At 69.8% G+C, this 45,584-nt stretch carries 40 protein-coding genes and 1 pseudogene (1 of these 41 only partly in view); 18 read left to right on the top strand and 23 right to left on the bottom strand.

Features of this window, described 5'->3' with window-relative positions; genetic code table 11:
* A pseudogene (locus tag MFF24_RS09165) lies at positions 1-94 on the top strand (IS5/IS1182 family transposase); the annotation flags it as partial.
* A gap of 138 nt (positions 95-232) precedes the next feature.
* Here MFF24_RS09165 and MFF24_RS09160 read toward each other — a convergent pair.
* A complete protein-coding gene (locus tag MFF24_RS09160) occupies positions 233-1,183 on the bottom strand; it encodes a LysR family transcriptional regulator (protein ID WP_238224100.1) in 951 nt (316 codons plus the stop codon).
* Positions 1,184-1,280: 97 nt separating this feature from the next.
* Between MFF24_RS09160 and MFF24_RS09155 the strand changes: the two genes are divergently transcribed.
* Positions 1,281-1,532 (top strand): hypothetical protein, encoded by a 252-nt coding sequence (locus MFF24_RS09155; protein ID WP_166060984.1) that lies wholly within the window; start codon positions 1,281-1,283, stop codon positions 1,530-1,532.
* A 115-nt stretch (positions 1,533-1,647) separates the two neighbouring features.
* Here MFF24_RS09155 and MFF24_RS09150 read toward each other — a convergent pair whose 3' ends face one another.
* Both MFF24_RS09150 and MFF24_RS09145 read right to left on the bottom strand, forming a co-directional pair.
* Complete coding sequence (locus MFF24_RS09150; RefSeq protein ID WP_238224098.1) at positions 1,648-4,824, bottom strand: efflux RND transporter permease subunit; 3,177 nt, start codon at positions 4,822-4,824, stop codon at positions 1,648-1,650.
* Between the two features lie 2 nt (positions 4,825-4,826).
* The gene (locus tag MFF24_RS09145; protein ID WP_238224096.1) at positions 4,827-5,930 is read right to left on the bottom strand and encodes an efflux RND transporter periplasmic adaptor subunit; all 1,104 of its coding nucleotides are present in this window, start codon (positions 5,928-5,930) and stop codon (positions 4,827-4,829) included.
* Positions 5,931-6,432: 502 nt separating this feature from the next.
* On the opposite strand from MFF24_RS09145, the gene MFF24_RS09140 reads away from it, so the two are divergent.
* Positions 6,433-6,948 carry a hypothetical protein gene (locus tag MFF24_RS09140; protein ID WP_238224095.1) on the top strand — a complete coding sequence of 172 codons (516 nt, stop codon included), beginning with the start codon at positions 6,433-6,435 and terminating at the stop codon, positions 6,946-6,948.
* Positions 6,949-6,969: 21 nt separating this feature from the next.
* On the opposite strand, the gene MFF24_RS09135 is transcribed toward MFF24_RS09140, so the two are convergent.
* Positions 6,970-8,703 carry a pyrroloquinoline quinone-dependent dehydrogenase gene (locus MFF24_RS09135; protein WP_238224119.1) on the bottom strand — a complete coding sequence of 578 codons (1,734 nt, stop codon included), beginning with the start codon at positions 8,701-8,703 and terminating at the stop codon, positions 6,970-6,972.
* A 308-nt stretch (positions 8,704-9,011) separates the two neighbouring features.
* On the opposite strand from MFF24_RS09135, the gene MFF24_RS09130 reads away from it, so the two are divergent.
* Complete coding sequence (locus tag MFF24_RS09130; protein ID WP_108942251.1) at positions 9,012-9,281, top strand: hypothetical protein; 270 nt, start codon at positions 9,012-9,014, stop codon at positions 9,279-9,281.
* A 41-nt stretch (positions 9,282-9,322) separates the two neighbouring features.
* Here the strand turns inward: MFF24_RS09130 and MFF24_RS09125 are convergent, their stop codons facing one another.
* The 7 genes from MFF24_RS09125 to MFF24_RS09095 all read right to left on the bottom strand — a co-directional run bounded on the left by MFF24_RS09125 (position 9,323) and on the right by MFF24_RS09095 (position 17,121).
* Entirely contained in the window at positions 9,323-10,468 is a 1,146-nt protein-coding gene (locus MFF24_RS09125) for a sensor histidine kinase (protein ID WP_238224094.1), read from the bottom strand.
* 170 nt (positions 10,469-10,638) lie between these two features.
* Positions 10,639-11,025, bottom strand: coding sequence for a hypothetical protein (locus tag MFF24_RS09120; RefSeq protein ID WP_166060989.1), 387 nt, complete (start codon positions 11,023-11,025; stop codon positions 10,639-10,641).
* 130 nt (positions 11,026-11,155) lie between these two features.
* Positions 11,156-12,826, bottom strand: a complete 1,671-nt coding sequence (locus tag MFF24_RS09115) for a methyl-accepting chemotaxis protein (protein ID WP_238224091.1) — start codon at positions 12,824-12,826, stop codon at positions 11,156-11,158.
* Between the two features lie 340 nt (positions 12,827-13,166).
* Positions 13,167-15,518: a xanthine dehydrogenase family protein molybdopterin-binding subunit gene (locus MFF24_RS09110; protein WP_238224089.1), complete on the bottom strand. Its 2,352-nt coding sequence runs from the start codon at positions 15,516-15,518 to the stop codon at positions 13,167-13,169.
* Complete coding sequence (locus MFF24_RS09105) at positions 15,515-15,994, bottom strand: (2Fe-2S)-binding protein (RefSeq protein ID WP_108943105.1); 480 nt, start codon at positions 15,992-15,994, stop codon at positions 15,515-15,517. Before MFF24_RS09105 ends, MFF24_RS09110 begins: the two co-directional genes overlap by 4 nt.
* A gap of 427 nt (positions 15,995-16,421) precedes the next feature.
* Positions 16,422-16,772 (bottom strand): hypothetical protein, encoded by a 351-nt coding sequence (locus MFF24_RS09100; protein ID WP_238224087.1) that lies wholly within the window; start codon positions 16,770-16,772, stop codon positions 16,422-16,424.
* 145 nt (positions 16,773-16,917) lie between these two features.
* Positions 16,918-17,121 carry a hypothetical protein gene (locus MFF24_RS09095; RefSeq protein WP_166060993.1) on the bottom strand — a complete coding sequence of 68 codons (204 nt, stop codon included), beginning with the start codon at positions 17,119-17,121 and terminating at the stop codon, positions 16,918-16,920.
* Positions 17,122-17,437: 316 nt separating this feature from the next.
* Here MFF24_RS09095 and MFF24_RS09090 point away from each other — a divergent pair, with 316 nt between their 5' ends.
* Positions 17,438-17,692, top strand: a complete 255-nt coding sequence (locus MFF24_RS09090; RefSeq protein ID WP_108942263.1) for a hypothetical protein — start codon at positions 17,438-17,440, stop codon at positions 17,690-17,692.
* Positions 17,693-17,728: 36 nt separating this feature from the next.
* Here the strand turns inward: MFF24_RS09090 and MFF24_RS09085 are convergent, their stop codons facing one another.
* Entirely contained in the window at positions 17,729-20,662 is a 2,934-nt protein-coding gene (locus MFF24_RS09085) for a phosphoenolpyruvate carboxylase (protein WP_238224085.1), read from the bottom strand.
* Positions 20,663-20,831: 169 nt separating this feature from the next.
* Between MFF24_RS09085 and MFF24_RS09080 the strand changes: the two genes are divergently transcribed.
* From MFF24_RS09080 to MFF24_RS09055, 6 genes are all read left to right on the top strand, one after another.
* Positions 20,832-21,290 carry a hypothetical protein gene (locus MFF24_RS09080; protein WP_238224083.1) on the top strand — a complete coding sequence of 153 codons (459 nt, stop codon included), beginning with the start codon at positions 20,832-20,834 and terminating at the stop codon, positions 21,288-21,290.
* A gap of 5 nt (positions 21,291-21,295) precedes the next feature.
* Positions 21,296-22,186, top strand: coding sequence for a hypothetical protein (locus MFF24_RS09075; RefSeq protein WP_238224081.1), 891 nt, complete (start codon positions 21,296-21,298; stop codon positions 22,184-22,186).
* A 23-nt stretch (positions 22,187-22,209) separates the two neighbouring features.
* The gene (locus tag MFF24_RS09070) at positions 22,210-23,871 is read left to right on the top strand and encodes a saccharopine dehydrogenase family protein (protein WP_238224079.1); all 1,662 of its coding nucleotides are present in this window, start codon (positions 22,210-22,212) and stop codon (positions 23,869-23,871) included.
* Positions 23,868-24,308, top strand: coding sequence for a cupin domain-containing protein (locus MFF24_RS09065; protein WP_108942269.1), 441 nt, complete (start codon positions 23,868-23,870; stop codon positions 24,306-24,308). The genes MFF24_RS09070 and MFF24_RS09065 overlap by 4 nt, the downstream gene beginning before the upstream one ends.
* A 126-nt stretch (positions 24,309-24,434) precedes the next feature.
* Positions 24,435-25,646 carry a Gfo/Idh/MocA family protein gene (locus MFF24_RS09060; RefSeq protein WP_238224078.1) on the top strand — a complete coding sequence of 404 codons (1,212 nt, stop codon included), beginning with the start codon at positions 24,435-24,437 and terminating at the stop codon, positions 25,644-25,646.
* A gap of 56 nt (positions 25,647-25,702) precedes the next feature.
* A complete protein-coding gene (locus MFF24_RS09055) occupies positions 25,703-26,146 on the top strand; it encodes a DMT family transporter (RefSeq protein WP_238224077.1) in 444 nt (147 codons plus the stop codon).
* A 16-nt stretch (positions 26,147-26,162) separates the two neighbouring features.
* Here the strand turns inward: MFF24_RS09055 and MFF24_RS09050 are convergent, their stop codons facing one another.
* The gene (locus tag MFF24_RS09050; protein ID WP_238224076.1) at positions 26,163-27,185 is read right to left on the bottom strand and encodes a zinc-binding dehydrogenase; all 1,023 of its coding nucleotides are present in this window, start codon (positions 27,183-27,185) and stop codon (positions 26,163-26,165) included.
* A gap of 332 nt (positions 27,186-27,517) precedes the next feature.
* Between MFF24_RS09050 and MFF24_RS09045 the strand changes: the two genes are divergently transcribed.
* Positions 27,518-31,210, top strand: a complete 3,693-nt coding sequence (locus MFF24_RS09045) for a PAS domain-containing protein (RefSeq protein WP_238224071.1) — start codon at positions 27,518-27,520, stop codon at positions 31,208-31,210.
* Positions 31,211-31,326: 116 nt separating this feature from the next.
* Here the strand turns inward: MFF24_RS09045 and MFF24_RS09040 are convergent, their stop codons facing one another.
* The 7 genes from MFF24_RS09040 to MFF24_RS09010 all read right to left on the bottom strand — a co-directional run bounded on the left by MFF24_RS09040 (position 31,327) and on the right by MFF24_RS09010 (position 36,531).
* Positions 31,327-31,611 (bottom strand): SH3 domain-containing protein, encoded by a 285-nt coding sequence (locus MFF24_RS09040; RefSeq protein WP_238224068.1) that lies wholly within the window; start codon positions 31,609-31,611, stop codon positions 31,327-31,329.
* Positions 31,612-31,623: 12 nt separating this feature from the next.
* On the bottom strand, positions 31,624-32,397 hold the full coding sequence (locus MFF24_RS09035) for an SDR family NAD(P)-dependent oxidoreductase (RefSeq protein WP_238224067.1): 774 nt from the start codon (positions 32,395-32,397) through the stop codon (positions 31,624-31,626).
* Positions 32,394-33,680: a beta-ketoacyl-ACP synthase gene (locus MFF24_RS09030; protein WP_238224063.1), complete on the bottom strand. Its 1,287-nt coding sequence runs from the start codon at positions 33,678-33,680 to the stop codon at positions 32,394-32,396. Before MFF24_RS09030 ends, MFF24_RS09035 begins: the two co-directional genes overlap by 4 nt.
* Before the next feature lie 192 nt (positions 33,681-33,872).
* On the bottom strand, positions 33,873-35,033 hold the full coding sequence (locus MFF24_RS09025; protein WP_238224061.1) for a beta-ketoacyl-ACP synthase: 1,161 nt from the start codon (positions 35,031-35,033) through the stop codon (positions 33,873-33,875).
* Positions 35,030-35,494 carry an ApeI family dehydratase gene (locus MFF24_RS09020; RefSeq protein ID WP_238224059.1) on the bottom strand — a complete coding sequence of 155 codons (465 nt, stop codon included), beginning with the start codon at positions 35,492-35,494 and terminating at the stop codon, positions 35,030-35,032. The genes MFF24_RS09025 and MFF24_RS09020 overlap by 4 nt, the downstream gene beginning before the upstream one ends.
* A gap of 28 nt (positions 35,495-35,522) precedes the next feature.
* Positions 35,523-35,819 carry an acyl carrier protein gene (locus MFF24_RS09015; RefSeq protein WP_003601886.1) on the bottom strand — a complete coding sequence of 99 codons (297 nt, stop codon included), beginning with the start codon at positions 35,817-35,819 and terminating at the stop codon, positions 35,523-35,525.
* A gap of 223 nt (positions 35,820-36,042) precedes the next feature.
* On the bottom strand, positions 36,043-36,531 hold the full coding sequence (locus MFF24_RS09010) for a hypothetical protein (RefSeq protein ID WP_238224057.1): 489 nt from the start codon (positions 36,529-36,531) through the stop codon (positions 36,043-36,045).
* Positions 36,532-36,800: 269 nt separating this feature from the next.
* Here MFF24_RS09010 and MFF24_RS09005 point away from each other — a divergent pair, with 269 nt between their 5' ends.
* Positions 36,801-37,880 (top strand): AI-2E family transporter, encoded by a 1,080-nt coding sequence (locus tag MFF24_RS09005; RefSeq protein ID WP_238224056.1) that lies wholly within the window; start codon positions 36,801-36,803, stop codon positions 37,878-37,880.
* A 107-nt stretch (positions 37,881-37,987) separates the two neighbouring features.
* Here the strand turns inward: MFF24_RS09005 and kdoO are convergent, their stop codons facing one another.
* On the bottom strand, positions 37,988-38,857 hold the full coding sequence (kdoO, locus tag MFF24_RS09000) for a Kdo hydroxylase KdoO (RefSeq protein ID WP_238224055.1): 870 nt from the start codon (positions 38,855-38,857) through the stop codon (positions 37,988-37,990).
* Positions 38,858-39,085: 228 nt separating this feature from the next.
* On the opposite strand from kdoO, the gene MFF24_RS08995 reads away from it, so the two are divergent.
* From MFF24_RS08995 to MFF24_RS08985, 3 genes are read left to right on the top strand one after another with little or no spacing between them, the layout of a single operon-like run.
* Complete coding sequence (locus MFF24_RS08995) at positions 39,086-39,532, top strand: RNA polymerase subunit sigma-70 (RefSeq protein WP_133091385.1); 447 nt, start codon at positions 39,086-39,088, stop codon at positions 39,530-39,532.
* 3 nt (positions 39,533-39,535) lie between these two features.
* The gene (locus MFF24_RS08990) at positions 39,536-39,949 is read left to right on the top strand and encodes a cupin domain-containing protein (protein ID WP_238224052.1); all 414 of its coding nucleotides are present in this window, start codon (positions 39,536-39,538) and stop codon (positions 39,947-39,949) included.
* Between the two features lie 45 nt (positions 39,950-39,994).
* A complete protein-coding gene (locus MFF24_RS08985) occupies positions 39,995-40,309 on the top strand; it encodes a hypothetical protein (RefSeq protein WP_238224050.1) in 315 nt (104 codons plus the stop codon).
* 77 nt (positions 40,310-40,386) lie between these two features.
* Here the strand turns inward: MFF24_RS08985 and MFF24_RS08980 are convergent, their stop codons facing one another.
* A complete protein-coding gene (locus tag MFF24_RS08980) occupies positions 40,387-40,857 on the bottom strand; it encodes an Hsp20 family protein (protein ID WP_238224049.1) in 471 nt (156 codons plus the stop codon).
* Positions 40,858-41,039: 182 nt separating this feature from the next.
* On the opposite strand from MFF24_RS08980, the gene MFF24_RS08975 reads away from it, so the two are divergent.
* Both MFF24_RS08975 and MFF24_RS08970 read left to right on the top strand, forming a co-directional pair.
* Positions 41,040-42,032: an alpha/beta fold hydrolase gene (locus tag MFF24_RS08975; RefSeq protein ID WP_238224047.1), complete on the top strand. Its 993-nt coding sequence runs from the start codon at positions 41,040-41,042 to the stop codon at positions 42,030-42,032.
* A gap of 993 nt (positions 42,033-43,025) precedes the next feature.
* Positions 43,026-45,332 carry a calcium-binding protein gene (locus tag MFF24_RS08970; protein ID WP_238224046.1) on the top strand — a complete coding sequence of 769 codons (2,307 nt, stop codon included), beginning with the start codon at positions 43,026-43,028 and terminating at the stop codon, positions 45,330-45,332.
* Positions 45,333-45,525: 193 nt separating this feature from the next.
* Here MFF24_RS08970 and hisN read toward each other — a convergent pair whose 3' ends face one another.
* Positions 45,526-45,584 carry the 3' end of a histidinol-phosphatase gene (hisN, locus tag MFF24_RS08965; RefSeq protein WP_238224045.1) on the bottom strand. Its footprint extends 733 nt past the window's final position, so only the last 59 of its 792 coding nucleotides appear in the window; the start codon falls outside the window, past its right edge; the stop codon is at positions 45,526-45,528.

Here is a 45,584-nt window from a genome sequence, read left to right as displayed (position 1 = left end):
GCAGTTCCGCCGCGTCGCCACTCGCTACGAGAAGACCGCCCGCAACTACGCCGCCGTCGTCACGCTCGCCGCCATCGTCCTATGGCTCCGGTAACTGTCCACGCGACCTAGTCGCCTTCTTCCCAACTCTATTCCTTTTCACTCTTCGAGCCCCGGTGCCGTGATCGGTCGCGCCCGGCCTTTCGCGAGGAACCAAGCGAGGACTGGTCTTCGACGTCCCTTCGATGATGCTTCAGGGCTGAGAGCCGTCGGTGTCGGGTCGGCGATCGGTGCGGCGCAGCTTCACGATCGTCTCCCGCAGCCAGCGCTGGCTCGGCACGGCGTCGTTCGAGGCGTGCCAGATCATCGAGATCGAGACGTCCGGCAGGACGATCGGCGCCGGGCTCACGGTCAGGCCCATGCTCTCGGCGAAGAAGCGCGCGAGCCGGGAATGCATCGTGGCGATGACCGGGGCTTGGCGCACCACAAAGGGCATCACCGAGAACCGCGGTGAGGTCAGCGCGATGACGCGCTTGCGGCCGATCTTGGCCAGTGCGTCGTCCACGACGCCGTGGGCGCTCTCAACGAGGCTGGTCAGCAGGTGGGGCAGCCGCACGTAGTCGTCGAGCGAGATCGGCGCGCTCACCCCGACGAGCTCGGCGTTGAAGATGCAGAGGTAGTTCTCCTTGTTGAGGATGCGGCGCTTGTGGTGCGTCTGGCCCTGCTCGAACACACCGATGCCGAGATCGACCCGTCCGGTATCGAGGTCGTCGAGGATGCGGTGTCGATCGACCGTGTGCAGCAGAAGCTTCACTCCCGGCGCCACCGCCTGCAGGTGCGCGATCAGGGTCGGCATCAGCAGAACCTCTGTCGAGTCCGGGATGCCGAGGGTGAAGGTGAGGTCGGCGGTCGCCGGATCGAAGGCATCCGGCGGCGCCGTGATCGCCTGGATCTGCGCGAGCGCCGCCTGCACCGGTGCCATGAGTGCGAGCGCCCGCGGCGTCGGCCGCATGCCGTCGGGCGCCCGCGTGAGCAACTCATCCGAGAAGGCGGTGCGCAGCCGTCCCAGGGCATGACTCATCGCCGACTGGCTGATGCCGATGCGCCCGGCCGCGCGGGTCACGCTGCGTTCCGTCAGCAGCGCGTCGAGGGCGACGAGCAGGTTCAGGTCGAGACGAGCAAGATGCACGTGATCGATGCGCATTATGAAATCGATCCATTTGATTCATGGACTACAACCCAGCACATACAGTCTCACGAAGCGACGGGGAGCCCGCCGCCGTAAAACGAGGCTGATGACGATGTCCAAGACTGTTCTTTCGCTCACCGCCGCCGCGCTGGCCTTCACCGCGCTCGCGACGGCCTCCGCCCGCGCCGAGGAGACCGGCACGGCCCACAACGTCAAGACTGTCGGCGCGCTGACCCTGCAGACCCAGGGCCTTGCGACCAGCGATCTCTCCGTCCACCGCCAGGGCGGCTTCGCCGTTCCCGGCTCGGTCCAGTGGATCGCGACCCCCGCCGATCAGATGAGGACCCGGCAGGCCGCCTTCTGAGCCGGCCTCGTGAGACACACCGACGTACCGCATGACCCTCCGGCGCCGCACGGCGCCGGAGGCATTTTTTGACGAGCACCGATCCTACGGGCACTGCCCGCATCCGGTCCGCCGATCACAGCGTCGCGTCCGCGGGCTTGAACCGGGCGAAGCGCAGGGCCAGCATCGGCAGCACGGCAAGGTTGAGTACCGTCGAGGTGGCGAGGCCGCCGAGGATGACGAGGGCCATCGGCCCCTCGATCTCGCGGCCGGGCTCGCCCGCACCGAGCGCCAGCGGCAGGAGGCCGAGACCGGTGACGAGCGATGTCATCAGGATCGGCACCAGCCGGTCGGCCGCTCCCTCGATCGCGGCCGCCTCGTTCCAGGGGCGCCCTTCCAGCAGCACCATGTGCTCGTAATGCGCGATCATCATGATGGTGTTGCGCAGCGAGATGCCGAACAGCGTCACGAAGCCGACGATCGAGCCCAGCGAGATCACCGCGCCGCTGAGCGCCACCGCCAGCACGCCGCCGACGAAGGCGAAGGGCAGGTTGACAAGAACGAGGGCGAGGTTGGTCAGCGAGCCCGTGACGACGAGGAGCAGCAGCACGATCCCGAGACCGGCCAGCCCCGCGTAGAGGGCGAGTTCGCGCCGCGCCTTCGCCTGCGTCTCGGCCGCGCCGCCGAAGCCGATATCGACGCCCGAGGGCTGTGCCACCTCACGAGCGATCTTGCGCTTGGCGGCCTCTGTGAAGGAGGCGACGTCGCGTCCCTCCACATTCGCGGTCACCACGCGCACCCGCTGCGCGCCGATATGGCCGACGGCGTAGCGGCCGGCGGTCTCGTAGATGTCCGCCACCTGTGCCAACCGGATGTAGCTGCCGCTCGGCGTGCGGAGAGGCAGGTTGCCGAGCGTCGTCAGCCGCGTGCGCGCGGCCGGTTCGAGCACGACGACGACGTTGAACACGGCGTTGCCCTCGTAGGCCTGGCCGACGATATCGCCTTGATAGGCGGTGCGCACGATCTCCAGCACCTCGATCGCGTCGAGGCCCCAGTGGCGCAGATCGGTTGGGCGCAGGCTCACATTGACCTGCGGCAGGCCCGGCGGCGACTTGAGCTGGACGTCGGCCGCGCCGCGCACCTCGGCGAGTTCGCGCGCGACATCGCGGGCGGTGGCCTCGATCCGGTCGAGATTCGAGCCGGTGACGCTGATTACGACCGGCGCGGTGAAGCCCGAGACGACCTCCTCGATGCGCTCGGTCAGGAAGGTCTTGAGTGAGAAGCTCGCGCCGGGGGTCGCTGCCATCAGTGCGCGAATGCCGGCCTCCGCCCGTTCCTGCGCCTCGCCGCCGAGGCCGGGCTCGAGATCGATATGGATCTCGCTGTCATGCGTGCCGCCGAGATCGTAGCCGGCCTCGGCGCGCCCGACCTGCTGGGCCACCGCGCGCACGCCGGGCACCGCTTTGAGCCCTGCCGCGAGGCGCTCGCCGAGCCGGAGCGTCTCCTGCAGCGAGGTGCCGGGGGCCGAGGCCATGTGCAGGATGAGGTGCCCTTCCTTGAGGTCGGGCAGGAACACGCCGCCGAAGAACGGAACCGGCAGGGCCGCCGCCAGCGTCAGGGCGAGGCTGCCGGCCATGACCAGGCGCGGGTGACGGTTGAGCCAGGCGAGCCCGCGGACGTAGCGGCTCCGCACCCAGCGGCTCACCGGCGGCTCGCGGGCGGGGAGGTCGGTGCGCCCGGCGAGCAGCAGCCGGGCCAGGGCGGGCGTCACCGTCAGCGCCACGGCGAGTGAAGTCAGCACGGCGAGGATGTAGGCCAGCGCCAGGGGCGCGAACAGACGGCCGGGCACGCCGGTCAGCGCCAGCACCGGCAGGAAGACGAGCAGCACCGCGACGGTGGCATAGGCGACCGAGACGCGCACCTCCAGGATCGCGTCGAGCACCACCCGCGCGCCGGATGCGGGCACGGCGGCGCGACGGTTCTCGCGCAGGCGGCGCATCACGTTCTCGACGCCGATCACCGCATCGTCCACCACCTCGCCGATGGCGATGGCGAGCCCGCCGAGCGTCATGGTGTTGAGGCTCTGCCCGAAGGCGCCGAGGGTCAGCACCGCGCCGATCAGCGAGAGCGGGATCGCGGTGGCGCTGATCAGCGCCGTGCGCCAGTCGGCGAGGAAGACGAACAGCACCACGACGACGAGGATTCCGCCGAGCGCGAGCGCCTGGACCACGTTGTTCGTGGCCTGCGTCACGAAGTTCGCCGGGCGGAACAGGTCGGTGCGTAAGGAGATGCCGTCGCGCTCCAGGCCGGGGCGCATCTCGGCCAGCGCCGCCTCGACGCCGGCCGTCACATCGAGGGTGTTGGCGCCGTACTGCGCGCCGACCATCAGCAGCACGCCGGGTTTCCCGTCGACCAGGGCCGCGCTGATCGCCGGCTCCGGCCCGGCCACGACGTCGGCGACATCGCCGAGCACCACGCTCGCCCCGCCCTCGTTGATGAGCACGGTGCGCGCCACCGCCTCCGGGGTCAGCGACTGCCCCTCGGTCTGCAGGGTGATGCGCTGGTTGACCGTATCGACGAAGCCCGCCCCGCGCACGCCGGTCGCCTTGCGGCCGGCGGAGAGCACGTCGTTCAGGCCGATCCGGAAGCGCACCAGATCCTGCGGCCGGACCTGGATACGGATCGAGCGGAGGTCGCCGCCATAGACCAGCACCTCGCCGACGCCGGGGGCCGCGAGCAGGCGCAGGCGCAGGCGCCAATCGGCCACCGTGCGCAGGTCCATCAGCGACTGCGTCGAAGAGGTCAGGCCGATGAGGAGAACCGAACTCGTCGACGAGGTCAGCGCCGTCATGGTCGGGGGCAGCACGCCCTGCGGCAGCCGCGCCGTCACCGCGGCCAGACGCTCGTTCACGAGCTGGCGCGCGCGGTAGATGTCGCTGCCCGAGGCGAAGGTGGCGGTGATGACCGAGAGGCCCTGGATCGAGTTCGAGCGCATCGTCGCCAGCCCCGGCAGGCCGCTGATCGCGACCTCCAGCGCCTGCGTCACCAGCACCTCGACCTGTTCGGGGTTGAGGCCGGGCGCCTCGGTCTGCACCGTCACCGTGGGGGGCGCGAATTCCGGGAAGACGTCGTACTTGGCCGAACCGAGCGCCACGACGCCGTAGATGGCGAAGGCCAGGACCAGCGCCAGAACGATGCCGGGCCGGCGCACGGCGAAGGCGACCAGGGCAGATTGAAGGCCGGCCGGCGCCGGGGCCGGAGGCGGCGGCGCCTCGTCCCGCATCGGCCGGCGCGCGGGCGGATGGTCGAGCATGCTCAGTCGTCGTCCGCGTCGGAAGCCTGGATCTGCCCTCGCAGCTCCTCGGAGAGGACGGCCTGCGGCCCGGTCACCACGATCTCCGCCTCCGGCCCGAGATCGTCCACGACGTAGGCATCGGCCGAGATCGGCGCGTCGGGTTTCAGCGGATGACGGGCAAAGGCGTCGTCGCCGACGCTGCGGTAGATCCAGGCGCTGCCCTGCCAGTGCACCACCGCGCTCTCGGGCACGGCGATGCCGCTCGTCTCGCGCTCCGAGGTCAGGAAGGCCAGGGTGCTCATGCCCGGCAGAAGTCCGCTGTCGCCGGCCACGGTGTAGAAGTAGCTGACGCCCTGGATGCGCTGGTCGGTGCGGGTCGCGGGCGAGACATAACGCAGTGCCACGCGCGCGCTCTGCGGCGGCACTTCGGCATGGGCGATGGCCGGCGGCGCCTTCAGCGTCTCGCCCGGCGGGAGGGTCACCTGCACGAGGAAGTCGGCGCGCTCGATCAGCCGGGTAATGGCGGGCGAGCGCTCGATGATGGCGCGCCCGATCACCGTACCCCATTCCTGCTGCGCGGTGGCCGCCAGCGTCCGGACCTGCGATTGCGCCGCGGCGAGTGCCGCCTCGTCGGTGCGGAAGCTGCCCTCGGTGGTCTCGAGCTGGACCTTCGTCGCGTATTGTCCGAGATTGCGCGCCCGCGCATAGGCCGCCCGCGAGACCTCCGCCTTGGCCTCCGCGGTCTGCAATTGCGCCTTGGCGCTGGCATAGCTGTTAGTGAGTTCGGTGACGCGCGCGAGGTCGAGGACCGAGCCGAAGGCCTGCACCTCGATGCGGTGGACCATCCGCTTCTGCCGCGCCGTCTCGACACCGATCCGGTTCTGCTCCTCGTCGCTCAGCCGCACGACGGCGCGGCCGCCCTCGACCGCGACTCGCACCGGTGGCGTGTTCTGAGCCGGCGCGTGGAGTGCCGTGGCCGTCATTGCGCTGGACAGCCGATCACGCAGATCGGAAAAAACAGGGCCGGCGCTGACGCGCAGGCCGGATCCGGCTTCCGTCAGCACGAGCGCGCCGAGCGCACCCACGCCGAGCGCCAGCCCCACGGGCAGGACGACCCGCCGCATCACACCGTCTCCTCAGCCCTCGCGTTCTCCAGCGCGATTTGCCACTTTTGCCCGGTTTTGTTTGCGAGGTCTACCCGGATTGCTGACGATGCCCACAAGCGGCGCGATGATCGTAATCCGCCGGCTACGGCAGCATGGATCGGGAACAGTCGTAAGACCCGGGCGGAAAAGTCGGCCTCGCCTTCGAGCGATCAATCGCGCCACCACCCGCTGGCGCCCGATCGCCCTGCACAGCCGGCCCTCGCGACTGGACAGAGGCGGGCAATCCGCAGATGAAAGGCGGCCTGATCCGAACGCGCCGCCTCCGAAGCCGCATCCACTGGAATACCAATCCGGCAAGCTTCTGCCGCCGCCGGTCCGCGCCGCCCAGGGCTGAGGTCGGTCGAGGCGGTCCCCGCAGGCCGAGACGCCGCAGTTACGGACGCCCACGACCCCTCGGTTGACGGCGACCTCCGGCTATGGCTGTAGGCCTTACTGCGTCCCGTGAGGGTTTAACTCGATCATGTCCGAAGGCGATACACTGGCCAAGGCTCTGGCCGATGTCCGGCAGCGGATGGCCCATCTCCAGGCCGAGTACGAGCGCGTCTCCGCTGAATTGACGAAGCTCCGCGTGGCGGAGAAGTCGCTCGCGGCGATCGTGGAAGGTGCGCCCCTCGAGGACGCTTTGGGCGGCGCGGGTTCGGTCGCCGCGACGTTCTCCGCCGAAGTGCGTCCGGGACGCGGCGGTGGCCGCGGTAGCCGCGGACCGCGGGCCAACTCGGCCAAGGGTCGGCTGAAGGCCCTTCTGGAAGGCGCCGGGCCGCAGGGCCTGTCGCATGCCGAGATCGCGCGGCGCCTGCCCGACGTCGCGCCCAACACTCTCAACACCTATCTCAGCGTCATGGCCAATAGCGGCGAGGCCCTGCGCCGGGGCGACTTCTACTCAGCCGGAACGCCCGTCGCCTCCGACGAGGCGCCGGAGGAGGCCGACCGGCAGGAGCCGGCCGACCGGGACGAGGACGCCGATTCGGCCGAGTGAGGCGGGTGCCCGCGGCCCGGATCAATCGGGAAGCGCGAACACCACGAGCGCGTCGCCGGTGCCGAAGCCGGACGCCTTGGTGAAGGAGGCGCCGCCCGCGGCGACCGCCACGTATTGGCGGCCCTCGACCGTGTAGGTGACCGGCGGCCCGCCGATCCCCGCCCCGCACTGGAAGCGCCAGAGGATTTCGCCGGTCTTGGCGTCGTGGGCATCGAGATGCCCGTCCTCCTCGCCCGAGAAGACGAGGCCGCCCGCGGTGGCGAGCGTGCCGCCGGAGAGCCGGCTTCCGGCTTTGCGCGACCACGCCACTGCACCGCCGCGGGCGAGGTCGACCGCCGTCAGCGTCGAGAAGGCCGGTTCGCCCTTCGCCTCGCCCGTCTCGGTGTAGCGGATCGCGCCGCGTCCGCCGGCGGCCGGCGCCGTCTTCACCGTGTAGGTCGCCGCCCCGTGCCGCACCTGGGCGAAGGCCAGCCCGCTTCTCGTGTCGTAGGCCACCGGATGCCAGGAGACCGCCCCGAGGGGGCCGGGGCTGACCACCGTGCCCTCCGGGCTCGGCGGCACGAACAGGTTCTTGTGTGTGATGAGCGGGGCGGATTTGCCGAGGAGCCGGCCGTCCGTGCGGTCGTGGACGTAGATCCAGCCGAGCTTGCTCGCCTGCGCCACCGCCTTCACCGGACCCTGCTCGGTGGGGTAGTCGAGCAGGAAGGGCGGGCTCGCCACGTCGTAGCCCCACTGCTCGTGCGGCACCTGCTGGAAATGCCAGCGGAGCTGCCCGGTCCGCGCGTCGAGCGCCACGAGGCTCATGGTGTAGAGATTGTCGCCAGGGCGCGTCAGGCCGAAATTCTGCGGCGCCGGGTTGCCGGTGCCGAGATAGATCAGCCCGAGATCGGCGTCGTAGGCCGGCGTCATCCAGAGCGAGCCGCCGCCGACCTTCCAGGCGTCCGCGTGCCGGGGTGCCGCGTCCTTTTCCGCGGCGATGTCGCGGTTGAGCGGGATGCCATCCGGGGTCTTTTCGGCGAATTCGCCCTCCCAGCCGTCGGCCTTGGTGACGTACCAGCGCCAGCGCTCCTCGCCGGTCTTCGCGTCGTAGGCAGCGAGCCAGCCGCGCCGGCCGTAGCCGCCCTCGATCCCGACCACGGCGCCGCCGTCGAGACCACCCCGCTCATCCTCGACATGGAGGCCGTAGCCGGCGCCCGTCACCCCAACGATGACGAGTCCTTCGGCCACCAGCGGCGGCATCTTGAAGCCGAGGCGACTCGATCCCTGGACCGGCTTCTCGCCCAAGCTCGCGGCGAGCGCCGAGGCGGTCTCGGTCTCGCCCTCCTCCGGGCGCACCGCCTCGCGGTCCCAGACCAGCCGGCCGGTCGTCGCGTCGAGGGCGATGACGCGTCCGTCCATGGTCGCCTCGAAGACCAGGCCGCCGGACACGGCGACCCCTCTGTTCGAGGGCGGCCCGAAGATCTTCTCCGTGCGCGCCTTGTGGGTGTAGGTCCACAGCACCTTTCCGGACTTGGCCTCCAGCGCCGCCACGTGGTTGCCCGTGGTCGAGACGTACATCACGCCCTCCACCACCACCGGCTCGGCCTGGAAATAGCCGGTCACGCCGGTCTGGAAGATCCAGGCGGGACGCAGGCGGGCGACGTTGCCGCGGTCGATCTGCGTCAGCGGCGAATGATGAGTATTGGAGGCGTCGCGTCCGAAAGCCGGCCAGTCGCTGGAGGGACGGCCGGTCTCCTGCGCAACGGCGGCGAGCATCGGCAGGGTGATCGTCAGATTGATCGGCAGCAACAGCAGCAGCGCGGCGGCGGCGCACCCTCGGCCAAGGCGCGTCGTCGCGGGCTCGGCCAGCGTCGTCCTGTGGCGTCTCACTGAGATCCTCCCTGTCCTTCGCTTCCTGGTTAGGGGGGAGAGACAGTCCTGTCGAACCGCTATCGCTTCGCGGCCTATACGACTTTTTTGGAGCCATACGCCCGTCTGCGTCGTTGTTCGGGCACGAGAGAGACCCTCGGCGCGCGCAACGGACGCGCCGATAGCGGGTGCTCCACTTCAGATGTGAGGACTTGATGCGAACTCTGATCCTGGCCGCGACGCTGGTTTTCGCCGCGCCCGCCTTTGCCCAGACCGCCGCGCCGACGGCGCCGCGGCCCGGTGCGCCCGTGGTCGGCGGCCAGAACAACACCGGAGCTGACACGAACGTCACGATTCCCCGCGGCAGCACCGGAGCCGACACGGTGCAGACCGATTCGGCGGTGGGCGGCAATGCCAATCAGCCCTCGCGCGCGGTGCCGCAGGGCAGCGGCGGCGGCGGGAGCAGCGGCGCCGGGGGTAACTGAGCCTCGATGACAGGCCGGGCCGGCCTCGTGCCGGACCCGGCTCACACGCGCGGGGCCATCCGCAGCTCGAACTGAGCGCCCTTGCCAGGTCTCAGCGTCAGTGTGCCGTCGAGCTGGCGGGCGAGATTGCCGATCACGCGCATGCCGAGGCTTGCTCGCGCCTTCAGCGGATCGAAGCCCGGCGGCAGGCCGACGCCGTCGTCGCAGACCGAGACGGTCAACCCGCCATCCTCCCGCATCACCGCCTCGACGCGAATCTCGCCGTGACCTTCGGGATAGGCGTACTTGATCGCGTTGGTCACGAGTTCGTTGACGAAGAGGCCGAGTGGGATCGCAAGATCGGCCGGCATCGTCACCGCGGCGGCCCGACAGCGCAGCGCATGGGCGCCCGCACTTTCCGTCAGCTTCTCGCATAGCGCTTCGAGAAAGCCGGCCACATCGATCCGGGTGAGATCCGGCTGGCGCCAGAGCTGGTCGTGAACCTGGGCCACCGCCTCGACGCGGGCGCGTGCATCGGCCAGCGCGCTCTTCACGTCCTCGTTCTCGGTGCCGCGCGCTTGGAGCGCGAGCAGGCCGGCCACGACGGCGAGGCTGTTCTTGACCCGGTGGCTCATCTCGCGGCTCAGGAGGTCCTGCCGTTCGAGGGCGACCTTGAGCTGCGCCTCCGAACGCTGACGCTCGATCGCGCTGCCGAGCAGGTTGGCGAAGCCCTGCATGAAGGCGATGTCAGCCGGGCCGAACACGCCCTCGCGGGTGTCGTCCACCTCCAGCACGCCGTAATGGCCATCCCGATTGGTGATGAGGACGTTCACCGCCCGGCGGATGCCGTGGCTTGCCATCAGTTCCGGTGTTCGGAAGCGAGTCTCGTTCTCCAGATGATTGGAGATGACAGGCCGTCCGGTCTTCAGGGCGTAGCCGGCGGGCGAGGCGAGGTCGGCGCCGACCACCGCCCGGCCGACGCAGTCCGGCTCCCAGCCGACCCCGGCGCAGACGAGGAGCACGTCCTGGGTCGGCTGGTATTCGAGCGCCTTGCAGAACTGGGCCTGCATCCCCTCCGCGCAGAGTTCGGTCGCCCGCTGTAGCAGCGGCAGGAGTTCGGTGGCGCGCAACGCTTCCACGCCGAAATCGGACAGGATCGCCTGCTGGCGCAGCCGAAGGTCCAGGGCCTCCGGCGAGATCTCGGTCATGGGGTCGTCTCAAGGTTCCCTGGACGCGTGTGTTCGCGCAAGCGATGCGCGATTGCAGACGACGGTGTCGGCAATGTGGGAGCGGTCTGGGTTCGATGAGAGATGGATTGTGAAATTCAAATGGAAAGGCCCGGCCGCGCCGCGCCGCGCCCTTCCCTGCCCTTTCTGTCTCAGGGCTTGGCGTCGAGAAGCTTTTCCGCGCGGGTGACGGCCGCCTCGCAACCCTTGGCGTCGCCCTTGCCGTCGGCGGCGCGGGCCTCTTCCAGGGCGACCCGAGCCTGCTGGGCCTGATCCCCACCCTTGCCGGCTTCCGCCGACTTCTCGGGGGGTGCCTCGCGCCGGTCGGTCTGCCCGCCGGTGCCGGTCTGTCCCTCGCCCTCGCGATGGGCGGCGACGGTCTTGCTGCCGGTCGAGGCGGCGATCGAGTCCGAAGCCTCGGCCTTCGCTCGTCCGTCGAGCGCGGCGATCCGGTCAGAGCAGGGCGAGGCGAGGGCCGGTCCGGCCAGGAGTGTTGCGAGAAGCGGTAGGCAGAGGGCGGCGCGTGCGGCCTGCGTCATGGAGGGGCATCCTCTTCGTGGCGAATAGCGACGGAGAAAGCCGCGAGGACGCGTCCGGGTTGCCAGATGAGCCGATGAGACCGCCCCTGCAACGGGAGCATGGCGGCGTCATCGTCTCCGGGATCGCCGATCAGGCCGCCTTGATCGTCGAGAGGAAGCTGCTCACGGCGGTGCCGAGTTGCGCGGAGCGGCGGGTGAGTTCCGAGGCCGAAGCGAGAACCCGGGCCGAGGCGGCGCCGGTCTGACCCGCCACGTCCCGCACCGCCGCGATGTTGCCGGTCACGGAGTAGGTGCCCTGCGCCGCCTGGGCCACGTTGCGCACGATCTCCTGCGTGGCGGCGCCCTGCTGCTCCATCGCCGCGGCCACGCCGCCGGCAATGGCCTGCAGCTCGACGATGGTCCGGCCGATCGCCTGGATGGCATCCACCGCCTGCCGCGTCTCACCCTGGATGTCGCCGATCTGCGCGGCGATCGTCCGGGTGGCTTGGCTCGTCTGTTCGGCCAGATCCTTGACCTCGCCCGCAACCACGGCAAAGCCCCGTCCCGACTCGCCGGCCCGCGCCGCCTCGATCGTGGCGTTCAGCGCCAGCAGGTTGGTCTGGCCCGCGATGCTCGAGATCATGCCGACGACGGCGCCGATCTTCTCCGCACCTTCGGACAGGTTGCGGATGATCGCATCGGTGCGTGCGGCATCGGCGGCCGCCCGGTCGGACATGCCGGAGGAGCGGGCGACCTGTGCCGCGATCTCGCCGATCGACGAGGCCATCTCCTCGCTGGCGGAGGCGACCGTCTGCACGTTGGCCGACATCTGCTCGGCGGCGCCCGCGACGCTCGCCGATTGCTCGGTGGTGGTAGAGGCCGAGCGCGCCATCTCCTGCGCCGTCGCCTCCATCTCGCCGGCGGCGGAGGCCAGGGCGAGGGAAAGACCGGAGACTTCGACCTCGAAGCACTGCATGGCCTGATCGAGGGTGCGGGATCGGCGCATCGTCGCCTCCGCGTCCTGTTCTCCGCGCAGGTCCGCGTCGCGCCGGGCGATCATCGCATCCTTGAACACCTGAACCGCACGGGCCATCGCTCCGATCTCGTCACGTCGGGCCGCCCCCTCGACCGCGACCGTGAGATCCCCCGCCGCGAGCCGGCTCATGGTGCCGGTGATGGTCTTGATCGGCCGGGCGACGCCGCCGACCACGGTCACGACGCCGTAGGCAAGGCCGCCGCAGGCCAGCAGCAGGCAGGCCAGAATCGCCCCGCCCGACCAGCTGGCTGCGACCTGCGAGCGGGCGAACTCGGCCCGGCTCTCGCGGAGCTGTAGGTCGGTGAGCTTCGACATGGTCTGGTGGAATTGCGGCATCCGCAGCAGCAGGGTCTCGTGCGCGGCGGCGTGTGCGTCGAGATCGCCCCGGGTCAACTGCGTGACGAGATCGGCGACCATCGCCCCGTTCCGAGTCATCTGCCCCTGCATCACCGCCACGAGCTTCGCCTCCTCGTCGGTGAGGTGGGTCGAAACGTAATCGGACCACGCCTTGCCGAGTTCGCGCGCGCTGCGCTCGATCGCTTCCGCGGCGGGCTTCGGAAGGCTCTGTCCCTCGGCAGCACCGCGCGAGGTCTCGATGATGTGGTCGTAGCTGTCGCGCATGGCCAGAAACTGGCTCAGCGGAATCAGCCGATCCTCGAAATTCGTCTTGAGGCTCGCGTTACTCAAGTAGAGCCCGAGACTGCCGACACCTGTCGAAATCAGAAGCAGCAATCCCATGAACGACAGCATGAGGATCAGGCGGCTCTTGATCGTCACGGGCAACATGGAGGGCACCCCAAGGCGTTTCTCGCTTTGAGGCCGATCCTGGCTCCGAAAGATGCAAGATAAGTAAAATATGTTGGTTCAAGCCGGGGTAAAATGCCGGCAGCTGATACAATCCTAAGCTCGGAAGCGAGCCGGCAGGGGGGCGTTGGCGAGGATCATGCCGTGCGCCGGCACGATCGAGCGGAACCCCTACGCTGAATCGATCCGGCGGGAGACGAAGAGAAGCGCCCTCGATGCGACCGGCCGAACCTCGCGGGAGGTACGACGGGCCGCGTCGAGGGCGCTTTTGGCGAACTCGGATGAGGACCGATCCCGACCTTGGGCCGGGATCGGGAGCGGATCAGGTGCTGAGCTGGTCGCGCAGCGGCAGCTCGCGCACCCGGCGTCCCGTGGCGGCGAAGACCGCGTTGGCGATCGCCGGCGCGACCGGGGGCACGCCCGGCTCGCCGACGCCGCCGAGCGGGCTGTCGTAGTCGTTCGAAGGCACCAGATGGACCCGCACCACCTTCGGGGCGGCGTCGATGCGGATGACCTCGTAGCCGTCGTAGTTCGCCTGCTCGGCCCGGCCGTTCTTGAAGGTGATCTTCGAGGTGAGCGCGAGGCCCATCCCCATGACCACCGCGCCCTCCATCTGCGAGCGGACGCGCTCCGGATTCACCTGCGGCCCGCAATCGACGGCGATGTCGATGGCGTGGACCTTCACCCCACCCTTGTCGTCGACCTCCACCTCGGCCGCGACCGCGGTGTAGGTCACGAAGCTGTAGTGGCCGGCAATGCCCAGCCCCCGGCCCTTCTCCAGCTTGCGGCCCCACTTGGCCCCGTCGGCCACCGTCTCGATGACGCGGCGCAGGCGGCCGGTATCGACGGGGTAGCGCTTGGGATCCTCGCCGTAGTTCCAGACGTCGCCGATCTCGGTCGGGTCGATCTTCCGGGCCGGGCCGATGAGTTCGAGGAGGTAGTCCTTCGGGTCGCGGCCCGCCGCGTGCGCGAGTTCGGCCACGAAGGACTGGATCGCGAAGGCGTGCGGGATGTTCGAGACCGAACGGAACCAGCCGATCCGGGTATGGGCGGAGGCTTCCGGGTTCTCGAAGCGCAGGTTCTTCAGGGCGAGCGGGTTGTTGACGAGGCCCATGCCGAGTTCGAACGGCAGCTCGTGCTTCGGGTCGGGCGCGAAGATCGAGCCGATCGTCGGCGCCACCGAGCGGTGCAGCCACGCCACCGGCATGCCCTTGTCGTCGACGCCCGCCTCGATCCGCTCGACCGAGATGGTGTGGTAGTAGCTGTGCTGGATGTCGTCCTCGCGGGTCCAGACCAGCTTGACCGGCTGGCCGTCCATGGCCTGCGAGCAGAGGGCAGCCTCGACCACGTAGTCGGGCTTCGACTTGCGGCCGAAGCCGCCGCCGAGCAGCGTCACGTTCACCCGCACCTTGTCGGCAGGCAGGTTGAGGCGCTTCACCACCCGGTCGTGCGCCGCCTGCGGACCCTGCGTGCAGGCCCAGATCTCGCAAGCGCCGTCCTTGATGCGGGCGACCGCGGCCGGCGGCTCCATCGGCGCCTGAGCGAGGTGGGGCACGAAGTATTCCGCCTCGAACTTCGCCTTGGCGGTCTTCATCGCCGCATCGACGTCGCCGGCCACCCGCACGACCTTGCCGGGCTTGCGCGCGGCGGCTTCGAGTTCCTTGCGGAAGGCGTCGGTATCGTAGCCGGCGTTCGGACCGTCATCCCAGGTGATTTTCAGGGCCTCGCGGCCCTTCATCGCCGCCCAGGTGTTCTTGGCGATTACCGCGATGCCGCCGAGCGGCATGAACTCGGACGGGATCTCGCCGCCCTCGATCTTGAGGATCCTGACCACGCCCGGGACCTTCTTGGCCTCGGTGTCGTCGAACGAGACGACCTTGCCGCCATAGACGGCCGGGCGCGCGACGACGGCGTAGAGCATGCCGTCGAGCTTCACGTCGAGGGCGTAGATCGCCTTGCCGGTGGTGATGTCGTGGTTGTCGATGAGGCCAATCTTGCCTTTGCCGATGTAGCGGAAGGCCTCCGGCTTCTTGAGCTGCACGCTCTCGCGCGCCGGCACCGGCAGGGCAGCGGCCGCCTCGGCCACGTCGCCGTAGCCGAGCTTACGACCGGACTTGGCGTGGGTCAGAACATGGCCCTCAGCCTTCACCTCGCCGACAGGCACGCCCCACTGCTTGGCGGCGGCCTGGATCAGCATCAGCCGCGCGGCGGCACCCGCATGGCGGAAATGCTGGAAGAAGTGGCGCAGCGAGCGGGAGCCGTCGGTGTCCTGGTTGCCGAAGTGGGTCTCCTCACCCCAGGCCTGGACCACCTTCACCTTCGACCAATCGGCCTCGAGTTCGTCGGCGACGGTGAAGGCGATCGAGGTGCGGACGCCCTGCCCCATCTCGGAGCGGTGGTTGGTGACGGTGACGGTGCCGTCACGCGCAATCGCGACGAAGACCTTCGGGTCGTCACGCCAGCCGTTGGGCATGCCGTCGGCGCCGAATTTCTTGGCCTTCTGCTCCTCGGTCTGGCCCTCGTCGGCCTTGGCGCGGTCCGAGAGCGAGAGGGCGAGCACCAGGGCGCCCATGCCGCCGAGGATGCCGCGGCGGCTGACATTGTCGAGCCGGACCGAGCCGGCATCGTTCTGGGAGGCGGCGAGTTCGGCCATCAGCTTGGCTTCGTGAATCACAGGCGCTCTCCCTTGTTCGCGGGCGCCGTCTGGCCGGCAGCCTGATGGATCGCGGCGCGGATGCGCGGATAGGTGCCGCAGCGGCAGATGTTGCCGCTCATGTTCTCGTCGATCTGGGCATCGGTCGGCTTCGGGCTGTCCTTGAGGAGCGAGGCCGCCTGCATGATCTGACCGGTCTGGCAGTAGCCGCACTGGGCCACGTTCAGGTCGCGCCACGCCACCTGGACCGGGTGGTTGCCGTCGGGGGAGAGTCCCTCGATCGTCGTGATCTCCTGGCCTTCCGCCGCCGAGACCGGGGTGATGCAGGCCCGCGCGGCGGTGCCGCCAAGATGGACCGTGCAGGCGCCGCACTGGGCGATGCCGCAGCCGAACTTGGTGCCGGTGAGGCCGAGCTCGTCGCGCAGGTACCAGAGCAACGGCATTTCGGGATCGCCGTCGAAGCTGCGTTCGGCTCCGTTGACCGTGAGTTTTATCATCGCTGCCATCTGCCGTTTCAGAAGGGAGGGCGCACGAGCGGCTGAAATGCGCGCCCGGCGGCCGGATCGATCTTCCGTTCCCCATGGATGCCGTACCGGGACCGATCCGGGGCCCGACGGGCGGGTGGAGCGGTGCCGTGGCGGCCGGTTCGCGGGCGAAGCCGTCCGGCTCTTAGGTGTGCCTGTTGTCAGTCGCGGGGGCGGCGTTGTCGCTCCGCCGCGACGATGCGGAGGCCGTCAGACGGCCTCGACTGCATTTCTTATCTGGAATTAATCAGAACTGGGAGGCTGTGGCAATCGCACGACACAGTCGTGTCCGATGCTTTAGGGCCCCACACGAGGACTCGGGCGCGATGTGAGCGAAACCTCGAAATCGTCTGTGCGGTCCCACACACGGACATGGCAGCAAATGTTGTGTCGCTCTGCCCTACCCCCTGCGGCGGTCGTGCTCGGCTTTGACGGATTCGGGCAAGCCGGCGTACCAATCCGCGTAGGGCGTGTTGACGATCATGCGGCGGTTATGGTCGGGCGCGCCGTCGGTCCACCAGACCGGCCCGCGCTCGCCGAGCCCGTGCTTGGCGGCATCCACCGCCGCCCGTGCGCGAGCAGGCGCCGCCGCCTCGCCGGAACGCTTGGCAGCCCGCACCGCACGGCGGGCGTCCATCAGGTCTCGGACCAGGCGGTCGCGCTGCACGGGTTCGAGGTCGGGCCGGTGGCGCCGCCACAGCCGGCCGTGCACGACGATGTAGCGCCCATCCGGCGTTTCCAGCACCCGCATCGCCGCTTCTCCGCGCCGCTTCTCAGGATTTGCCGTCACGACGCCCCACCGCTTCCGACCCTTTCGGCGCGGCGCCGTGGCGGACGCTCACGAGACGGGCCGAGGCGAAGACGCTCGCTTCGAGCAATGGTTCCGGGGCCGCGGCTCAGGCGAAATCGCCGATTTGGTCGGCAACGATGTCGGGTGCCGTCACCGAGGCGTGACCCGCCCGCCAGAGGCGGTGCTCGTCCGAGCCCGCCGCATGCGGGTTGGCCTCCGCGTCCTCCTGCCGCTCGGCAGCCCGGCGGCCGTCGAGATAGGCGGGCATGTTGGTCTCGTCCCGGTCGATGCCTTCGCCGATCGCTTCCATGGTTCGCCCTCCCCTCGCGCCCCGCGGGCCAAACGAATGGCGAATCTATCATTGCCCGCAGGGATGGCGAGAGGCGGCACAAGACAACCGGCCGCCTTCCCGAGGGGGGCGGTGTTTCCGTTCGGACCCAATTCACTTAAGCCGCGCATAGGCTGGACGCTGCGGCGCCGGCCCCGACGGAGACGGGACGGCGCTTGGCGCGTTCACTTGGCGCGTTCACCTCGCGCGTCCACTTGGCGCGTTTCACGAACGAGCCCGCACCGCCGGCCGCGCCGGCAGCACGACACAATACCGAGAACGGCCCCGAGGACGCCCGATGAGTCGCCTGGACGAACTGAAGAACGACCCCGCCTTCCGCCAGGCCGCTCTCGCGGTGCGCGGAGCGGCCAGCACCCTGAGCGGCCGGGCCATGACCCACGAGGAAGCCGAGCTTCTGGTGAGTTTCGCGCTCGCCACCTACGCCAATGCCGGCGGCCTCGCCGAGCCGAGCCTGAGCCGGCTGGCCCGCTTCGCCGGTAAGGTCGAGCCCGATGCGAGCTTCGAGAGCCACGAGAGCATGATGAAGCACTGAGACCGGCAGAGGGCGACAGCCCCCTGCCCTCCCTCCTCAGCCGAAGGCGCCGACCTCGTGCTGGATGATGCCTGAGATCTCGCGGACTCGCTCGAACATCCGCCGGATCGGACCGAACAGAGTGTTGTGCTCGGTCTCGTAGGTGCCGACGTCGCGCGGGCCCGGCGGCTCGCCGAAATTGAGGCCGAGCGTCGGGTCGGGCGTCACCGGATAGATCTCGTCGAGCAGCTTCAGACAGCCGTCAATGTCGAGGCGCAGGAAGCGCTCCAGCAGCATCTCGCGGGTCAGGCCCGCCTGCGGCCGGAAATTCGGGATGTGGGCGGCCAGGAACCAGATCCGGTGGATCAGCGCGAGGCGGATCGCGTGGAGGAGGGCGAGCCGGGTCGACATCGTCGCCAGATCCGGCGCCGCCGCCTGGAGGAAGAGGCCGTCGCGGGTGAGCCGGCCGAACAGGCGGCGCAGGTCGGGGGCGAGGTTCAGCCGCTCCAGGGCCGCGGCGATGGTGACGAGTTCGTCGCGCCGTGCGTCGCGCCGGGTGCGACGGGCGCGCTCCAGCCACACCGCCGGGTCGAGGGTATCGATATAGGCGCGCATCACGTCGAGGTCGCCGACGCTGGCGGCGTGCTGCACGAGGCGGAAGGCGCGGGAGAAGCGAACCGAATCCTGGCGCATGTGGCGGAACAGCTCCGGCGCCCGGTGCGCGGCCCGACCCACGCCGTGCAGCGAGTTGGCGAGATAGCCGAGCTGCTGCAGGATCGCGTTGTTGGGAATCGCCCGCATCTGGCGCGGATGGGTGATTGCGGCCGGGCCGCCGCCATCCGACTGGCGTGCCACGGGGCGTGAGCCGGTGCGATCGATCAGGCTCGGGCCGAAGGTACCGAGAAGCGCCGCATAGCCGCGGTCGTCGACCAGGGCTTCCATGTCCTGGCGGACGACGCGGAAGAACTCGGCGGCGAAGTCCGCCTCCTCGTAGATCGGGTCGGAGGCGGGCGCGGCGGTGCGGTCGTTGAGTGCGTAGTCGGCGAAGGCATCGTCCTCGGTCAGCGCGTCGGCGAAGACGTGCTCGGCGATGCGCGCCACCGAGGCGCCGGCGAGTTCGGGGGAGCCGAACATCAGGTAGCCGTCCGAGCCCTGGAAGCTCGATTCGAGCCGCTCGCGGATGCCCGCCGCGGCGTCGCGCCGGCGCGAATCCTCCGGCGCGAGATAGGCGAGGCGGTCGCGCAGGGATGTCGGGTGGGCGCCGCGGCCGATCGATTCGCCGTGGGTGTCGAAGATGACGAGTTCGATCTCGGACAGCCCGTTCTGCGTCATCAGCTCGGTGATGCGCAGGCGCAGGCGCTCGATCCAGAAGGTGGCGGCCAACTGCCCGACATAGCGCCCGGAATCCGAGTAGCCGAACTGGACGGAGAGCCGGCCGAGCCGCTTGAGGTGGGCGCGCCAGTGCGGGTTGCGCAGCGCATCGTCGAGCACGCGGATGCCCTGTTCGAGAGCGCTCGCGGTCTCGAACAGGGGCGTGATTTCGAGCTTGTCGGAGATGCCGTAGTGGCGCGCGAGCCAGAGCGCCGCGAGCAGGGTGTAGCCGGTCTCGGTCTCGGCGATGAGGAAGCGCACCGGATGGGTGCCGTCGACGTGCTTGAGGATCTGGGTGATCGTCATCATCAGGCGCGCGGCCGAGGCGCGCTCGGCGGCGAGCGCCCCGAAATCGACCGGCACCGGGCGCACGTCGTTGAGGAGCGTGTTGATCGCCGAGAGGTGCGAGCGGCGCTGCGCCGCGTCGGCCGGTTCGCCCTCCAGCTCGATGACCCGGCGCACCGCGTTGTGGATCTGGCTGGCGTTGAGCCGGAAATGCGGCAGGGCGTTCGACAGACCGTGGGCGGCGACGCCGGAGCGCAGCACGGCGATGGCGCGGCGATCCGCGTCCGACTCGGCGGCGCCGAGCGCGGCGGCGAGACCGGCGAGGATCGGCCCGGCATCGGTCTGGGCCCGCTCGCGCTCGATGATGAGGGCGAGCGCGAAGCGGTGGACCGCCTCCAGGGACGGCTTGGTGCCGAGCAGCGGCGCACCCGCGAGCTGGCGCTCGACGGCGTCGCGCGCGCCCGCGGTCAGTTCGCGCACGACGCGGGTGGCGGCGATGTCGGGCAGATCGCGCAGCAGGCGGTCGAACTGCATGCGCTTCGAGATCAGCCGGTAGCGCATCGTGTCCCACCAGCCGATATCGGTGCGGCCGTCGGTGTCGCAGCCGACCCAGCTCGCGATGGCGAGTGGCTTGGGCACCAGTTCGGTCCAGCGGTCCGGCCAGCGGGCACGGGCGGCGTCGAGGATCGCGCCGTTGAAGGCATCGATCGCCGCGCGGCCGTGGTTGGCCGCGACACAGGCCTGCTCGAACTCATCGTCGAGGCTGATCTTCGGGTCGGGCCGGGTCGAGCGGGCGGCGGCCTCGCCGATGATCGGGGCGCGCTTGTCGGCATCCGCGAGCGAGGCGGCCCGCGCGATCCGCTCGGCCACCGCCCGCGGCATGCCGAAGGTGGGATGCGCCGTAAACACCGCAGCAAAAGCCGTGCGGCCGACGCGGTCGCGGAACGTCTCGAAATCGCCCGAGCCCCGCGACACCGCCGCCACGAGCCGGTTGGCCAGATCCACCACGGCGGCCGGCTCCCCGGCCGATGCGTCGGCATCGAGGCCGACATAGGCGCGCAGACGCTCGGCGCGGGCCGTGAGCGCCCGCCGCCGCAGGGTGGCGAGCAGCGCATCGAGATCCGCCTCCCCGATCTCGTCGCGGTCGATCCGCCGCGTGATCGCGAGCGTGACGGCCAGGACGGGGTTGCGGAACGGATCCTCGCTCGCCTGCTCGCGGGTGCGGGCGACGAGGTCGAGAAGCTCGGCTTCCAGGTCGCGATCGGCCGGTTCGCGACCTTCGAAGGTGCGATCCGCGGGTTGCGTTTGGCCGAAGCGGGGGTCTTCGAGGGGCATCGAGCGTTCCTGGTCGTGCGCGGTCGGGGACCGTCGGACGGCGGCGCCCACGCGGTTCTCACCCTTCGGCCCGCGACGCAAGGACCGTTCCCGCAGGGGACCCCGTATCAAAGCTCCTTGTCCCCGACGCGTGCAACGGCGCGTGATCCGGTCTAGGGTCGCTCCGATCATGGAGACCCTGGTGATCCTGGCCGCGGTGGCGGCGACCCTGCTCGCCTGCATCTTCGTGGTCACGCTCTCCAAGGGGCCGCGCCAGCCTCCCCTGCGCCTTCCCCGCGAGGAGGAATGGGCCGACAACGCGGACGAGGTCTCGAAGGTGCTGACCGCCACCGAACCCAGCCCGATCGACCGCGGGGCGCAGGTGCTCGATGCCCACGTCCTCGATGCCCACGTCATGGGCGGCCGGATGGCCGAGGGGCCCGTGATCGAGGGTCGGATCATCAAGGGGGAGGTGGTGGACGGCGCGGCGGGCGTGCGCGGCGCCGGGCCATCAAGAAGGTTCGAAGCGGAAGAACTCGATAGCCGGATGCTCGATCAACTTCTCGACCAGCAGAACCGGGCGCTGAAACAGGCGCTGGAGCCCGACGCGACACCGCCCTCCGAGGCGAAGGACCGGCCGGCCCGATGAGCCCGATGAGACGGACCGTCCCGATCATCGCCCTCGCGGCGGCGTGGATGGCGATCGCCCCGGCGACGATCCCTACCGCCCGCGCGCAGGACGAGGCCCCCGCCGAGTCCGAGGCCGTGCCGGAAGCGCCGAAGTCCAAACCCAAGCCGAAGCCGAAGCCGCGGCCCAAGCCCAAACCGGAGGCCAAGCCCGAAGCGAAGCCCGATGCCACGCCCGCGGCCTCGGCGCCCGCGGACGCGAAAGCCGTGGACACGAAGCCCGCCGCTGTGCCGGCCGCGGCGGCGCCCGCGGCCGATCCGGCTCCCGTCGCCGTCCCGCCGCCCGCCGCGACGAACTTCGCCGCGCCGCCGGTGGTCTGCGAGCCGGACCAGGCGGTCCGCTATCAGGGGGCCAAGAATCTCGATCTGTGGGTGACGCGCAGCGGCACCATCACCATCGACAACCCCCTGCGCCCGCTCACGCCCGACGTCACCCGCGTGCTCCAGGTCGTGCTCGCCGGCAAGGTCGCCACCGCCTACGGGCCGGACCTGCTCTCCCTTCGCCGCGGAGGATCGCCAGCGACGTTGGAGGGGACCATCGGCGGGAAGATCCAGTGGAACCCCTCCCTGGTGGCGCTTCCCGACAGCCTGCCGATCAACGCCGAAACCGGCGAGCCGCTGGCTGAGCTGCGCTTCCGCGAATGCGGGACCGCGCCCTCGGGCAAGCTGCTGCCGCCGCCCAAGGCCCGCCGCATGGCGCCCACGCCCGAGGCCGTCGCGGCGGAGGCGGAGAAGGCGGAGAAGGCCGCCAAGGCCGCGGCGCGCGAGGCCGCGAAAGCCGCGGGCGTGAAGCCGCCTCCCGGCGCGCCGCCGCCGCGCGCGCCGGGTTCGGCCCTGCCGCAGGGGGCGATTCCCTGACGCAGCCGCCTGCCATCCTCGTGGTGGGCGGGGCCGGCGCCTTTGGGGCGCGGCTCGTCGCCGGGCTCGCCACCACCACCGATCTCACCGTGATCGTCGCCGGCCGCGACCGGGCTAGGGCGGAAGCCGTGGCCCGCACCGTGCCGGAGGGGCGCGGCCGGGCGGCGCGTCTCGACGCGACGCGGGTCGAGGCGGCCGACCTGCGCGCGCTCGGCGCCGCCATCGTGGTGGATGCGGCCGGACCATTCCAGGGCGGCGCGCCGACGCTCGCCCGCGCGGCGATCGAGGCCGGCCTGCCCTATCTCGACCTCGCCGATGGCCGTGACTTCGTGGCGGCCTTCCCCGCCCTCGACCCGCTGGCACGGGCCAACGGTGTCGTCGCGCTCACCGGCGCGAGTTCGACCCCTGCCCTGTCGAACGCGGCGCTCGATGCGCTGACCGACGGCTGGCGCTCGATCGAGACGGTGCGGGTCGCGATCGTCCCGGGCAACCGGGCGCCCCGTGGCCTCTCGGTGATGCGGGCAATCCTCTCCTATGCCGGCCGGCCCGTGCGGGTCCTGCAGGCGGGCACGTGGCGGAACCGGCCCGGCTGGGGCCTGCTCCGCCGGATCACCGTGCCGGGCCTCGGCCGGCGCTTCGCCAGCCTGTGCGAAACGCCCGACCTCGACATCCTGCCCGCCCGGTTTCCCCGCCTGCGCACAGCTCTGTTCCGCGCCGGGCTCGAACTGCCGGTTCTCCATTTGGGCCTGAGCCTCGCGAGCCTGCCGGTGCGGTGGCGCCTGCTGCCCTCGCTCAACCCGTTCGCCCGCCCCTTCCTCGTCATCGCCGGCTGGTTCGACCGCTTCGGCAGCGACCGCGGCGGCATGAGCGTCGAGGTTCTGGGGCGTGATGCGACGGGCAGGCCGACCCGCGCGGTCTGGAGCCTCGTCGCTGAAGGCGGCGACGGACCCTCTGTTCCGACCCTGCCCGCCCTCGCCGCAATCCGCCGGCTCACCGATCCCTTCGCCGCGCCGATCCCGGCGGGCGCCTATCCGTGCGTCGGCGTGCTGCCGCTCGCTGCGATCGAGGCGGAGATGGGCCGCCTCGCCATCCGCACCCGCCGCGCCGTCGATCACCCCGTGCCGTTGATCGAGCGGGCGCTCGGAGCCGGCTTCGCGCAAATGCCCGAGGCGGTCCGCGCGCTGCACGGCTCGGTCGGCGACGGCGCGTTCCGCGGCCGAGCCGAAGTCCGGCGCGGACGCAGCCCCGTCGTCGCCCTCGTCGCCCTGCTGTTCCGGTTGCCGCCGGCCATGGCGGACGGACCGATCCGCGTGACGATGGAGCCCGACCTCGAGGCCGGCGTGGAGCGTTGGACGCGCTGGTTTCCGGGTCGCCGCTTCTCCAGCCGGATGCAGTACGTCGGGCCCGACGGGAGCGGGCGGGTGCGCGAGCATTTCGGTCCGTTCGCGATGGATCTCGCGGTGACCGGCCACGCGGACGGGCTCGACATGGCGGTGACGGGCTGGCGGCTCGGCCCGCTGCCCCTGCCGCGTGCCCTGCGGCCGACGACGCGGGCGAGCGAGCGGGTCGATGCAGAGGGCCGTTTCCGCTTCGACGTGGCCCTGTTCCTGCCGCTCGTCGGGCTGCTCGTGCATTACCGCGGCTGGCTGGTCCGCTGCGACGGGAGAGAGGAAGAGACCCCATGAGCGACACCCTGACGGCGGCGCAGGTGATCGACGCGCTCGCGCTCCAGCCCCATCCGGAGGGCGGCCATTACCGCGAGACGTTTCGCGATCCGCGCCAGGTGGAGGGTCGATCGGTCGGCACTGCGATCTACTACCTGCTGGGTGTGGGCGAGACCTCGGCCTGGCACCGGGTCGACGCGGCCGAGATCTGGCACTGGCATGCCGGCGCACCGATGGTGATCACCATGAGCCCCAACGGCCATGACGCCTCGGCCCACCATCTCGGACCCGACCTCCTGCGCGGCCAGCGCCCGCAGATCGTGGTGCCCGCGGGCCACTGGCAGACGGCGACCAGCCTCGGCGCCTGGACGCTCGTCGGCTGCACGGTCTCGCCGGGTTTCGAGTTCGCGGGCTTCGAGATGGCGCCGGAGGATTGGCGCCCGACCCCGCGGCGCTGACGACGAGCTGTCTCGACGGCATCATGCCGCAGCGCTGCGGGGAAGCGCTCTCGCGTTGCCTGACGGGGTGATGCCGCCCCGGACCTGCCGGGCGAATGGCCGAGCGGGACGCTGCCGGAGATCCGCTTGCAAGACCACTCGAACGCGCGCCGCCTGTTCCTTGCCGGAAGCGCCCTCGGCCTCGGTGCCCTCGCGGCGGGCCGGGCGGCGGCGCAGCCGGCGACGGCGATCCCGCCCGGGCCCGTCGGGCGACCCGAGCCGCAGCTCGAGGAGGAGCCGCCGCTCGCCCTCGAGCAGCGCGTCGGTTGGGCGGTGGTCGGCCTCGGGCATTACACGCAGGCCTACGTCCTGCCCGCCCTCGCCCGCTCCCGCCGTTCGCGGACCGTCGCCCTCGTCTCCGGCAATCCGGACAAGGCGCGGAGCGTGGCCGCCCGCTACGGCGTGAACGAGCGATCGCTCTACGGCTACGACGCGATGGAGCGGCTTGCCGACAATCCCGAGGTCGCCGTTGTCTACATCGTCACGCCGAACGCCTCGCATGCCGAGCTGACGGTGAAGGCCTTCGAAGCCGGCAATCACGTGATCTGCGAGAAGCCGATGGCGAACTCGCCCGCCGAGTGCCAGCGGATGATCGACGCCGCGCGGGCCGCCGACCGCCGGCTGATGGTCGCGTACCGGGCGCATTGGGAGCCGCACAATCTGCGCGCCAAGCAGATGTTCGATGCGGGCGAACTGGGGGCGGTCTGGTTCGCGTCCTCCGATCACCACCGTCCTCTCGATCCGTCGCGGCCCCGCGACCAGTGGCGGGTGAAGCGGGCGGTGGCTGGCGGCGGCTCGCTCGTCGATATCGGCATCTACGCCCTGAACGGCCTGCAATGGTTCTTCGACGAGAGCCCGAACGCCGTCGCGGCCTCGATGCAGTCGCCGCCCGGCGATCCGCGTTTTGCCGAGGTGGAGAATGTCTTCACCGCCGAACTCGCTTTCCCGTCCGGCCGGCGGGCGACGATCTCCTCGGGCTACACCGCCGACAAGAAGCGCATCGACCTGTGGGGTGACCGGCTCGTGGCCACCCTCGATCCGGCCACGGCCTATCAGGGCAACCGCCTGGTCGTTGCGAACGCCAAGAAGTCGGAGGAGGTGCTGACGCAGGAGACCAGCGCGGCCCAGTTCACTGGGGAGCTCGACCATTTCTCGCAGATCGTTGCCGAGGGCGGCGCGGTGCGCACGCCCGGCGAGATGGGCCTGCGCGACGTACGCCTGATCGAGGCGCTCTACCGCGCCGCCGCCGAGCGCCGCTGGCTCGACCTCAACCCGGACATGACCGTGCGCGGGACCTGAACCGGCCCGCCGAGGCTTCACCCTCCGGAACAGGAGCCGGAGAGACGAACCGACCCATGCCGATCCTCATCGTCGCCGCGGTCACGGTCGCGGGCATTCTCAACACGGTCCAGTCGGGCGCCAACGCGACCCTGAACAAGGCGCTCGGCCAGCCGATCCTCGCCGCGCTCGTCGTGACGGCGGCCAACGTCGCCGTCTATCTCGCCGCCGCGCCCTTCGCCGGGATCGGCTGGCCGGGCGCCCAGCGCTTCGCAAGCGTGCCGTGGTGGGCCTGGCTCGGCGGCGTCATGGGCGCGAGCTACGTGCTGGCCACGATCTTCCTCGCCGAGCGGCTGGGGGCGGCGGTCTTCACCGGGATCACGGTGACTGCGGCCATCATCACCTCGGTCGTGCTCGACCATTTCGGCTGGGTCGGGTTCGCCCAGCACAGTGCCGATCCCTGGCGCATCCTCGGCTGCGCCCTGATGATCGGCGGCCTCGTTCTCGTCTGCCTGCGCTGAGGGAGGGGCGCCGACCTCACAGCGTCACGATGATCTTCCCGAACACCTTGCGCGATTCCAGGCGCTCCAGCCCCTGCGCGAAGTCGGCGAGCGGCAGCACCGTATCGACGACGGGGGTGAGGCCGGCGGCCATCTTGTCGAGGCTCTGGCTCATATTGGCGATGCGGCAGCCGAACGAGCCGGTGATGCGGTACTGCTGCTGGAACAACTGCATCAGGTTCATCTGCACCGAGACACCCGAGGTCGAGCCGCAGGTGACGAGCCGCCCGCCGGGCTTGAGGCAGAGCAGCGATCCGTTCCACGTCTCGGGCCCGACATGCTCGAACACCACGTCCACGCCCTTGCGCTTGGTCAGCCGCCGCACCTCGCCCTCGAAGCGCTCCTCGCGATAGTTGATGACGTGGTCGGCGCCGAGCGCCTTCGCCTTCTCGCCCTTCGCGTCGTCGCCCACCGTCGTGTAGACGGTGCAGCCGATCGCCTTGGCCATCTTGATCGCCGCCGTGCCGATCCCGGAGCCGCCGGCCTGGACGAGAATCGACTCGCCGGGCTCCAGCCGCGCGTTGTCGAACAGCATGTGCTGGACGGTGCCGAAGGCGATGCCGGCGCAGGCTGCCTGGACGTGATCGACGCCACCCGGCACCCGCACCACGAGCCGGGCCGGCAGGTTGACGCGCTCGCGGGCGAAGCCGTCGAGATGGAAGCCCATAACGCCGGAGACGTCCTCGCACAGGTTGTCGCGGCCCTCGCGGCAGGCGCGGCACTTCCCGCAGGTCAAGGCGCCGTAGGGCACCACGGCATCGCCGACGGACAAGCCCTCGACGCCCTCGCCGACCGCCGCGATCTCGCCCGCGGCCTCCGCGCCGACGGCGAGCGGCAGCTTGCGCTTGGCAAACGCCATGCCGCGAAAGCCCCACACGTCGATGAAGTTGAGTCCGACCGCGCGCACCCGGATCTGCACCTCGCCCGGCCCGGGCGCGGGCGGCGGCTCGACGTCGGTCAGGCGCAGGTCGCGGTCGCCGAAGAGCTGGAGGGCTTGCATCAGGATCGATCTCGTCTGCGCGGAGGGGGCTCGTCACCCTCCTCGAATATGGCGATTGCCGCGCGGAAACCCTGTCCCGCTTCGCGGCGCCGGACGTGTCCGGGCAGCGGGGCTTATCGTTCGAAATCGGCCGCGGCTCAATCCGGTGGCGGGCTCCGGCTCGAACAAGGGCAGGAGCCTTGGCCCAGATCATGAAAGCAGAAAATCAATCCGAGGTTGAACGGTCCCGCCGATGTCTTTGCCGATTGATCCATTGAGGCAAGCGACTGTTCAGTAATAGGGGCGTGACTTTCCGATTTGAACGTGGTTCTGGCGCTTGGATGAGCGGGAACATGACAGTCTGGCCGGTCGGCAACGGCGAGATGGTCGAGCGTATTCGGTCCTTTGCCTGGGCGACGACGGGCCTGGGTCCGATGCAGGACTGGCCGCAGAGCCTGAAGACGGCCGTGGAGATGACGGTCGGCTCAGCCCTACCGAGCCTGCTCGCCTGGGGGCCGAACCTCACACTCCTCTACAACGACGCCTACATCCCCATCCTCGGCGCGAAACACGCGGCGGCGCTCGGGTCTCCGCTGGCCGAAGTCTGGCCTGAAGTGTCCGATCACGGGATGATCGCGGCGGCGCTCCGGGGCGAGACGCAGCGACACACGGATGAGTTCTTCGAACTGCCGTCGCGCGCGGAGCAACCGGTCGGCTGGTTCACCGCGAGCTGGATCCCGCTCCGGGACGAGGCCGGCACGATCCGAGGCCTGTACGCCGTGGTCTTGGAGAATACGGCGCGTATCCTCGCCGAACAGGCTCTGCGGGAAAACGAGGAGCACCTGCGCTACACCGTCGAGTTCAACCCGCAGATCTCGTGGACGGCCGACCGGGACGGGGCCATCGACTTCATACCCACGCGGTTCCGCGAATGGACGGGCGTGAGCGGTTACGGCAAGAGCTGGATCGAGGTGCAGCACCCGATCGACGCCCGCGCCACGATCGAGCACTGGATGACAAGCGTCCGCACCGGCGAGCCGCTCGATATCCAGCACCGTGTGCGTATGGGCGCCTCCGATGCGTATCGCTGGTTGCGCTCCCGCGCCTATCCGCGCCGCGACGCGCAGGGCAGGATCGTCCGCTGGTACGGGACCACCGAGGACATCCACGATTTCAAGATCACCGAACAGGCCCTTCGCCAACGCGAGGAGCAGCAGGCCTTCCTGCTCCGGCTCAGTGACGCGCTTCGTCCCCTCGCCGATACCGCCGCGATTCAGGCCGAAGCCTGCCGCCTCCTGGGTGACCAGCTCGATGCGGACCGCACTTTCTGCGCGGCGATCGACCTGCCCAAGGACCAGTTGGTCGTGGAGCGGGAATATCTGCGCAGGCCGTTGCGGCACGCCTATGTGGGCATGCATCCCCTCTCGCGTGTCCGCTGGCTAACCCCGCTCTATCGGGCCCCGAATCCGGCCGTCCTGACCGATGTCGCCGCCTCCGATCTGATACCGGAGGCGGATCGGGCGATCCTGCAGGAGGGTCAGTTCGTCGCCTGGATCGGAGCGCCCCTCGTCAAGCACAGCGAATTGGTTGGGACGCTCAACGTCGTCTGCGCTGAGCCGCGCGCCTGGACCGAGTCGGAGGTCGCGCTCGTCGTCGAGACCGGAGAGCGCATCTGGGCGGCGATGGAGCGGGCCCGGGCCGAGAGGAGCGTGCGCGAGGCCGACATGCGGCTGCGCACCATGGCCGACGCCGCGCCGGTCCTCCATTGGGACGTGGACACTCAGGGCGCCATCTTCGTCAACGAGCACTACCTCGCCTTCTTCGGCGTGGACTTCGACGTCCTCGCGCGCGACGGCTGGGAGAGGTTCCTGCATCCCGCGGATGCGGAGCGGCACGTCGCTCTCTTTCGGGAGGCGTTCGCGCAAGGGCGTCCCTTCGCCGACGAGGCCCGGTTCCGCCGCGCCGACGGGCAGTACCGCTGGCTCAGCAGTTCGGGCCGGCCACTGGAGGATGGCCGCTTCGTCGGCGTCTCGATCGACGTAACGGAGCGACGGCAGGCTGAGGAGCGCGTCAGGCGCAACAACGCCGTTCTCCAGGCGATCAATCTCGTCTTCAGCGAGACGCTCGGCGCCTCATCGGAAGAGAGTCTGGCGCGCATCTCCCTCGATCTGGCCGAGGAACTGACCGACAGCGCCATCGGCTTCATGGGCGAGATCGACGAGGCGACCGGACGCCTCGACGGCCTGTTCTTCAGCGACCGGAGCCGGGCCCACTATGCCGCGCTGGCGGGCGAGGGGGGCAGCGGCCTCCCACCGGGCAAATTGGCCCTGGGTCTTGCCGTCCACGGTATCTACGGGCGGGTGCTGCGGGACGGGGAAAGCTTCATCGTCAACAACCTCGCCTCCCACCCCGATCGCATCGGCACGCCCGCCGGCCACGTGCCGCTGACCGCCTTTCTCGGTGTCCCGCTGAAGCAGGGCGACAAGACCCGGGGCCTGATCGGTCTCGGCAACCGCCCGGGTGGCTACCGCCCGGAGGATCTGGAGGCGGTCGAGGCGCTGGCGCCCGCGATCTGGCACGCCCTTCGGGCGAAACGCGCCGAGCTGCGCCTGCGCGAGAGCGAGGAGCGCTTCCGGCAATTCGCCGAGGCGTCGTCCGACGTGCTCTGGATCCGCAACGCGGAGACGCTCGAAATGGAGTTCATCAGTCCGGCGCTGCGGACCGTGTACGGCGTCGATCCGGATATTCTCGGGGGCGATGTCCGGCAATGGGCCCGACACATGCTGCCGGAGGATCGCGAGCGCAGCTTCATGAATCTGCAACGGGTGGCGAGCGGCCAGTCGCTGGTCAACGAGTTCCGGATCCAGCGCCCCAGCGACGGCGCCTTCCGCTGGATCCGCAGCACGCTCTTCCCCCTGCGTGACGAGCAGGGTCGGGTGCGGCGCATCGGTGGCCTGTCCTCCGACACCACCGAGGCCAAGCTGTTGACCGGGCACCAGGCCGTGCTGTTGGCCGAACTACAGCACCGGGTGCGCAACATCATGGCGGTGACCCGCTCGATCGTCGCCCGCACCGGCGAGCGGGCGGAGTCCGTAGCGGATTACGCGTCTCTCGTCGGCGGGCGGCTTCTCACGCTCTCCCGCGTCCAGGCGCTTCTGACCCGCTCCGCCAATGCGGGCGTGCCGGTGGCGACCATCGTTCACGACGAGGTCAGCGCCCAGGCCCTGCGCGAGGACCAGTACGACCTGTCCGGACCCGAGGTCGAGCTGTCGCCCAAGGCCGCGGAGATCCTGACCCTCGCGGTGCACGAACTGGCGACGAACGCCCTGAAATACGGAGCGCTGGGAGTGCCGGAGGGCCGCGTGCGGGTGCGCTGGGCTCTGTTCGAGAAGCGCGGCGAGACCTGGCTGGGCTTCGATTGGGTCGAGGCGGGCGCTCCAAACTCGGCGCAGGACGTGAGCCGGAACGGGCACCCCGCCTCCGTCCGCGGCGGCTTCGGCCGTGAATTGGTCGAGGGGCGCCTGCCCTACGAGCTGGGCGGACGCGGCCGCCTGGAGATCGGCCCGGACGGGGCCCGGTGCCGCCTCGAATTTCCGCTGCGCGACGGAGCGAGCATTCTGGAAACGGATGCCCCGCAACGCGCGACCGTGTCCGGAGGAGCGCTCGACATGACCGGCCAAGCCAACCTGAGCGGCCACCGCGTCCTCGTGGTGGAGGACGATTACTACCTCGCGACCGACACCGCCCGCGCGCTTCAGGGCGCGGGGGCGGAGGTGATCGGCCCCTGCCCGACTGAGGAGGCCGCTCGCGAGGCCCTTGAAGACGGCAGGCCGGCGGCGGCTCTGGTGGACATCAACCTGGGCTCCGGACCGTCCTTCACCCTGGCGGCCCTCCTGCGCGAGCGCGGCGTGCCTTTCGTGTTCATCACGGGCTACGACGAGGGCGTGATCCCGCCGGACTTCGCGGATGTGGAGCGCCTTCAGAAGCCGGTCGAGCTGAAGCGCGTCGTCCATTTCCTCGCCGACACGCTGCTGGCCGAGCCGTAGATCGACGCCCGAGGAGCGTCCGGGATATCGGCCGGGGCGATGCTCTCGGCCCATGTTTCGACGCGCCTTCCGCCAAGAGCCTGCGGCCGCCTCTCGGGTGGCGTTCCGAGGACCGCTCAATCCGGCGTGAGGTAGCGCCGCCGGGCCCAACCAAGGGTGTGCTCGAACTTCACCCGGCACCATGTCAGGCCGCTTGGCGTCTCGTTGGTGCAGCCGAAGCCGAGGACCCGGCGGCCGGCCGGGATCTGTCCCAGCGCCGGCGCGCCCGCATCCGGCGCCTCGCGGATCGTCAGGCTGTCGTCCCGCGGTAGGCCCTCGACCCGGAACGTCTCGGCCGCCCGAACGGAGACGCCGCCCGCGAGGATGAGGGCGACGGCGAGGGCGGGCAGGGAGCGGGGCATCGCGGTTGCGCGTCAGGTCCGATGGATGCCCATCATTGCGGTCAACCCGCCATCGACCGGCAGCACCGCCCCGGTGATGTAGGCCCCGCCCTCGCCGACGAGGAAGGCGGCCAGCGCCGCGACCTCCTCCGGCCTCGCGAAGCGCCCGAGCGGGATCTGGCGCTCGATGCCCTCGCGGTGGCTCGCATAGCCCGCCAGCATCTCGGTATCGATGAAGCCGGGCGCGATGACGTTGACGGTGACGCCGCGCTTGGCCGACTCGATCGCCAGCGTCCGGCAATAGGCGATCAGCGCGCCCTTGGTCGCCGCGTAGGCCGCGTTGCCGGCATTGGCCTGAAGCGCCGCCACCGAGCCGATGGCGACGATGCGGCCGGCGCGCGCCCGGATCATGCCGCGCACCAGCGCCTTGGCGATCCGGGTCATCGACCAGAAATTCACCTGCATCGCGGCTTCCGACCGGTCGCGGTCGAGCATGGCCGCGAGCGCGTCCGCCGACTGGCCGGCATTGTGGACGTAGCCGTAGAAGCCCTCGGCCTCGGCCCAATCGCAGAATGCCTCCACCGCCTCGCGGTCCGACAGGTCGAGGGCGCGGGCGGTGATCCGGCCTTCGCCGTGCGTCTGCACCAGTTCGTCGGCGAGCGCCCCGGCGCGCTCCGGCGAGGAGCGGTAGGTGAAGGTCACGGCGTGGCCGGCCGCGGCCAGGGCACGGACGATCGCCGCGCCGAGGCCCGAGGCGCCGCCGACAACGAGGACGGATTTCGGCGCTCCGCTCATGTCCGTGCTCATGCGGGCTCGTCTCCCAGGACGAGGCAGGTGTTCTGCCCGCCGAAGCCGAAGGAATTCGACAGGACCCGCGAGACCCGCGTGTCGCGGGCGGTGCCCACCACGTCGAGGAGCAGCGCGGGATCGGGCAGAGCGTAGTTGATCGTCGGCGGGATGCGTCCCTCGCGGATCGTCAGCAGCGAGACCACCGCCTCGATCGCGCCGGCCGCCGTCAGCGTGTGGCCGATCATCGACTTGTTGGACGAGATCGGCAGGCCTGCGATCCGCTCGCCGAACACCGCCGAGCAACCGAGCGCCTCCATCTTGTCGTTCTCCGGCGTCGAGGTGCCGTGCGCGTTGACGTGATCGATCTGATCCGGCCCGATCCCCGCGTCGTCGAGCGCCGCGCGCATCGCCGCGATCACCGGTGCCCCGTCGGGGCTGGAGCGGGTGCGATGGAAGCCGTCGCCCTTCTCGCCGCAGCCGAGCACGTAGCCGAGGATCTTTGCCCCGCGCGCCCGCGCGGATTCGGCGCTTTCCAGCACCAGGGCGGCTGCGCCCTCGCCCATGACGAAACCGTCGCGGTTCTTCGAGAACGGCTTGGAGGCAGCCTCCGGCGGGTCGTTCTGCGTCGACAGCGCCGAGAGCAGCGAGAAGCGGATCAGCGATTCCGGGTTCACCGAGCCGTCGGTACCGATGCAGAGCGCGGCCTCCATCTCGCCCCGGCGGATCGCCTCGACGCCGAGCTGGATCGCGGTGGCCCCCGATGAGCAGGCGGTCGAGAGCGAGATCGGCGAGCCACGGGTGCCGAAGCGGTCGGCGATCCGGTCGGCCACCGTGCCGAAGATGAACAGGTCGTGCCACGCGTCGAAACGGCGGGTCGCGGCGGCGCGCTGGAGGCCGGCATAGCTCACCTCGCCCGGCTCGCCCGCGGCCTCCGCCAGCGCCTGGCGCTGCGGCCATTCCATCTCCACCGGCGGCACCGCCACGAACAGACCGCCGGGAAAGCCCGCGCCGATGCCGGCCTGCGTCACCGCCTCTTCGGCCGCCACCATGGCGAAGCGCTCCGACAGGAGCGGCGCCACCAGCGGGTCGGTGTCGAGGAAATCGACGGTGCCGGCGATGCGGGTGCGCAGGCCCTCGATGGGAAAGCGGCTGATCGCACGGATGCCGGAGCGCCCGGCGGTCAGCGCGTCCCAGTTCTCGGTGACGCCACGGCCGAGCGAGGTGACGATGCCGAGGCCCGTCACCGCGACGAGCGGGCGTCCCTGGGCGTCGTGGGTGGATGAGGAGCGCGGTTCTGCCATCGGGGCCTCAGACCATCGTTTCAGGCCGGCACGCATCCGGGCCGCGGCGGCGGCGCTCTCCGGACCGGTGGCCCTCTTTCCTGCCTTGTTGTCTTCCGAAAGCCGACGGCCGCCTTTCGGGACGATGCTTTCGGCTGTTGTATCCGCATCGTCCGGTTCCGAAAGCCGGAGGCCACCTTTCGAGACGATGCGCTAGACTTTCACGACGCGGATGACGCCCTCGCCGCGGCGGTGGCCGACGGAGGTGACCGCCACCTCACGGGCCGAGCCGACCGCGCAGAGCGCGGATGCCAAGGCGGCCCCGAACGGAGCCGCGACTTCCATCGGGTGGCCGGCTATGTCGCCCGTGGCGCGGATGCCCACACCCGGCAGTGCCGCGTGGATGCCCGCGATCTCTTCCGCGGCGAGATCCGACAGACCGGTGGCGCCGGAGAGAACCACGTCCGGCCGTTCGATTGCTGCCTCGCCGATCAGGCGGGTCAGGCTCGCCGAGACGCTGCCCGGCGTGCGGGCGATCCGGTCGTTGGCCACCGGCATCAGCCGGGCGAAGGCTCGTGCGCCGCGGGCGGCGGCGTGCTCGGCCGCTTCCAGGACGAGGAAGGCGGCGGCGCTGCCGAGCACGAACCCGCCATTCCCCTCGCCCCCACGCTCGAAGACCGGCCGGTAGGCGGGTTTCAGGAGGTAGCCGCCCATTTCGTGGATGACCATCACGTCCGGCCGCTCGGCGTTGTAGGAGCCGCCCACCATCATGGTTTCGACCTGACCCGAGGCGATCCGGGCATGCGCGATGCGCAGCGCATCGACCCCGCTCGACTCCTCGCCCATGAAGGTGCGCGAGGCGCCGGTGACGCCGTGGACGATGCTGATATTGCCCGCGAGCAGGTTCGAGAGCTGCGCCAGGAACAGCGTCGGCCGCAGGTCGTTCAGGAGCCGCTCGTTGAGGAACGCGCCGGGATCGTTGGTCCCGCGCAAACCGGTGAGAATCGTCCCGTCGACCGCGTAGTCGCGCTCGCCGCCGCCCGCCGCCACCACGAGCGGGAGGGCCGACTTGAAGCCCGCATCGTCCTTTACTCCGGCGGAGTCGAGGGCGAGGCCGGCGGCGTAGACGCCGAGCCGCTGCCAGAGTTCCATCTGGCGCTGGTCCGATTTCTTCGGGATCTGCGTATCGAGGGCGAGCGGCGCCACCGGATGCACCGGATAGGGCGCGAAGGTCTCGGTATCGGTGCGCGGCGGCGCGTCCGAGGCGAAGGCGGTCAGATGCGCCTCGATCCCCTCGCCGGCGCAGGAAACGAGACCGATTCCCGTGACGACGACGTCGCGGGTCTTGAGGTCGCGGGTCTGCGGGCGGCTCACGGCTGTTCTCCGTCCAGGAGGCCGATCTTTCGGGCGCGCTCGCGCATCGGCGCGTCGAGGCCGGCCGGGAACGGCATGGTGCGGAACCGGAGTTCGGCGTCGCAGAGCGCCTTGCCCTCGTGGCGGATGGCGGCCTTCGTCACCGCGTAGCCCGAGCCGTCGTGCTCCAGGCTCGCCGTAATGTCGAGGGCTGCGCCGGGGCCGACGAAGGAGCGGAATCGCGCCTTGTCCACGGCCATGAGGAACGGCATCTGCGCGAAGTCGAGGTGGGCGAGCACGAGGTAGCCGGAGGCCTGCGCCATGGTCTCGGTGAGGAGCACGCCCGGCACCAGCGGATGGCCGGGGAAATGCCCTTCGAAGACGGGGCTCGCCTCAGGCACGAGCGCGCGCGCCTCGATGCGGCCGGCGGCGCGGTCGAGCCGCACCACGGAATCGATCATCTCGAAATATTCGAGCCGCATCGCGCGTGAATCCCCGCAGCCCGACGGATCAGGCCTTGGCGGCCTTCTCGGCGACCAGCGCGTCGATGCGCGCGCAGAGGTTTTTCAGCACGAAGTACTGCTCGGCCGGGACCTTGCCCTCGTTGACCTCCTGGGTCCACCGCTCCAGCGGCAGCTTGATCCCGAAGGCCTTGTCGACCGCGAAGGCGATGTCGAGGAAGGCGAGCGAATCGATGCCGAGATCGTCGATGGCGTGGCTCTCGGGCGTGATCTTGTCGCGCGGGATGTCCGCCGTCTCGGCGATGATGTCCGCGACGCGGTCGAAGGTGGCGGTCTCGTTCGACATTAGGGCTGGCCGCTTTCTCGATACTTCGTGTCCGGCGTCGCCGACCTCTCACGCGGCACGCCCCCATGGCGCCCGAGCCGGTCTGCGGCCCCGCTCCGCCGCCGGTTCCCGATGGCGCGTCTGAAAAGATCGCGACCCCTTACACGAAGCGGTGGAGCGCGGGCAACCTCGGGCGTTGCGTGGAGCGAGGACCTGCCTCTCGTGTTGCCCGGTCCGCCCTTGCTCAGCCGGCCGAGCGGCTGAGGTCGAGGGCCGGCATGCGGGTGTCCGCGCCCTGCCGCGGACGCTCGCGGCCGGAGCGGCGGCCCTCGACGGGCAGAGTCCGCTTGCGCTCCGGCGTGCGCGGGCGCACCAGTTCGCCGAGCGCGACGAAGCGGTCGTTGTGCCGCTGTCCCGCATCCTGGATGCCGAAGCCCAGAGCGAAGGAGCGGGCGAGATCGGCATCCGCCGCTACGCCGTAGCGCTCGAGCGCGGCCAGGAAGACCCGGCGGAAGCCCAAGGGTGCGCACCACGCCTTCTCGGCGAGCTGCATCGGCCAGGTCCACAATCCGTCACCACGACGGCTTTCGATCTCTTCGCGGGCGATGAAATAGCCGCTCGCTACGTGCTCGAGACCGTCGTCGAGGATGCGCCAGTCCCGATCGGGAGACGGCCCCTGCGCTGCAGGAGTGGGCCGGTCGAGCGCGTCGTCGTCGAAGCCGATCTCGATCATGGAAGCCTCCTGCCTTGCCCACCGCTGAGAGAGCAGCGAATCGGTCTGGAACGTTCCATGAACAGTGCGTCCGGGCGCCGGGGAGGTCAAGTGTTTGTTCGCAGTTCGTTCCCGAAACGCGGTGTCGAATCGACAGGTTGCGCCGGGCGAAATCGAAGCAGGATGTGGAAACCTGATCGTGCGGTGGCGTGAGGCACCCTCTGGAATGAGGCCTCGGCCGCCATAGGTTGCCGGCGCTGCCACGGCGGCGACGAGCGAGCGAGGCGGTGATGGGCGGTGGCGATGAGGTCAGGATCGAGACCGCCCGCGGCCAGTGGGTGCTGCGCGCGCTCCTCGTCGCCGGGCTGCTGGCGCTCGGCCTTGTCATCGTGTCCGGCTTCCTGCGTGCCCTGATCTGGGCGGTCGTGCTCGCCATCGCTCTGTGGCCGCTCTTCGCCCGCGCCCGCCGCCGCTTCCCACCGGGCCGGCACAACATTCTCTGGCCGGCGGTCTTCACCGGCCTCGTCGCCCTGCTCCTGCTGCTGCCCATCGCCGTGCTGGCGGTCGAGGCGGGCCGCGAAGCGCACGACCTCTTGGCCTATGCCCGCGAGGCCGAGCGCAACGGCATCCCGGTGCCGGATTTCATCGCCCGCCTGCCCTACGGCGCGGCGGCCGTGACGGAGTGGTGGAACGCCCACCTCGCCCATGCGGGGCTGGCGCACGAACTCACCGAGCGGCTCAACACCACCGCGAGCCGCGATCTCACCCGCACCGTCGGGGCGGGACTCGTGCATCGGGTGGTGCTGTTCGGCTTCTGCCTGCTGGCGCTGTTCTTCCTTTTCCGGGAGGGCGACGCCGTCGTCGCCCAGTCGCGTCGGGCGAGCCAGCGCCTGTTCGGGCCGCGCGGCGAGCGGGTGGCGCGCCAGATGGTGGCCTCCATCCACGGCACCGTCGATGGGCTCGTCATCGTCGGACTCGGCGAGGGCTTCCTGCTCGGCATCGTCTACGCGTTGGCCGGCGTGCCGCATCCGGTGCTGTTCGGGGCGCTCACCGCGGTCGCGGCGATGATCCCGTTCGGTGCGCCTTTGGCCTTCGGGCTCGCCGCTTTGCTGCTGCTGGCCGGCGGTGCGGTGATCCCCGCCGCGATCGTTCTGGCGGCGGGCTTCGTCGTCACCTTCGTGGCCGACCACTTCGTGCGCCCGGCGCTGATCGGCGGCACCACCCGCCTGCCCTTCCTGTGGGTGCTTCTCGGCATCCTCGGTGGCGTCGAGACCTTCGGCCTGCTCGGATTGTTCGTCGGACCGGCGGTGATGGCCGCGCTGATCCTGCTGTGGCGGGAGCTGACGGAGGGACCGGAGGCGGCGGACTGACGCGGTCGCCGCATCATCGAAGCGAAGACCGTGTCGAGCCCGCGCGGCTCTTGAGCGAAGTCCGAATCCGCCATCCCGAAGGGATCGATCGGATTCGGTGTGAAGCCTCAATGCTTGAGCGGCCGTCCGAGCTTGCGCGCCAGGATCCGCTGCGGGCTCTTCTCCGGGTCGGCTTGGTCGGCGACCGCGATGTAGGCGGTCTGTTCCAGCATGTAGCGACCGCCCATGGCGCCGTGCATCACGAGGTCGGAGAACGTCACCCAGGTCTCGCCGGGCTGGAAGCGCACATCCGCCTGCGGCGCGTTGGCCTGATAGTCGAGGTCGCGCTTCAGGGCATCGTGGAGATGCAGCATCAGGTGGTCGTATTCCGAGCGCTTGGCCTTGGTGATCTTGAGGGCCGCCAGCACGCTCGCCGAGAGGCCGGAATAGCCGGGAAGCTTGGGCAGGAACTTTTCGGCCATCGAGCCGAAATCCTCGCCGACCCGCCACAGCCGCGGCTGACCCTCGGCGTTGATGTTGCGGAAGATGCGCAGGATGCGCCGTTCGCCGATCGGATTGGAGGGGAAGGCATCGACATGCATGCGCGTGTCGTCGCGCCGCCAGCTCAGCTTGCGCTTGTCGACGTCGAACGGCCGGTAGGAGGTGCCCGCGAGCGAGACCTTTTCACGGTAGGCCGGGAGATAGGTGTCGATCAGCTCTTGGGCGAAGCGGCGGTAGCGCACCAGAAGGTCGCGCAGGCGTGCCTGCTCCTCTTCGCTGCCGGCCCCGCCGCGCAGCTCGGCGGTCTCGTTGCGGATCGAGACGTTTTTGGCCTTGCCGTCGGCGAAGGGGCGCTCGACGAAACGCTGCTCGAAGGCATCGAAGGGGAAGTCGAGGTCGCGGAAAACGAGGACCGAGCCGCTCTCCAGCGCCTCGACGAGGGCGGGCGCCCCCGGTGCCGCCTCGGAGCGCGAAACGGGAAGGACGGGGCTGATCATGGCTGGTCGTTTCCGCACGATACGATGGTGCGCGGTGTAACCGACCGGTTCGGGTCCTGCCAACTTGTTAAGCGGCCGCGGACTTTGGTCCGGTTCCGTTCTTTTGCGGTGGACGAAGCATCGCGTCGGCTTGCCCCGCCGCTCGCGCGCGCGCCTCCTGGTCCGCAACCTGGGGCATGGATGCGGTGTTTCCCGCCAGACGTCTGCCCCCCGGACGAGGAGCCTGCCATGGCGACGCTGAAGGAATTCGAGGAGGCTCTGCGCGAGCACGGCATGCACATGGCGCTCGCCCTGCTGGAACGCCTGCGCGAGCGCGACCGGCAGACCCGCACCATCCGCCCGGCCCGGCGCATCACCGGCCAGAAGATGACGCCCGACCTCGCCCGCGCGATCCTGGAGCTGCACGCCTCCACCGGCATGACCCAGCAGGAGATCGCCTTCAAGGTCGGGGTGAACCAGGGCCGGGTCAACGAGGTGATCAAGCGCGGCAAATGGCTCGACGACGATCCGCACGCCCCCGAGGCGGTGGCGCGTGACCGGGCGAAGGCGCGGATGCGCGCCGACCCCAAGCCGCAGCCGAGGCCGCGCGCAAAACCCCTCGCCCGAAAGGATGCGCCCCGCGCGGCGAAGAAGCCGGCCGCGCCCCAGGGGCAATTCGCGTTCGGAGATCTGTGAGCGATGACGGGGACGGGCGAGCGGCTCTGCCGGCTGGTGCGGCCCGGCGACGCGTTCGTCGGCAAGCAGGGGCTGTCCTACGCCCCCGGTATCTCGGCGGAGACGACGGGCGCGACCGGCATCCACCTGCAGATGGTGACGATCCCGCCCGGCGCCCGCGCCAAGGCCCACAAGCACGAGGGCCACGAGACCGCGATCTATGCGCTCTCCGGCACCTCTTGCACGTGGTGGGGGGAGCGGCTGGAGCACCACACGGAGCTGCAACCCGGCGCGTATTTCTACATCCCGGCCGGCGTGCCGCACCTGCCCTACAATCCGAGCCCGAGCGAGCCCTGCACGGCGATCATCGCCCGCACCGATCCGAACGAGCAGGAGAGCGTGGTCCTGCTGCCGGAACTCGACGGGATACATCCGTGACCGACGCTGTTGAGGAGACAGATTTCCTCGCGCCGGATCCCTCCCATGCGACGCCTCCTCTCGCGATGCGCCCTCGCCTCCACGGCCCTGCTCATCGCCGGCACCGGCTCTGCCCTAGCGCAGCGCCTCTCCACCACGAACCTCACCTGCGCCCAGGCCCGGGCCGTGGTCATGCGGCAGGGGGCGGCGGTGCTCGGTACCGGCGGCGCGACCTTCGACCGCTTCGTGCGGGACCGCTCGTTCTGCGAGGTGACCGAGATCGGCCGGCGCGCCTTCGTGCCGACCCGCGACACGCCGGGCTGCTTCGTCGGCTTCACCTGCTACGAGCCGAGCCGCGGCGACCGCTTCGGCGATTTCTGAGACCTCGAAACGAAAACACCCCGGCCGTGACGGCCGGGGCGCTCCCCTTCAGGACTGTCGTCGCTACGGCCGAGCGGTTACGCGGCCTGCTGGACCGAGCCCTCGATGACCGGCTGGCTCGACGGCCGGCTGGCGATCTCGATGCGGCGCGGCTTCTTCGCCTCCGGGACCTCGCGGACGAGATCGACGTGGAGGAGGCCGTTCTCGAGCGCGGCGCCGGTCACCTGAACGTGGTCGGCGAGCTGGAAGCGGCGCTCGAAGGCGCGGGCCGCGATGCCCTGGTAGAGCACCTCGGACGACTTGCCCTCGGCGGGCTTACGCTCGCCCTTGATGGTGAGGGCGTTCTCCTTCACCTCGATCGACAGGTCGGCCTCGGTGAAGCCGGCGACCGCGACGGTGACGCGGTAGACGTTCTCACCCGTCCGCTCGATGTTGTAGGGCGGGTAGGTCGGCGCAGCCTCGGTGCTGACGAAACCGTCGAGGGCCGAGAACAGGCGGTCGAAACCGACGGTGGAACGGTACAGGGGAGCCAGATCGAACTGACGCATCACATATCCTCCAAAAGAAGCAACATGCTCGATGTATTCGGGTCCGCCCGTGGGCCGGACCGTCGCGCCGCCGTCTCGGCCGGCGCGTCTCTGATATTGGTGGGAGCCAAAAACCGCGCAAGGGTCTGCTTGCGCGGTTTTCGCGTGAGCTTGAGCGAAAAATTTTCAGGGGCCCACCTGCCGTGCTGAGCCTGCGACCCACCCCCGGCAATCCGGTGCCGCCCGGTGCCCGCCTCGTGCCGGTCGAGACCGAGGACGGCGTGCCCCTGCGCGTCGCCACGTGGCAGCCGACCACGCGCGGCGTGAAGGGCACGGTCTGCCTGCTCCAGGGCCGGGCCGAGTTCATCGAGAAGTATTTCGAGACCATCGCCGATCTTCGCGCCCGCGGCTTCTGCGTGGTCGCCTTCGACTGGCGCGGACAGGGCGATTCCGGCCGGCAGGTCCGCGATGCCCATAAGGGCCATGTCCGCCACTTCGACGATTACCGCCTCGATCTCAAGGCGATCACCGAGACGGTGCTGGTGCCGATGATGCCCGAGCCGTATTTCGGGCTCGCCCATTCCATGGGCGGAGCGGTGGCCCTCACGGGCTCCGCCGAGGGCTGGCTGCCGTTCCAGCGCCTCGTCACCGTCGCGCCGATGCTGTCGATCCGCATGGTGCGCTGGCCGGCGGCGGTCTCGCTGCTCGCGCGCGGCCTGCACCGGCTCGGCCTCGGGCGCTGCTACGTGCCGTCCGGCAGCAAGGTCTCGATCGCCACCAAGCCGTTTCCCGGCAACCGCCTCTCGACCGATCCGGTGCGCTATGCCCGCAACGCGGCCGCCGCGCGCGAGGTCGGCGCCGGCGCGGTCGGCGATCCGACGATCGCCTGGCTCGCCTCCGCCTTCCGGATGATGCGCCGGCTCCAGGATCCGGCGATGATCCGGCGGATCCGCACGCCCTGCCTCATCATCGGGGCGGGGGCCGACCCCGTCTGCGGCACGCCGACGATCGAGCGCTTCGTCGCCCGATTGAAGAACGGGCACCTGATCGTGCTGCCGGGGGCCCGCCACGAGATCCTGAGCGAGTGCGACGCGATCCGCACCGATTTCTGGGCGGCGTTCGACGCGTTCATCCCCGGCCACGTCTCTCGTTCCGTCGCAAGGGACACGGCGTTCCCCTTTCCCGTCGCCGGCTGAGACGGGCGGGCCTCGCGGGCGCGCTCCCTCCGGAGCCGTCCGCGCCCGTCACCCGTCATGTCGGGTGCGTCTCGGCGGCCCCGTGCGGAGAGCGATCGGATCGCCACCTGCGGTCGGAAGCCCGCCGAGCCGAGCTCCGATCCGATGGGCAGGATTTGCGGTGCCTCCGGCGGCGGCCGGTCTGCAGGAGGCTGTCCCTCCGGCCATCCTCGGCCCCTGCAGCGGAGGACGGGCGACCGCGGCCGGCCATGAAACGCAATTTCCAATCGGCGAATTGCGCTGCAGCTTCGCCGCGCGTCGTCGCCTGCGCGTGGCGGCTTCGGTGTCCGCTCCGTTCCGAAAGGCCTCTTGCTGTTTCCGTTTGATCCCTTCGGTCCCGCCTCCCCGTCATCCCGGGGCCGCGCAGCGGAACCCGGGACCCACCCGTGATGCGACGCTGAGACATGACGTCGAGGTCACTCGTGGATTGCATACCTCCGGCGCCCCGAATTGACGAAGCGAGGTGTCGAACCGATGCGATCAATCGAAAACGGTATCACCGATTTCAATGCTCTCGCGTGCAGTATTGAATCGGATGTGTAGCGTGTTCCGGCGCGAACCCGCCGCCCGATGACGGTGTTTCAGCAATCTCGATCGCAAGGCCAAGCAGGTGCTTGGGTGTTCACATTTATCAATTTTTGCCTCGGGTTTCTCGACCTGAAGGTCGATTGGCCGGGTGGTGGATCAGTATTTTGTTCGACTAGCCGGATGCATAGCCATAATATTCCGGATTCAAATCAATACAGATCGCAGTATAACAAGCATATATTTGTAAAATCTTAATCTTGCTGTCAATCTCGGAACAATACGACTGGGCTAGATTGCAACCGACGCGGGGGATGACCCGTAATATCGATCGCCGGCTCGGCAAAGCCAATCTCAAAGTCCGCTGTATCGGCCGGGGAGATCAGTCCCACGACGGCTCGGTGCTCAGGGCTCTCCGAGGATTCAACGATGACGAAGATTTCAGTCACCTGGGCGAATAGTTACTCGATCTCGATGGCTGGCGACCGAGCCAATCTGATCCTCGCGACCGCGCAGGGTGCGGCGGACGGCTGGGCCAAGTATCTTCAAGGTGAGGGTACGATCGGTATCACGATCGGTATCGGCAACGTCGGCGGCGGCAACTACCTCGCCAATGGCGGTCCCAACTGGGCCTGGAGCGGAACGCGGTGGGAATACGCCGCCATCCTCGAAGCGCGCGAAGGTTATGACGGGAACGGCGGGGCCCCGGAGGGCACCGTCACGCTCGGTGAGCATCGGCTCGGAGACCTGTTCTACGATCCGGCCGGAACGGCCGCGGTTCCGGGCAACAAGATCGATGCGTTCGCCCTGTTCCAGCACGAGATCGGGCACGCGATCGGCTTCGTCGATTTCGCGGCCACGACCTCGGCCAACGGCGCGCCGGTCTTCAACGGCGATAACACGCGGACGGTTCTCGGCGGCGCGGTCCAGCTCGACGCAACCCGCGCGCATGTCTCGGGGATCGAGGATCTGATGGATCCTTATTCCCCCTGGGGAGGGCGTCCGGCCATTTCGGACCTCGATCTGGCCATGCTGCAGGACAAGGGGATGCCGATCGCAACCGAGCGGGCAGACAAGCTCTCGCTCGGCACTCGCAGCGACACCTTCTATGCCTATGGGGGCGACGACTGGATCGACGGCGGCGCGGGCAATGACCGGCTCTTCGGCGGCGCCGGCAACGACACGCTCATCGGCGGCGCTGGCAGCGATGCGCTGGATGGCGGCGACGGCACCGACAACGCCGTGTTCGCAGGCCGCAGCCAGGATTACCTGGCCCTTTATAACACGAACGGCGGCGGCTCGGTCTCCATCAAGCATCTCGCCTCGGGCAGCATCGACACGCTGACCTCGATCGACGCATTGAACTTCGATGACACCGTGCTCGGCATGTCGGGGCTCCTCGCCCACCTGCAGGCGCGCTACGGCACGGGGGCCGCCGGCCAAGGCGAGACCTACGAAATGGCTCTGAACGCCGCCGCCGACGAAGCCTATCGCGCCGACATCCCCGAGATCGACGGGGCGTTCAGCGTCACCGCGCGGGTCCGGTTCGACGATCTCGCGGGCGGCTTCTACCAGCGCGTCTTCGACACCGGCAACGGTCCGGACAGCGACAACATCTGGCTCGGCCAAGTCGGCAACGAACGCGACATGGCCTTCGAGATCCTCGACGGCGCGATCACGCATCGTATCACCGCCCTCGACGCGATCACCGAGGGCGTGGAGGCGCGTTGGTCCGCCGCCGTCGATGAGCGGGGTTGGATGTCCTTGTCCAAGGACGGCGTACGCGTCGCCGAGGGTCAAGGGGTCGTGCCGCGCGACGTGACCCGCGTGAAGGACCTCGTGGGCGCGTCCAACTGGGGGGCCGACACGGCGCTGAAAGGCGGCGTCTACGATCTGACCTTCAAGGACGATCTGCCCGACATCCACGGCGCCTTCACCGCGAGTGCCACGGTCCGGTTCGAGGATCTCGATGCCGGCGCCTGGCAGCGCGTCTACGATTTCGGAAACGGTGCCGGCGCCGACAACGTCTTTCTCGGGCAGATCGGCAGGTCGAGCGACATGCAGTTCACCATCGTGAACGGCAGCAAGTCCGCCCATGTCGTGGCCAAGGGGGCGATCGTCGAGGGTCAGGAGGCGACGTGGACGACGAGCGTCAACGAGACCGGCTGGATGCGCCTGTTCAAGGATGGCGTCCTCCTGGCCGAGGGTCAGGGCATCGTCCCGAAGGATATCGCGCGGGTCAACGAATTCGTCGGCAAATCCAATTGGGCGGCGGACAAGCCCCTCGTCGGCGAGGTGAGCGACCTGACCATCACGCCGTACAAGGCCATCCCCGAGATTGACGGCGCCTTCAAGATGTTCGCCGAAGTCCGCTTCGACGATCTCGACGACGGCCACTTTCAGCGTGTGTTCGATACCGGCAACGGCCCGGACAGCGACAACATCTGGCTCGGCCAAGTCGGCAACGGCGACGACATGGCGTTCGAGATCCTCACCGGCTCTACCAAGCACCGCATCACCGCCTTGGACACGATCGTCGAGGGGGAGATGGCGAAGTGGCAGGCGAGCGTGGACGAGGCCGGCTACATGCGCCTGATCAAGAACGACAAGGTCGTGGCCGAGGGCCAGGGCGCGGTTCCGCTGGATGTCCTGCGGACGAGCGACCTCGTCGGCCAGTCCAACTGGTCGTGGGATACCGCGCTGGCCGGGCAGGTGAAGGATCTGATCTTCGCCTGATCGAAAGCCCCGTCGCCGAGGCGGCCCGCGCCCCGGCGACGCCGCCCGACGGTAAACCGCATCCCTCGAGCGGACACGCTCGAGCCTCGTCCCGAAAGGTGGCCATCGGCTTTCGGAAAAAGACGATGCACAAACAAGAGGACAGAGCCTCGTGCGGGATCTGAGTTCCAGCACGAGGCTCTGAGGCCGGGCCCTACGGGTTGAGGCGTTTCAGCGCCGCTTCGTGGAGCCGACGGTCGCCAGCCGCGACGA

The sequence above is a fragment of the Methylorubrum aminovorans genome, from assembly GCF_022179725.1.
Classification (GTDB): Bacteria; Pseudomonadota; Alphaproteobacteria; order Rhizobiales; family Beijerinckiaceae; genus Methylobacterium; species Methylobacterium aminovorans.
This window is presented reverse-complemented; position numbering and strand designations above follow the sequence as displayed.

Coding starts and splice junctions, on each gene's coding strand:
- MFF24_RS09160 (WP_238224100.1), bottom strand. CDS start 1,183: ATGCGCATCGATCACGTGCATCTTGCTCGTCTCGACCTGAACCTGCTC.
- MFF24_RS09155 (WP_166060984.1), top strand. CDS start 1,281: ATGTCCAAGACTGTTCTTTCGCTCACCGCCGCCGCGCTGGCCTTCACC.
- MFF24_RS09150 (WP_238224098.1), bottom strand. CDS start 4,824: ATGCTCGACCATCCGCCCGCGCGCCGGCCGATGCGGGACGAGGCGCCG.
- MFF24_RS09145 (WP_238224096.1), bottom strand. CDS start 5,930: ATGCGGCGGGTCGTCCTGCCCGTGGGGCTGGCGCTCGGCGTGGGTGCG.
- MFF24_RS09140 (WP_238224095.1), top strand. CDS start 6,433: ATGTCCGAAGGCGATACACTGGCCAAGGCTCTGGCCGATGTCCGGCAG.
- MFF24_RS09135 (WP_238224119.1), bottom strand. CDS start 8,703: ATGCTCGCCGCCGTTGCGCAGGAGACCGGCCGTCCCTCCAGCGACTGG.
- MFF24_RS09130 (WP_108942251.1), top strand. CDS start 9,012: ATGCGAACTCTGATCCTGGCCGCGACGCTGGTTTTCGCCGCGCCCGCC.
- MFF24_RS09125 (WP_238224094.1), bottom strand. CDS start 10,468: ATGACCGAGATCTCGCCGGAGGCCCTGGACCTTCGGCTGCGCCAGCAG.
- MFF24_RS09120 (WP_166060989.1), bottom strand. CDS start 11,025: ATGACGCAGGCCGCACGCGCCGCCCTCTGCCTACCGCTTCTCGCAACA.
- MFF24_RS09115 (WP_238224091.1), bottom strand. CDS start 12,826: ATGTTGCCCGTGACGATCAAGAGCCGCCTGATCCTCATGCTGTCGTTC.
- MFF24_RS09105 (WP_108943105.1), bottom strand. CDS start 15,994: ATGATAAAACTCACGGTCAACGGAGCCGAACGCAGCTTCGACGGCGAT.
- MFF24_RS09100 (WP_238224087.1), bottom strand. CDS start 16,772: ATGCGGGTGCTGGAAACGCCGGATGGGCGCTACATCGTCGTGCACGGC.
- MFF24_RS09095 (WP_166060993.1), bottom strand. CDS start 17,121: ATGGAAGCGATCGGCGAAGGCATCGACCGGGACGAGACCAACATGCCC.
- MFF24_RS09090 (WP_108942263.1), top strand. CDS start 17,438: ATGAGTCGCCTGGACGAACTGAAGAACGACCCCGCCTTCCGCCAGGCC.
- MFF24_RS09085 (WP_238224085.1), bottom strand. CDS start 20,662: ATGCCCCTCGAAGACCCCCGCTTCGGCCAAACGCAACCCGCGGATCGC.
- MFF24_RS09080 (WP_238224083.1), top strand. CDS start 20,832: ATGGAGACCCTGGTGATCCTGGCCGCGGTGGCGGCGACCCTGCTCGCC.
- MFF24_RS09075 (WP_238224081.1), top strand. CDS start 21,296: ATGAGACGGACCGTCCCGATCATCGCCCTCGCGGCGGCGTGGATGGCG.
- MFF24_RS09065 (WP_108942269.1), top strand. CDS start 23,868: ATGAGCGACACCCTGACGGCGGCGCAGGTGATCGACGCGCTCGCGCTC.
- MFF24_RS09055 (WP_238224077.1), top strand. CDS start 25,703: ATGCCGATCCTCATCGTCGCCGCGGTCACGGTCGCGGGCATTCTCAAC.
- MFF24_RS09050 (WP_238224076.1), bottom strand. CDS start 27,185: ATGCAAGCCCTCCAGCTCTTCGGCGACCGCGACCTGCGCCTGACCGAC.
- MFF24_RS09045 (WP_238224071.1), top strand. CDS start 27,518: ATGACAGTCTGGCCGGTCGGCAACGGCGAGATGGTCGAGCGTATTCGG.
- MFF24_RS09040 (WP_238224068.1), bottom strand. CDS start 31,611: ATGCCCCGCTCCCTGCCCGCCCTCGCCGTCGCCCTCATCCTCGCGGGC.
- MFF24_RS09035 (WP_238224067.1), bottom strand. CDS start 32,397: ATGAGCACGGACATGAGCGGAGCGCCGAAATCCGTCCTCGTTGTCGGC.
- MFF24_RS09030 (WP_238224063.1), bottom strand. CDS start 33,680: ATGGCAGAACCGCGCTCCTCATCCACCCACGACGCCCAGGGACGCCCG.
- MFF24_RS09020 (WP_238224059.1), bottom strand. CDS start 35,494: ATGCGGCTCGAATATTTCGAGATGATCGATTCCGTGGTGCGGCTCGAC.
- MFF24_RS09015 (WP_003601886.1), bottom strand. CDS start 35,819: ATGTCGAACGAGACCGCCACCTTCGACCGCGTCGCGGACATCATCGCC.
- MFF24_RS09010 (WP_238224057.1), bottom strand. CDS start 36,531: ATGATCGAGATCGGCTTCGACGACGACGCGCTCGACCGGCCCACTCCT.
- MFF24_RS09005 (WP_238224056.1), top strand. CDS start 36,801: ATGGGCGGTGGCGATGAGGTCAGGATCGAGACCGCCCGCGGCCAGTGG.
- kdoO (WP_238224055.1), bottom strand. CDS start 38,857: ATGATCAGCCCCGTCCTTCCCGTTTCGCGCTCCGAGGCGGCACCGGGG.
- MFF24_RS08995 (WP_133091385.1), top strand. CDS start 39,086: ATGGCGACGCTGAAGGAATTCGAGGAGGCTCTGCGCGAGCACGGCATG.
- MFF24_RS08990 (WP_238224052.1), top strand. CDS start 39,536: ATGACGGGGACGGGCGAGCGGCTCTGCCGGCTGGTGCGGCCCGGCGAC.
- MFF24_RS08985 (WP_238224050.1), top strand. CDS start 39,995: ATGCGACGCCTCCTCTCGCGATGCGCCCTCGCCTCCACGGCCCTGCTC.
- MFF24_RS08980 (WP_238224049.1), bottom strand. CDS start 40,857: ATGCGTCAGTTCGATCTGGCTCCCCTGTACCGTTCCACCGTCGGTTTC.
- MFF24_RS08970 (WP_238224046.1), top strand. CDS start 43,026: ATGACGAAGATTTCAGTCACCTGGGCGAATAGTTACTCGATCTCGATG.